Here is a 57,671-nt window from a genome sequence, read left to right as displayed (position 1 = left end):
GTAGGCGAAACCGGTGTACATCAACTGGTCGGCGAAGATGACGGTGTCCTTCAGACCCACGGTGCGGTAGCACTGGTTGATCAGCTTGGAGATCGCCTTCTTCTTCATCGACTGGTTGACCACGTCATAGGACAGGCCAGCCGGCACGATCTGGAACAGCAGCGCGCGGCCGACGGTGGTGTCGACGATACGGGTGTTCTTCACCAGGCTGCCGTCCTTCTGCTTGACGGTCTCGTTGATACGCACTTTCACGCGGGCGTGCAGGGACGCTTCGCCGGCGCGGAACACGCGGTCGACTTCCTGCAGGTCGGCGAAGACGCGGCCTTCACCCTTGGCGTTCACCGCTTCACGGGTCATGTAGTACAGACCCAGTACCACGTCCTGCGACGGCACGATGATCGGCTCGCCGTTGGCGGGCGAGAGGATGTTGTTGGTGGACATCATCAGCGCGCGTGCTTCGAGCTGGGCTTCCAGGGTCAGCGGCACGTGCACGGCCATCTGGTCACCGTCGAAGTCGGCGTTGTACGCGGCGCAGACCAGCGGGTGTAGCTGGATCGCTTTACCTTCGATCAGTACCGGCTCGAACGCCTGGATACCCAGACGGTGCAGGGTCGGTGCGCGGTTGAGCAGCACGGGGTGTTCGCGGATGACTTCGGCGAGAACGTCCCAGACCTCGGGCAGTTCACGCTCGACCATCTTCTTGGCCGCCTTGATGGTGGTGGCCAGGCCACGGGCTTCCAGCTTGCCGAAAATGAACGGCTTGAACAGCTCCAGGGCCATCTTCTTCGGCAGACCACACTGGTGCAGGCGCAGGGTCGGGCCCACGGTGATCACGGAACGACCGGAGTAGTCCACGCGCTTACCGAGCAGGTTCTGACGGAAGCGACCTTGCTTACCCTTGATCATGTCAGCCAGCGACTTCAGCGGACGCTTGTTGCTGCCGGTAATGGCGCGACCGCGACGGCCGTTGTCGAGCAGGGCGTCGACCGCTTCCTGCAGCATGCGCTTTTCGTTGCGCACGATGATGTCCGGCGCCGACAGATCGAGCAGGCGCTTGAGACGGTTGTTACGGTTGATCACGCGGCGATACAGATCGTTCAGATCCGAGGTCGCGAAGCGACCACCGTCCAGCGGTACCAGCGGACGCAGATCCGGCGGCAGCACCGGCAGAACGGTCAGCACCATCCACTCCGGCAGGTTGCCGGAGTCCTTGAAGGCTTCCATCAGCTTCAGGCGCTTGGACAGCTTCTTGATCTTGGTTTCCGAGTTGGTCTGCGGAATCTCTTCACGCAGGCGGCTGATCTCGTGATCCAGATCGATGGCGTGCAGCAGCTCGCGCACGGCCTCGGCGCCCATGCGCGCGTCGAAGTCGTCACCGAACTCTTCGAGGGCCTCGAAGTACTGCTCGTCGTTGAGCAGCTGGCCCTTCTCGAGGGTGGTCATGCCCGGATCGATCACCACGTAGCTCTCGAAATAGAGCACGCGCTCGATGTCACGCAGGGTCATGTCCATCAGCAGGCCGATACGGCTCGGCAGCGACTTGAGGAACCAGATGTGGGCGACCGGCGAGGCCAGTTCGATGTGCGCCATGCGCTCACGGCGAACCTTGGCCAGGGCTACTTCAACGCCGCACTTCTCGCAGATCACGCCGCGGTGCTTGAGGCGCTTGTACTTGCCGCACAGGCACTCGTAGTCCTTGACCGGGCCAAAGATCTTGGCGCAGAACAGACCATCGCGCTCGGGCTTGAAGGTACGGTAGTTGATGGTTTCCGGCTTCTTAACTTCACCGAACGACCACGAACGGATCATCTCGGGCGAGGCCAAGCCGATACGGATGGCGTCGAACTCTTCGACTTGACCCTGGTTTTTCAGCAAATTCAGTAGGTCTTTCAAGGCCTTTCCTCCTGGCGGAGCAGGTAGCGGGGGCTTCACCCCGCTACCGATTCACGTCGTGTTATTCGGTTTCCAGATCGATGTCGATGCCGAGCGAACGGATCTCTTTGATCAACACGTTGAAGGACTCGGGCATGCCCGGCTCCATGCGGTGATCGCCATCCACGATGTTCTTGTACATCTTGGTACGGCCGTTCACGTCGTCCGACTTCACGGTCAGCATTTCCTGCAGGGTGTAGGCGGCACCGTAGGCTTCCAGCGCCCAGACCTCCATCTCCCCGAAACGCTGACCACCGAACTGCGCCTTACCACCCAGCGGCTGCTGGGTAACCAGGCTGTAGGAACCAGTGGAACGCGCGTGCATCTTGTCGTCCACCAGGTGGTTCAGTTTGAGCATGTACATGTAACCGACGGTGGTCGGACGCTCGAACTGGTTGCCGGTACGGCCGTCGAACAGACGCATCTGGCCGCTCTCCGGCAGATCGGCCAGTTTGAGCATGGCCTTGATCTCGGTTTCCTTGGCACCGTCGAACACGGCAGTCGCCATCGGCACGCCACCCTTGAGGTTCTTCGCCAGTTCGAGGATCTCGTTATCGGAGAACTCTTCGAGGTTTTCCTGGCGACCACCAATCTCGTTGTAGATCTCGGTGAGGAACTTGCGCAGTTCGGCGACCTTGCGCTGCTCTTCGAGCATGCGGTTGATCTTCTCGCCCAGGCCCTTGGCCGCCAGGCCCAGGTGGGTTTCGAGGATCTGACCGACGTTCATACGCGAGGGTACGCCCAGCGGGTTCAGCACGATGTCCACCGGCGTACCGTTGGCGTCGTGCGGCATGTCTTCGACCGGCATGATCACCGAGACCACACCCTTGTTACCGTGACGACCGGCCATCTTGTCACCCGGCTGGATGCGACGGCGGATGGCCAGGTAGACCTTGACGATCTTCAGCACGCCCGGAGCCAGGTCATCGCCCTGCTGCAGCTTGCGCTTCTTGTCCTCGAACTTGTCGTCGAGCATCTGACGACGGTCGGAGATGTAGGCCTGGGCCTTCTCCAACTGCTCGTTCAGGGCATCGTCGGCCATGCGCAGCTTGAACCACTGACCACGCTCGAGACCATCGAGGATCTCGTCGGTGATCACGGTGCCTTTCTTCAGGCCAGCGCCGCCTTCGGCAGTGGCGCCCACCAGAGCGGAACGCAGACGCTCGAAGGTGGCGCCTTCGACGATACGGAACTCTTCGTTCAGATCCTTGCGGATCTCGTCCAGTTGCTGTTTCTCGATGGCCAGGGCACGGCTGTCGCGCTCCACGCCGTCACGGGTGAAGACCTGCACGTCGATGACGGTGCCCTTGGTGCCGGTCGGCACGCGCAGGGAGGTATCCTTAACGTCGGACGCCTTTTCACCGAAGATCGCACGCAGCAGTTTTTCTTCCGGGGTTAGCTGGGTCTCGCCTTTCGGCGTGACCTTACCGACCAGGATGTCGCCCGGACCAACTTCGGCGCCGACGTAGACGATACCGGCTTCGTCCAGCTTGTTCAGAGCCGCTTCACCCACGTTCGGGATATCCGAGGAGATTTCCTCTGGGCCGAGCTTGGTGTCACGCGCCACACAGGTCAGTTCCTGAATGTGGATGGTGGTGAAGCGATCCTCCTGCACCACGCGCTCGGACAGGCAGATGGAGTCCTCGAAGTTGAAGCCGTTCCAGGGCATGAACGCGACGCGCATGTTCTGACCCAGGGCCAGTTCACCCATGTCGGTGGAGGGGCCGTCGGCCATGATGTCACCACGCGCCACCTGATCACCCTTGTTCACCAGCGGGCGCTGGTTGATGCAGGTGTTCTGGTTGGAGCGGGTGTACTTGGTCAGGTTGTAGATATCGACACCGGCTTCGCCAGTCTCGACTTCGTCGTCATTGACGCGCACCACGATGCGGCTGGCGTCGACCGAGTCGATCACACCACCACGACGAGCCACGACGCAGACACCGGAGTCACGGGCAACGTTGCGCTCCATGCCGGTACCCACCAGCGGCTTGTCAGCACGCAGGGTCGGCACGGCCTGACGCTGCATGTTCGAGCCCATCAGTGCACGGTTGGCGTCGTCGTGCTCGAGGAACGGAATCAGCGAGGCGGCAACCGAGACTACCTGCTTGGGCGATACGTCCATCAGGGTGACGTCTTCCGGCGCCTTCACGGTGAATTCGTTCAGGTGACGCACGGCCACCAGCTCGTCGACCAGCTCACCCTTGTCGTTCAGGGTGGCGGACGCCTGGGCGATCACGTGATCGGCCTCTTCGATGGCGGACAGGAACACGATCTCGTCGGTGACCTTGCCAGCCTTGACCACACGGTACGGGCTTTCCAGGAAGCCGTACTGGTTGGTGCGGGCGTAGGCCGCCAGGGAGTTGATCAGACCGATGTTCGGACCTTCAGGGGTTTCGATCGGGCACACGCGACCGTAATGGGTCGGGTGTACGTCGCGAACCTCGAAGCCGGCGCGCTCACGGGTTAGACCACCTGGGCCGAGGGCGGAAACGCGGCGCTTGTGGGTGATCTCGGAGAGCGGGTTGTTCTGGTCCATGAACTGCGAAAGCTGGCTGGAACCGAAGAACTCCTTCACCGCCGCCGCAACCGGCTTGGCGTTGATCAGATCCTGCGGCATGAGGCCTTCGCTTTCGGCCATCGACAGACGTTCCTTGACCGCACGCTCGACGCGCACCAGGCCAACGCGGAACTGGTTCTCGGCCATCTCGCCGACGCAACGCACGCGACGGTTACCCAGGTGGTCGATGTCGTCGACGATGCCCTTGCCGTTACGGATGTCGACCAGGGTCTTGAGCACGGCAACGATGTCTTCACGCGACAGAACGCCCGGGCCTTCGATCTCGGTGCGACCGATACGACGGTTGAATTTCATGCGGCCCACGGCGGACAGGTCGTAACGCTCGGAGCTGAAGAACAGGTTGTTGAACAGGGTCTCGGCGGCATCCTTGGTTGGCGGCTCGCCAGGACGCATCATGCGGTAGATCTCGACCAGCGCTTCCAGTTGGTTGGTGGTGCTGTCGATCTTCAGGGTGTCGCTGATGAACGGGCCGCAGTCGATGTCGTTGGTGTACAGCGTCTCGAAGCGCACCACGTTGGCCTTGGCCATCTTGGCCAGCAGGTCGGCGGTCAGCTCGGTGTTGCACTCGGCGATGATCTCGCCGGTAGCCGGGTGCACGATGGCCTTGGCCGTGGTGCGGCCAATGACGTACTCGATCGGGACGTCCAGCTCCTTGATGCCAGCCTTGTCCGGCTGGTTGATGTGGCGAGCCGTGATACGACGGCCCTGCTCGACGATCACCTTGCCGCTGGCATCCTTGATGTCCTGCACGGCGATTTCACCACGCAGACGCTGCGGCACCAGCTCCAGGCTCAGGCCTTCGCTCTTAACGTGGTAGACGTTGGTGTCGTAGAAGGCATCGAGCACCTCTTCGGTGCTGTAGCCCAGCGCGCGCAGCAGGACGGACGCCGGCAGCTTGCGGCGACGGTCGATACGCACGAACACGGCGTCCTTCGGGTCGAACTCGAAGTCCAGCCAGGAGCCACGGTAAGGAATGATGCGCGCGGAGTACAGCAGCTTGCCCGAGCTGTGGGTCTTGCCACGGTCATGGTCGAAGAACACACCCGGCGAACGGTGTAGCTGGGACACGATCACGCGCTCGGTACCGTTGATGACGAAGGTACCGTTCTCGGTCATGAGCGGAATTTCGCCCATGTACACTTCCTGCTCTTTGATGTCCTTGATCGCTTTGTTCGACGATTCTTTGTCGAAAATGATCAGGCGCACTTTCACGCGCAGCGGCACGGCGAAGGTCACGCCACGCAGGACGCATTCCTTGACGTCGAACGCCGGCTCGCCCAGGCGATAGCCGACGTACTCCAGGGCGGCGTTGCCGGAGTAGCTGATGATCGGGAATACCGATTTGAAGGCCGCATGCAGGCCGATGTCACGGAACTGTTCCTTGCTCACCCCTTGCTGCAGGAATTCGCGGTACGAATCCAGCTGGATGGCCAGGAGGTAAGGCACATCCATGACATCCGGCAACTTGCTAAAGTCCTTGCGGATACGTTTTTTCTCAGTGTATGAGTAAGCCATCAGCGTTCCCCAGCTTGGTCACCTGCTTGTTTGGCCAGCGCCGGCGGCGATGACCAGAAAATCGTGCAAACCCTCGGTTTGCAGCCGCCCCTCGGGCGGGTTCTTTTCGGCTCCAGGTCGGCTGATGAACAGCCAACCTAGAACGGAAAAAGGCCGGTGGCAAAAGCCACCAGCCATCAGCCTTGTGCGAGTCGCTCGGGCTGTAGACGCAAGGTGCGAACTTACTTGAGTTCGACCTTGGCGCCAGCTTCTTCCAGCTTCTTCTTGGCGTCTTCGGCAGCTTCTTTGCTCAGACCTTCAGCGATGACCTGAGGAGCGGTGTCGACCTTCTCCTTGGCTTCTTTCAGGCCCAGACCGGTCAGCTCGCGAACGGCCTTGATCACGTTCACTTTCTTGTCGCCGGCTTCAGCCAGAACAACGTTGAACTCGGTCTGCTCTTCGACAGCGGCAGCGGCAGTAGCCGGGCCAGCGGCGACGGCAGCAGCAGCGGTAACGCCGAAGGTTTCTTCCATCGCTTTGATCAGCTCGACGATTTCCATGACGGATTTCTGGCCGATGGCTTCGATGATTTGCTCGTTAGTCAGAGACATGACTATCAATTCCTGTATTGGGGTGACGGCCTAGGCGACCATCAAATTAAACGTTTGATTTCGAAAGGGCTCAGGCCGCCTTAGGCAGCAGCAGCTTCTTTCTGGTCGCGAATGGCTGCCAGAGTGCGAGCGAGCTTGCTGGTGGCGCCTTGGATAACGCTCATCAGCTGGGCGATGCCCTCGTCGCGGGTCGGCAGGCTTGCCAGTACGTCGATCTGGTTGGCTGCGAGGTACTTGCCCTCGAACGCAGCTGCCTTGATCTCGAACTTGTCCTGACCCTTGGCGAACTCCTTGAACAGACGAGCAGCAGCGCCCGGGTGTTCGTTGGAGAAAGCGATCAGGGTCGGGCCTTTGAACACGTCGTTGAGCACGTCGAACTGAGTGCCTTCAACGGCGCGCTTGAGCAGGGTGTTACGCACGACTTTCACGTACACACCTGCTTCGCGGGCCTCTTTACGGAGTCCGGTCATTGCGCCGACGGTCACGCCACGGGCATCAGCCACGACAGCGGACAGACCGGCTTTGGCAGCCTCGTTGACTTCAGCGACGATGGCCTTCTTGTCTTCGAGTTTAATTGCCACGGGTTTACTCCTGGTTTTTACCGTTTCGTCAGGCCGAAGCCCGACGGCGTTTTGGTGTCTGATTCGGTATGAATCGGGAGCACCATCTGCGTAGGCCCCGCGAGATCGCTCTCTTGGGTTTAAAGCTTGCGCCACCTACGGTCTTGGATAGCCCCCGCCAGGCAGGGACCCCAATCTTGCAAGGCTGACGGCCGCAGTCGCCGCCAGCCCGTATTGCCTTACGCCTCGAGCGAAGCCTGATCGATGATCAGACCCGGACCCATGGTGGTGCTCAGGGTCACGCGCTTGACGTAGATACCTTTGGAAGTGGACGGCTTCAGACGCTTGAGGTCGGACAGCAGGGCTTCCACGTTCTGCTTCAGCGCGGCGGCTTCGAAGCCAACCTTGCCAACGGAGGTGTGGATGATGCCGTTCTTGTCGGTACGGAAACGCACCTGACCCGCCTTGGCGTTCTTCACAGCGGTGGCGACGTCCGGAGTCACGGTGCCGACTTTCGGGTTCGGCATCAGGCCGCGCGGACCCAGTACCTGGCCCAGCTGACCGACGACGCGCATGGCGTCCGGAGAAGCGATGACCACGTCGTAGTTCAGATCGCCAGCCTTCATTTCGGCAGCCAGATCGTCCATACCGACCTTGTCGGCACCGGCAGCCAGAGCAGCTTCAGCGCCCGGGCCCTGGGTGAACACGGCAACGCGTACGGTCTTGCCAGTGCCGTTCGGCAGAACGGTAGCACCACGTACGACCTGGTCGGATTTACGCGGGTCGACGCCCAGGTTCACGGCGATATCGAAGGACTCGGTGAACTTGACGGCCGACAGCTCGGCCAGCAGCTTGGCTGCATCTTCAAAGGAATAAGCCTTGCCAGCTTCAACCTTGGCGGCGATGGCCTTCTGGCGCTTGGTCAACTTAGCCATTTACACACCCTCCACGTTCAGGCCCATGCTACGAGCGGAACCGGCGATGGTACGCACGGCCGCATCCATGTCAGCGGCGGTCAGATCGGCCTGCTTGGTCTTGGCGATCTCTTCCAGCTGAGCACGGGTAACGGTGCCGACTTTCTGGGTGTTGGGACGGCTGGAGCCACTCTGGATGCCGGCCGCTTTTTTCAGCAGCACGGAAGCCGGGGTGCTCTTGGTTTCAAAGGTGAAGCTGCGGTCACTGTAAACGGTGATGATCACAGGAGTCGGCAGACCAGGTTCCATGCCCTGGGTCTTGGCGTTGAACGCCTTGCAGAATTCCATGATGTTCACGCCGTGCTGACCCAAAGCCGGGCCCACGGGTGGCGACGGGTTTGCCTGACCGGCTTTAACTTGCAGCTTGATATAAGCCTGAATCTTCTTAGCCATTAGCTACTCCAATGTCGGGTTCAAACGCCTCGAAAGGCTCCCCGGTTACTTACGCATTTATCCCAATGACGACAAAACCCCGCAGCCTGAGGCTGCGGGGTGAGGGATGCTTATGTCAGTTATGCCTTCTCGACCTGACTGAACTCCAGCTCGACCGGGGTGGAGCGACCGAAAATGGTCACAGCAACCTGGATACGGCTCTTCTCGTAATTGACTTCTTCGACCACGCCACCGAAGTCGGCGAACGGGCCATCGATGACACGCACCATCTCGCCCGGCTCGAACAAGGTCTTCGGCTTGGGCTTGTCGCCACTGTCGGCAACACGACGGAGAATGGCTTCGGCTTCCTTCTCGGTGATCGGCGCCGGCTTGTCGGCCGTACCACCAATGAAGCCCATGACGCGGGGCGTATCCTTGATCAGGTGCCAAGTCGCCTCGTTCATTTCCATCTGTACCAGCACATAGCCAGGGAAGAACTTGCGCTCACTCTTGCGCTTCTGACCGTTGCGCATCTCGACCACTTCTTCAGTGGGCACGAGAATCTCGCCGAAGTCATCTTCCATGCCAGCCAGCTTGACGCGCTCGATCAGCGAGCGCATGACATGCTTCTCGTAACCCGAGTAAGCATGCACGACGTACCAACGCTTAGCCACGGGACACCCTTAACCTACAATCAGGGAAACAAGCCAACCGAGCAGGGAATCGAGCCCCCACAGCAGCAGCGCCATCACCAGCACCACGGCCACCACGATCAGCGTGGTCTGCGTGGTTTCCTGGCGGGTTGGCCATACGACCTTGCGAATCTCGACGCGAGCTTCTTTCAGCAATACCGCGAAGGCCTGGCCACGAGCGGTCTGAAAGGCCACGAAAGCAGCCACGACAGCGAGCACCAGCACACCAAGAACGCGATAAAGGATCGGCTCGGCGGAAAAGTACTGATTACCGACCACACCCACTACAACCAGGGCAGCGACAACCAGCCACTTGACCAGATCAAAGCGAGAGTCTTGGGCTTCAGCCTTACCATTCATTCGAGAGGATCCTGTGAAAGACGCGCCAAATTCGTTAGAAAATGGCAGGTCAGGAGGGAATCGAACCCCCAACCTGCGGTTTTGGAGACCGCCGCTCTGCCAATTGAGCTACTGACCTAGATGAATCAGGCCGACCATTATGCCGGCCTGAGAGTGACAGATCAACCGATTATTCGACGATCTTGGCAACCACGCCGGCACCAACGGTACGACCACCTTCGCGAATCGCGAAGCGCAGGCCGTCTTCCATGGCGATCGGCTTGATCAGGGTGACAACCATCTTGATGTTGTCGCCCGGCATTACCATCTCAACGCCTTCCGGCAGTTCGCACGAACCGGTCACGTCAGTGGTACGGAAGTAGAACTGCGGACGGTAGCCCTTGAAAAACGGGGTGTGACGACCACCTTCTTCCTTGGACAGCACGTAAACCTCAGCCTCGAACTTGGTGTGCGGCTTGATGGTGCCCGGCTTGGCCAGTACCTGACCACGCTCGACTTCATCACGCTTGGTGCCGCGCAGCAGCACGCCGCAGTTCTCGCCAGCACGACCTTCGTCCAGCAGCTTGCGGAACATTTCCACGCCGGTGCAGGTGGTCTTGGTGGTCGGACGCAGACCGACGATCTCGATCTCTTCCTGAACCTTGACGATACCGCGCTCGACACGGCCAGTTACCACGGTGCCGCGGCCGGAGATCGAGAACACGTCTTCGATCGGCATCAGGAACGGCTTGTCGATGGCACGAACCGGCTCAGGGATGTAGGTATCCAGAGTCTCGACCAGCTTCTTGACCGCAGTGGTGCCCAGTTCGTTGTCGTCTTCGCCATTCAGCGCCATCAGCGCGGAACCGATGATGATCGGAGTGTCGTCACCCGGGAAGTCATAGGTGCTCAGCAGGTCGCGAACTTCCATCTCGACCAGTTCCAGCAGCTCAGCGTCGTCAACCATGTCGGCCTTGTTCAGGAACACGACGATGTACGGTACGCCTACCTGACGGGACAGCAGGATGTGCTCACGGGTTTGCGGCATGGGGCCGTCGGCAGCCGAGCAGACCAGGATCGCGCCGTCCATCTGGGCAGCACCGGTGATCATGTTCTTCACGTAGTCGGCGTGACCCGGGCAGTCAACGTGCGCGTAGTGACGAATGTTGGAGTCGTACTCTACGTGCGCAGTGTTGATGGTGATACCACGAGCTTTCTCTTCCGGAGCGCTGTCGATCTTGTCGAAGTCGACCTTGGCCGAACCGAAAACTTCGGAGCAGACGCGGGTCAGAGCAGCGGTCAGAGTGGTCTTACCGTGGTCAACGTGACCGATGGTGCCGACGTTGACGTGCGGTTTGTTACGTTCAAATTTCTCTTTAGCCATCTTGACCGTCTCCTAGCGAAGAATTGAGCAAGCCATATATGCCACTTAAAACAAAGGCAGATACTTTCATATCTGCCTTTATTAGATGGAGCTCATGAGCGGACTTGAACCGCTGACCTCACCCTTACCAAGGGTGTGCTCTACCAACTGAGCTACATGAGCCAAACTCTTTTGCACGAAACACAAACTGGAGCGGGCAGCGGGAATCGAACCCGCATCATCAGCTTGGAAGGCTGAGGTTCTACCACTGAACTATGCCCGCGGAGCTTGCAGCTCACGCCGAATCTGGTGGAGGGGGAAGGATTCGAACCTTCGAAGTCGATGACGTCAGATTTACAGTCTGATCCCTTTGGCCGCTCGGGAACCCCTCCAAAGTGAGGCGGCATTTTCTAGATCTGCCACCCTACTGTCAAGCTTTTTCTCATTTAAAATCTTGAGGTTAGCTACGTTGACAGCATCTTCGTCGGGAACCAACTTTGACCACCCTGCGAAGCGGGCGCCATTCTATGCAAACTATTGGGGCATTGCAACGCCTTCACAAGGCATTAATTGATGCTGCAAACCAGCAAAATCTCCAGCCAGGCGCCCAAGCAAGACTTCATCGGCCAATCGCCGACTCTCAGGCGCCACCTGCACCCAGAAACTGCGATGCGCACGGGGCAGCTCACGAATCTTAGGCTCATAGCCGGCATCACGTAAGCGCTGTATCACCGCCTCTGCCGAATCCTTGCGCGGGAAGATGCCCAGGGAAATGCCATTGGCCAGATCCCCCTGAGTAATGATGTAGCTATCGACATTGCGCGCCTGCAATTCACGCAACTGTCGCAGCGAAGCCTGGCGTGACGCCAGAGGCTCCAGATAGACCCAGAACTCGACGCCCGCTGCGGCATCCACCGAACGCACCTGCACCTTGATATCCAGCGACAGCAAGCGCTGCTCCACTTCCCGAGCTTGGGCTTCACGCTCGAAACTACCCAGATAGAGGCAGACAGAAGCCTCCTCAGACTCCACCCCCTTGGGCTCCATCTTGCCAGCCACGGAGCGGGGCGCAGAGCCACCCTCACTGAGCAGGCGAATATCCTTGCGCTCGCCCTGGTAAGGCTCGACCGGCGCGACCTCCTTGGCCCGCAGAGGTGCCTGCTGCTGATGCCAGATGTAATAAAAGGCATTCAAGAGAATCAGCAAAAGGAGAATCCAACGCATGCCAGGCCTCACACCAAAGGGCAGGCAATCGCCAGCCCTACGAAAACCAGATCAGGAACCACCTGCGCACCGGGAATCACATCCCTGACCAGGTCGACATCGCCCCCTGTGAGAAACACCTCCACCCCTTGAGGGAAATGCCGCAGCGCCTCCTGATACTGCTCCCGCACGAAACCACGCAGCATCAATACGCACCCCCGCTCCACCGCCTGTGCCGTGGAACGCCCTGGTTCCAGCGTCGACAAGGCCAAGGCAGCCGACTCCCGATCGTAACGGATACGCCGGGTATGGGTGCTCAACTGCTCACGCATCAGCGGCACACCGGGGCAGATGAATCCCCCCAGGTGCCGACCATCGCAGGCCACCAGGTCAGCGGTCACTGCCGTGCCCAGATCGATGATGAGGCAGGCGCGTTGCCCAAGATGGTAGCCCCCGAGCACCGCCAGCCAGCGATCGAGCCCGAGACGAGCATGGTCATCGTAGCCATTGATCACTTCTCCCTGGCGCCGAGCAGGCACGGCACAGACCGGCTCGACGGCAAAGCGGATACGCAACTGCGTGACCAGCGCGACCGTCTCTGCATCGCTGCGCACACTGACCAGACGGCAATGGCTAATGCTCACCCTAGCCACAGCGTCCAACTCGGTGAACAAATGCTCCAGAGAATCGACGATCCCTACATGAAGCACGGCTTGCTCGGGCCAACTGAGAATGCGCCACTTGATGAAACTGTTACCACAGTCGAGCTCAAGAATCATCGCGCAACCTCAAGCTCAATTCTCCACCGCTGAACGCAGACACCTTGCCGTCGATATCCAGGTGGATGGCACCCGAATCATCGACCCCGAGAATCCTACCCATGGTCACCCGCTCACCCGCAATCAAAGCCGCTTCTTTTCCCTGCCAGGCATGCAAGCTCTCCCACTCGTGGCGCACACCTGCGAATCCAGCCTGCCAATGCCTGGCCAGGTAGGCTGCAAGCTGTACCAGCAGCTCACCCGCCAGCTCGTTGCGATCGACCGGCCGCCCCAGCACCTGGCGCATGGACGTCCAGGGTTGCTCGATGGCCTCCGCCTTTTCCGCAAGCATGTTCACGTTGATGCCGATACCAATGATCACATGACAGATATCCGCGGGGTCGCCAACGAGCTCCAGCAGAATCCCGGAGATCTTGCGGCCACCCAGCAATATGTCATTCGGCCATTTGAGGCCGACATCATTCAGACCGAAGCACTGCAACGCACGAGTGACGGCCAGGCCGATACTGAGACTCAGCGCCTCCACCTGGCGCATACCGCCATCGACCCGCACCGCCAGGCTGCAATACAGATTCTCTGCAAAGGGGCTTACCCAGGCCCGCCCACGCCTACCACGCCCCGCCGTCTGACGCTCGGCGAACACGGCGAAAGGCGCCGGCACCTGGCGGGCAAGCGAGCGCATGACCTCGGCATTGGTAGAGTCGACTGCCGCCACCACCTGGACAGACCAATGCAGTTGCCCGGCACGCCGGGTGATAGCCTCGACATCCAGAAGCTGCAACGGCTGCGCAAGCCGGTAACCCTTGCCAGGAACGCGGAACACCTCAAGACCGAACTCGGCCTGCAACCCTTGCAGTTGCTTCCAGATAGCACTACGGCTGACACCCAGAGCAGCGCCCAGGGCTTCCCCAGAATGAAAGCGCCCGTCTTGGATAAGCTTCAACAATGCCAGCATGAAAGGCCCCACCTTGAACAAGGTTGGCATGATAGCGATGCCTCCGGGCGTTGCATAGAAAACCGCCCCTGGCACTACAGCGGCATGCCCAACCAAAGTAACGGGCAGCTTTTACTACGCAGCATCAGTGTAGGGTGCGCCGCGCGCACCATGGCCATAAACCCGGAGCATCGGTGCGCACAGCGCCCCCTACGCCAGGCTTCGGCTTTTCCCGGCGCAAAGAAGAAACCCCAGACCGCGTTGGCGATCTGGGGTTTCGTATAGGAGCTTGACGATGACCTACTCTCACATGGTGAAGCACCACACTACCATCGGCGATGCGTCGTTTCACTACTGAGTTCGGGATGGGATCAGGTGGTTCCAACGCTCTATGGTCGTCAAGCAATTCGGTTGGGATCTCGTCGTTAGACGCTATCCCTTGGATACGTGATAGAGGCTTTGTAGTTCTTGCAAATTTTCGGCTTTCTGTCGACTTCACCATCGACACCCTCTGCACGAGGGCAGATTGTTTGGGTGTTATATGGTCAAGCCTCACGGGCAATTAGTATTGGTTAGCTCAACGCCTCACAGCGCTTACACACCCAACCTATCAACGTCGTAGTCTCCGACGGCCCTTTAGGGAGCTCGAGGCTCCAGTGAGATCTCATCTTGAGGCAAGTTTCCCGCTTAGATGCTTTCAGCGGTTATCTCTTCCGAACATAGCTACCCGGCAGTGCCACTGGCGTGACAACCGGAACACCAGAGGTTCGTCCAACCCGGTCCTCTCGTACTAAGGTCAGCCCCTCTCAAATCTCAAACGTCCACGGCAGATAGGGAACTGTCTCACGACGTTCTAAACCCAGCTCGCGTACCACTTTAAATGGCGAACAGCCATACCCTTGGACCGGCTTCAGCCCCAGGATGTGATGAGCCGACATCGAGGTGCCAAACACCGCCGTCGATATGAACTCTTGGGCGGTATCAGCCTGTTATCCCCGGAGTACCTTTTATCCGTTGAGCGATGGCCCTTCCATACAGAACCACCGGATCACTAAGACCTACTTTCGTACCTGCTCGACGTGTCTGTCTCGCAGTCAAGCGCGCTTTTGCCTTTATACTCTACGACCGATTTCCGACCGGTCTGAGCGCACCTTCGTACTCCTCCGTTACTCTTTGGGAGGAGACCGCCCCAGTCAAACTACCCACCATACACTGTCCTCGACCCGGATGACGGGCCAGAGTTAGAACCTCAAGGTTGCCAGGGTGGTATTTCAAGGATGGCTCCATGAGAACTGGCGTCCCCACTTCAAAGCCTCCCACCTATCCTACACAAGCAAGCTCAAAGTCCAGTGCAAAGCTATAGTAAAGGTTCACGGGGTCTTTCCGTCTAGCCGCGGATACACTGCATCTTCACAGCGATTTCAATTTCACTGAGTCTCGGGTGGAGACAGCGCCGCCATCGTTACGCCATTCGTGCAGGTCGGAACTTACCCGACAAGGAATTTCGCTACCTTAGGACCGTTATAGTTACGGCCGCCGTTTACCGGGGCTTCGATCAAGAGCTTCGCTTGCGCTAACCCCATCAATTAACCTTCCGGCACCGGGCAGGCGTCACACCCTATACGTCCACTTTCGTGTTTGCAGAGTGCTGTGTTTTTAATAAACAGTCGCAGCGGCCTGGTATCTTCGACCGGCATGGGCTTACGCAGTAAATGCTTCACCCTCACCGGCGCACCTTCTCCCGAAGTTACGGTGCCATTTTGCCTAGTTCCTTCACCCGAGTTCTCTCAAGCGCCTTGGTATTCTCTACCTAACCACCTGTGTCGGTTTGGGGTACGGTTCCTAGTTACCTGAAGCTTAGAAGCTTTTCCTGGAAGCATGGCATCAACCACTTCGCATTCTAAAAGAACGCTCGTCATCAGCTCTCGGCCTTGATCTCCCGGATTTACCTAAGAAACCAGCCTACCGCCTTAAACACGGACAACCAACGCCGTGCTGGCCTAGCCTTCTCCGTCCCTCCATCGCAGTAACTAGAAGTACGGGAATATTAACCCGTTTCCCATCGACTACGCATTTCTGCCTCGCCTTAGGGGCCGACTCACCCTGCGTCGATTAACGTTGCGCAGGAAACCTTGGTCTTTCGGCGTGCGAGTTTTTCACTCGCATTGTCGTTACTCATGTCAGCATTCGCACTTCTGATACCTCCAGCAAGCTTCTCAACTCACCTTCACAGGCTTACAGAACGCTCCTCTACCGCTCATCCAAAGGATGAACCCGTAGCTTCGGTGTATGGTTTGAGCCCCGTTACATCTTCCGCGCAGGCCGACTCGACTAGTGAGCTATTACGCTTTCTTTAAAGGATGGCTGCTTCTAAGCCAACCTCCTAGCTGTCTAAGCCTTCCCACATCGTTTCCCACTTAACCATAACTTTGGGACCTTAGCTGACGGTCTGGGTTGTTTCCCTTTTCACGACGGACGTTAGCACCCGCCGTGTGTCTCCCGTGCTGACACTTGCTGGTATTCGGAGTTTGCATCGGTTTGGTAAGTCGGGATGACCCCCTAGCCGAAACAGTGCTCTACCCCCAGCAGTGATACACGAGGCGCTACCTAAATAGCTTTCGAGGAGAACCAGCTATCTCCGAGCTTGATTAGCCTTTCACTCCGATCCACAGGTCATCCGCTAACTTTTCAACGGTAGTCGGTTCGGTCCTCCAGTCAGTGTTACCTAACCTTCAACCTGCCCATGGATAGATCGCCCGGTTTCGGGTCTATACCCAGCGACTAAAGCGCCCTATTAAGACTCGCTTTCGCTACGCCTCCCCTATTCGGTTAAGCTCGCCACTGAATATAAGTCGCTGACCCATTATACAAAAGGTACGCAGTCACCCAACAAAGTAGGCTCCCACTGCTTGTACGCATACGGTTTCAGGTTCTATTTCACTCCCCTCTCCGGGGTTCTTTTCGCCTTTCCCTCACGGTACTGGTTCACTATCGGTCAGTCAGTAGTATTTAGCCTTGGAGGATGGTCCCCCATGTTCAGACAAGGTTTCTCGTGCCCCGTCCTACTCGATTTCATTGATAAGAGCGTTTCGTGTACGGGGCTATCACCCACTACGGCGGCACTTTCCAGAGCCTTCCACTACACTCAAATCAACTTAAGGGCTAGTCCCCGTTCGCTCGCCACTACTTAGGGAATCTCGGTTGATTTCTTTTCCTCAGGGTACTTAGATGTTTCAGTTCCCCTGGTTCGCCTCTTGCACCTATGGATTCAGTACAAGATACCTAGGTTATCCTAGGTGGGTTCCCCCATTCAGACATCTCTGGATCACAGTCTGTTTGCCGACTCCCCAAAGCTTTTCGCAGGCTACCACGTCTTTCATCGCCTCTGACTGCCAAGGCATCCACCGTATGCGCTTCTTCACTTGACCATATAACCCCAAGCAATCTGGTTACTGTCTCAATCGTGAAGACGACATTCGCCGAAAATTTGCGTCTTGAGAACTACAAATTTTACCTTGACCAGATCAATTGCCAGTGAAAGCAATCAATCAGTCACTTCTATCACATATCCAAATTTTTAAAGAACGATGTTTCTACCGGTCAAAAGACCAGAAATCAGCACTCACCAGGTCTACCCTGAAGCGCTCATTTCTGAACTCTTTCCTTCTACCGCAACGCGCGAGAGTGGTGGAGCCAAGCGGGATCGAACCGCTGACCTCCTGCGTGCAAAGCAGGCGCTCTCCCAGCTGAGCTATGGCCCCGTAATCTTCTGCACCAAGCAATTGGTAGGTCTGGGCAGATTTGAACTGCCGACCTCACCCTTATCAGGGGTGCGCTCTAACCAACTGAGCTACAGACCTATAACAGGGTCGCGTTACAGCATCGTCTTCGACTATGAATCAAGCAATTCGTGTGGGAACTTATGAAGAAGCTGATGTCTTCGATTAAGGAGGTGATCCAGCCGCAGGTTCCCCTACGGCTACCTTGTTACGACTTCACCCCAGTCATGAATCACTCCGTGGTAACCGTCCCCCCGAAGGTTAGACTAGCTACTTCTGGAGCAACCCACTCCCATGGTGTGACGGGCGGTGTGTACAAGGCCCGGGAACGTATTCACCGTGACATTCTGATTCACGATTACTAGCGATTCCGACTTCACGCAGTCGAGTTGCAGACTGCGATCCGGACTACGATCGGTTTTATGGGATTAGCTCCACCTCGCGGCTTGGCAACCCTTTGTACCGACCATTGTAGCACGTGTGTAGCCCTGGCCGTAAGGGCCATGATGACTTGACGTCATCCCCACCTTCCTCCGGTTTGTCACCGGCAGTCTCCTTAGAGTGCCCACCCGAGGTGCTGGTAACTAAGGACAAGGGTTGCGCTCGTTACGGGACTTAACCCAACATCTCACGACACGAGCTGACGACAGCCATGCAGCACCTGTGTCTGAGTTCCCGAAGGCACCAATCCATCTCTGGAAAGTTCTCAGCATGTCAAGGCCAGGTAAGGTTCTTCGCGTTGCTTCGAATTAAACCACATGCTCCACCGCTTGTGCGGGCCCCCGTCAATTCATTTGAGTTTTAACCTTGCGGCCGTACTCCCCAGGCGGTCAACTTAATGCGTTAGCTGCGCCACTAAAATCTCAAGGATTCCAACGGCTAGTTGACATCGTTTACGGCGTGGACTACCAGGGTATCTAATCCTGTTTGCTCCCCACGCTTTCGCACCTCAGTGTCAGTATCAGTCCAGGTGGTCGCCTTCGCCACTGGTGTTCCTTCCTATATCTACGCATTTCACCGCTACACAGGAAATTCCACCACCCTCTACCGTACTCTAGCTCGCCAGTTTTGGATGCAGTTCCCAGGTTGAGCCCGGGGCTTTCACATCCAACTTAACGAACCACCTACGCGCGCTTTACGCCCAGTAATTCCGATTAACGCTTGCACCCTTCGTATTACCGCGGCTGCTGGCACGAAGTTAGCCGGTGCTTATTCTGTCGGTAACGTCAAAATTGCACGGTATTAACGTACAACCCTTCCTCCCAACTTAAAGTGCTTTACAATCCGAAGACCTTCTTCACACACGCGGCATGGCTGGATCAGGCTTTCGCCCATTGTCCAATATTCCCCACTGCTGCCTCCCGTAGGAGTCTGGACCGTGTCTCAGTTCCAGTGTGACTGATCATCCTCTCAGACCAGTTACGGATCGTCGCCTTGGTGAGCCATTACCTCACCAACTAGCTAATCCGACCTAGGCTCATCTGATAGCGCAAGGCCCGAAGGTCCCCTGCTTTCTCCCGTAGGACGTATGCGGTATTAGCGTTCCTTTCGGAACGTTATCCCCCACTACCAGGCAGATTCCTAGGCATTACTCACCCGTCCGCCGCTAAATCAAGGAGCAAGCTCCTCTCATCCGCTCGACTTGCATGTGTTAGGCCTGCCGCCAGCGTTCAATCTGAGCCATGATCAAACTCTTCAGTTCAATACTGCTTGGGTTTTGAGAAAACCCTAAACTTGGCTCAGCAATCGCAAATCTCTTACTTAAAAGAGTAACTCTCGAATTCACGAGTGTTGCTTTGTGATGCTGATAATCTGTCGACTATCAGGCTTACCTCACAAGCACCCACACGAATTGCTTGATTCAGTTGTTAAAGAACAGTTGGTTAAGCCTCTCGCCTCAACCAGGCCGCGCATTCTACAGCAGCCTTTCTTTCTGTCAAGTCGTTTTCAAAAGAATTTTTTCTTTCTACTCAACCACTTGCGCCTTCGATCAGAACTTCTTCTCTCCAGCGGGAGGCGCATTCTACAGCGTTCAAAACCGCTGTCAACCACCTCTTTACAAACCGCTTTCGATCCATTCGATCGAACCACCAACAGGACTCAAACACCACCCTGTCGACCGGCGCGCATTCTACACGCCATACCCAGCCTTGCAAGCCCTTCATTTAACTTAACTTATTGATTAACAAGCAGTTTTTGAAGCGCTTCAGCGCTGAAGTGGCGCGCATTCTACCGCCAGCAGCATGCGCGTCAAGCTTATTTTGCAGTTTTATTACTCGGCCTTGAGCGTGATGCGCGCAAAGGCCTTCTTGCCGGCCTGACAGACATGGGTCGAACCCACCTTGAACAGGAAAGCGCGGTCAACCACCTCACCATCGACGCGCACGCCTCCCGAACCTAGCAGATCGCGAGCCACGGCAGCATTCTTAACCAGGCCTGCTTTATTAAGGACGGATGAGATCGGCATATCTTCAGCCGCAGCCAGCTCGATCTCCGGAAGATCTTCCGGCAGCTCGCCATCCTTCATGCGATTGCCAGCGGAGCGGTGCGCATTGGCCGCCGCCTCCTCACCATGGAACCGCGCGACGATCTCTTCAGCCAGCTTGATCTTGATGTCACGCGGATTGGCCCCCTGCTCGACATCACGCTTGAACTGCTCGATCTCTTCCATGGAGCGGAAGCTGAGCAGCTCGAAGTAGCGCCACATCAGCGCATCAGGCATGGACACCAGCTTGTTGTACATCACCCCCGGCGCTTCCTGAATGCCCACATAATTGCCCAGTGACTTGGACATCTTCTTCACGCCGTCCAGCCCCTCCAACAACGGCATGGTGACGATGCACTGCGACTCCTGGCCATAGGCGCGTTGCAGCTCACGCCCCATCAGCAGGTTGAACTTCTGATCGGTGCCACCCAACTCGACATCGGCCTTGAGCGCCACGGAGTCATAGCCTTGTACCAAGGGGTAGAGGAACTCATGAATGGCGATCGGCTGATTGCTGGTGTAACGCTTGTCGAAATCGTCGCGCTCGAGCATGCGCGCCACAGTGTATTGCGAAGCAAGACGAATGAAATCGGCAGGCTTGAGTTGATCCATCCAGGTGGAGTTGAAAGCTACTTCGGTCTTGGCCGGGTCGAGAATCTTGAAGACCTGCTGCTTGTAGGTCTCGGCATTCTCCAGCACCTGCTCACGGGTCAGCGGCGGACGCGTCGCACTCTTGCCGCTGGGGTCGCCAATCATCCCGGTGAAGTCGCCAATGAGGAAAACCACCTGATGCCCCAGCTCCTGGAACTGACGCAGCTTATTAATAAGAACGGTATGGCCGAGGTGCAGATCCGGCGCAGTTGGATCGAACCCCGCCTTGATCCGCAGTGGCTGACCACGCTTGAGCTTTTCTATCAGCTCAGCCTCAACCAGAACCTCTTCCGCACCGCGCTTGATCAGCGCTAGCTGCTCTTCGACCGACTTCATGACAGAACCCGCAACCACTGGAAATTGAAAGGGAACCAACCATACAAGATCGCAAACTAATTACAAGTTTTGCCCCCGCCCTGGGCCTGTTGCCGCTCCGCGCACGGCTGCGACGGCAACACACACCCACATCTGTATCACACACCTGCAATGTCAAGGGTTGCCCATCCAGGGTTTTGGTTATATTTTAGACAGTTAATGCACATATCAAGAAAACGCCTCACGCCATGACGCAAAATTCTCCCAAAGCCCCGCCCTACCCAAAGAGCCATATTCTGGCTGCGAGTGGTGTAGCCGCGCTGCTGAGCCTGGCTCTGCTGGTGTTTCCCTCGCGCGAAGTCGAAGCGCAGAAAACCTTTCTCAATCTGGATCTGGGCAATGATGCCGAGATGGTGATCGAGGAAAAGGATGACCTCCGAGCGGGGCAGGCTGACAGCCCGAACGACTCGCCATTCGCCCAGATCGAAGGCAATTCGGATGACACCGAGTTCAGCGCAGAAGAAGACGCTGATGAAATCGCCCCCACCACTGCAGCACTTCCACCCGACGACCCCACTCATAAAAGCATCACCGTCAGCAACGGCGATACGCTATCGACTGTGTTCGCCAAGGTGGGCCTGAGCGCCAATGATCTGCACGAGGCGCTCGACAGCAACAAGGAAGCCAAGCAGTTCAGCCGCCTCAAGGTCGGCCAGGTGCTGCAGTTCGAGCTGGACGAAGAAGGCAAGCTGAAGAATCTGCAAAGTAAACTCAGCGAACTGGAAACCATAAGCCTGAGCCGCAACGAGGCGGGATACGACTTCAAGCGCGATCTGGCCAAGCCCGAGATCGTCAACGCCTACAGCCATGGCGTGATCAATAGCTCGCTGTTCCTCTCCGCCAAGCGTGCTGGCCTATCCCATGGGCTGACCATGGATCTGGCCAATATCTTCGGTTACGACATCGACTTCGCCATGGACATCCGCGATGGCGACGAATTCGAGGTGATCTACGAAGACAAGGTGGTCAACGGCAAGCATGTCGGCACCGGTAATATCCTTTCCGCTCGTTTCACCAACCGCGGCAAGACCTATACTGCTGTGCGCTATACCGATCGCAAGGGCAACACCAGCTACTACAGCGCCAATGGCGAGAGCATGCGCAAGGCCTTCATCCGCACGCCCGTGGATTTCGCACGCATCAGCTCACGCTTCTCCACCGGCCGCAAGCACCCGATCCTGAACAAGATCCGCGCCCACAAGGGTGTCGACTATGCCGCGCCGCGCGGCACGCCGATCAAGGCTGCAGGAGACGGCAAGGTGATACTGGCAGGACGCAACGGTGGCTACGGCAACACCGTGATCCTCCAGCATGGCCAACGCTACCGCACCCTCTATGCGCACATGCAGGGCTTCGCCAAAGGCGTGCGCAATGGGGTGAACGTCAAGCAAGGCCAAATCATCGGCTATATCGGCACCACCGGTCTGTCTACCGGCCCACACCTGCATTACGAGTTCCAGGTCAACGGCGTGCATGTCGACCCGCTGAGCCAGAAGCTGCCGATGGCCGACCCCATCGCCGCCAACGAGAAAGCGCGTTTCATGCAGCAAAGCAAGCCGCTGATGGCACGCATGGATCAGGAAAAGGCCACCATGCTGGCTGCCAACAAGCAGTAATCCATGGTCCATCTCTATATTGGCGTGATGTCCGGCACCAGCCTGGATGGCCTGGACATCGCGCTGATCGAGCAGACTGAAGCACCGCGCCTGCTCGCCACACTGTATCGCCCCCTGCCTGATGCTCTGCGTCACGAACTGCTGGCACTGTGCAGCCCTGGCGCAGACGAGCTGGCCCGTGCGGCCATCGCCGAACAACACTGGGCCGAGCTGGCCGCAGATTGCATCAACACTCTGCTAGCACGTCAGGGGCTGTCAGCATCAAGCATTCGCGCCATCGGCAGCCACGGCCAGACCGTTCGCCATGAACCTGCGCGTGGCTTCACCATCCAGATCGGCAACCCCGCCCTGCTCGCCGAACGTACCGGCATCAGCGTGGTGGCAGACTTTCGTCGGCGCGATGTGGCGGCCGGTGGCCAGGGCGCGCCGCTGGTGCCGGCCTTCCATGAAGCGCTCTTCGGTTCGACGCAGCAGCACATTGCGGTGCTCAATGTCGGCGGCTTCAGCAACCTGAGCCTGCTCGAACCCGGCAAGGAGGTTCATGGTTTCGACTGCGGGCCAGGTAACGTGCTGCTCGATGCCTGGATTCAGCATTGCCTGGGCGAGCAGTACGACCGCGACGGCGCCTGGGGCGCGGGCGGCACGCTGCAGCAAGCGCTGCTCGACAGTCTGCTGGCCGATCCCTTCTTCGCCACCCAAGGCCCCAAGAGTACCGGGCGCGAGCTGTTCAACCTGAATTGGCTACAGACTCACCTGGCGAAGCATCGCGACCTGCCTGAACAGGATGTACAGGCCACCCTGGTGGAATTGAGCGCGCGCAGCATCTGCGAGTCATTGCACAGAGCGCAAATGCGCACTGACAGCCTGCTGGTCTGTGGCGGAGGCGCGCACAACCGGCACCTCATGCAGCGCTTGGCAGCCTTGCTGCCTGGCACCGAGGTGGTTTCGACCGCCAGCCGTGGCATCGACCCGGACTGGATCGAAGCCATGGCCTTCGCCTGGCTGGCTCATTGCACCCTGCAGGGCATAGCCGCCAACCGTCCAAGCGTCACCGGCGCACGCGGGCTACGGGTGCTCGGCGCCATCTATCCAGCCTGAAAACAAAAACGCCGTGCACGGGGCACGGCGCTAACGAATCAATGACCCGTATCAGATCGAGAAGGACGACCCACAGCCACAGGTGGTGGTGGCGTTGGGGTTCTTGATGACGAAACGCGAACCCTCCAGGCCTTCCTGATAATCGACCTCGGAGCCCACCAGATACTGGAAGCTCATGGCATCGACGACCAGACTCACGCCCTCGCGCTCGACGATGGTGTCATCCTCGGCGACATCCTCATCGAAGGTGAAACCATACTGGAAGCCCGAGCAACCGCCACCCGTGACGAACACGCGCAGCTTCAGACGCGGATTGCCCTCTTCATCGACCAGGGTCTTCACCTTGCTGGCCGCCCCCTGGGTGAAATGCAAGGGGGCGGGGGTGAAGCTTTCGACGCTCATGCTATGACTCCCGGCGCAACGCGCCATACTGCGTTAAGGCAGCATTATCCGCTTGCCCTAGAATTTTGGTCAACTATTACGCCCTGTCATCCAGGGTTTCCGGCAACTCCAGAGGACGCTCGTCCTCGCCCTTGATCGGGCACAGACGTCCGGCGATCTGCGCGCCCATGGCCATTTCCATCAACGCATAATGCAGATTGCCCCTTACACGCGCCCGGGCTCCCAGCTCGAGATGGGTCGAAGCGTAGACATCGCCCAACACCTCGCCCTCGACCACGATATGGGGGGCTCGCACCTCACCTTCAACCACGCCGCCGACGCTGATGCGCACCAGGCCTTCCGAGGCCAGCAGATTGCCGGTGACCCGGCCATCGACCTGCACCGCCCCCTGGAAGCGCATATCCCCCACCAGCTCTGCACCTACCGCGATAAGGCTGGTCTTGCCGCTGAAGCTCTGCAAATCAGGCTTGGGTTTTTCTTTCTTCCACATGGCGGTTCACTCTTTGTCTAACCATTTGAATGTACGAACCAGGGGCTTGTGCCCCTGAACCTGAGCCTCGACCTTGACCTGAGCGGGCACGAAGCCCTGTGGCAATTGCAACTCGGCAAAACGACCGGCATCAGGTAGAGACTGAAAATGCTTGAAGGAAAAGGGGGTCTTGTCGCCACTGAACTCGTCGCTCACCGAGGCCAATGACAGGTTCTTGTCCTTGCCGCCCTGCTTGCCCTGAAGCGTGATGCTCAGTGTCCCCTCCAACGGCTCCTCGGCCGTGCCGACACGGCTCAACAGCAGCTTGTAGCGAAAGCGCTGCGGATCTTCGGTGGCCTGCAGCTCGAAGGCCCGGATGCGCAAACCCTCACGCCGACTACCCGGAGCCAGGACGCCCTTGTAGAAGGCCACGTCCTGCTGCAATTTGAAGATTTGCTCCTCGAGCAGCTTGATGGTGCGCCGGTTCTGCTCGATGGCCTGCTGGGCAACCTTCTCGCTGCTGCCGACCACGGCAAGGCGCTGGCGCAGGAATTCCAACTCCTGATCCTTCTCGCTGATGAGCACCTGCAACTCATGGGCATCGGTAACGGGTCGCAGATAGGACAACGTACCCCACCCCAGCGCAAAGGCCAGAGGCACGGCGAGGAGCAACAAGGTCAGGAGGATACGTCGACGACGCTCATGTCGTGGATCACTGAACTTGATCTCCCAGCTCATGCAAAGGACACCCGCGGCGCTCGGGCTGATGGCCCGAGCGAAGGCCAGATGCAGCCAGTGGTGCCTCGCAATCGGGCGGCCTGGCATGCCGGCCGTTCATCGTCGATCTGGGCACTGATCATCAGCCGCCTCCTGCCTGACATGAGTGGAAAGTCGCCGATGATAAAGCGCCATCGGCCAAGCGCCAAACCCGATGGTGACGCAATAGCGTGACAGGCTCTACTATCCGGGAGATTTGCTGACCGAGGAACGACCATGCTCTATCTGTGGCTCAAGGCCTTTCACATCATCGCGGTGGTCTGCTGGTTCGCCGGCCTGTTCTACCTGCCGCGCCTGTTCGTCTACCATGCGATGAGCACGGACGCCGTCAGCCAGGAGCGCTTCTGCGTCATGGAGCGCAAGCTCTATCGCGGGATCATGCTGCCCTCGATGATTCTCACCCTGGCGCTGGGTATCTGGCTGATCAGCCTCAACCCGAGCTATTACTTCAGCCAGGGCTGGATGCACGCCAAGCTGACACTGGTGGTCGCCCTACTGGCCTACCATCACATGTGCGGCGCACAACTTAAGCGCTTCGCCCGTGGCGAGAACAGTCGCAGCCATGTGTTCTATCGCTGGTTCAACGAGGCGCCGGTGCTGGCGCTGCTAGGTATCGTCATTCTGGTCGTCGTCCGTCCATTCTGAGGAATTCGCCATGTCTCTGCCTGCGTCGCTCGAACAACGCCTGCGCCTGCCCCTGGTGGCGGCGCCCATGTTCCTTGTGTCCAACCCGGCCCTGGTCGCAGCCTGCTGCAACAGCGGCATCGTCGGCAGCTTCCCGGCGCTCAATCAGCGTGAGAGCTCTGGCTTTCGCGCCTGGCTGGAGGAGCTCGATACGCAGCTAACGGCAGACGCTGCCCCCTATGCGGTGAACCTGATCGTGCACGGCAGCAACCCACGCCTGCAGGCGGATCTGACGATCTGCGTGGAGCGCCAGGTGCCCATCGTCATCACCAGCCTGGGTGCGGTGAAGGAAGTGGTCGACGCCGTGCACGGCTATGGCGGCCTGGTCTTCCACGACGTGACCACCCGGCGTCATGCCGAGAAAGCCGCCGAGGCTGGGGTCGATGGCTTGATTGCCGTGGCCGCCGGGGCTGGCGGCCATGCCGGCACCTGGAGCCCATTCGCCCTGGTCGCGGAGATCCGCCAGTTCTTCGACAAGACTCTGCTACTGGCAGGTTGCCTGAATCACGGCCATGAAATCCTTGCAGCGCAGATGCTTGGGGCCGACCTGGCCTATATGGGCACACGCTTCATCGCCACTGAGCAGAGCGATGCGCCTGCTGCCTACAAACAGATGCTGTTGCAGGCACGGGCTGCCGACATCGTGCATACCCCGGCGGTGTCCGGAGTACCGGCCAGTTTCATGCGCCAGAGCCTGGAACAGGCCGGCTATGACCTGGCCCGCCTGCAGGACAAGGGTGCCATCAACTACGGCGAGAAGCTCAAGCCGGTCAACGATGAAGCCAAGGCCTGGAAAACCGTATGGTCGGCCGGCCAGGGAGCTGGCGGTATCGAGGATCTGCCCAGCGTCGCCGAGCTCGTCCCCCGCCTGGATCATGAGTACCGCACGGCTTTGCAGCAGGCTGCCGCCCTGGGGCAGCGCTGGATACGTTGAGGCGAGGCGCAGAAAAGCTGCCAATTGTGCTGCAGGCCGCTTGTACAGTGGCCTGCAGGCGCTCTACGCTGCATTACCTGCCACCTCATGAGCAGACAAGGAAGCCCGCATGAATCCACCTCGCTACAAGATTCTGTTCGACGGCCAACTGATGCCGAATGCGACACTGGAAACGGTCAAGGACAACCTCGCTCGCCTGTTCAAGAGCGACCGAGCACGCATCGATGCCCTGTTCAGCGGCGCAGTGGTGACCCTGAAGAAGGATTTGCCCGAGCAGCAGGCGGATCAATACCTCGATGCGCTGCAAAAGGCTGGCGCCAAAGTACGCAAGGAACTGGACCAGGCCATCGGCCTGAGCCTGGTACAGACCGAGGATCACCCAGAGGAACCCGCTCCCGACACGGCCAGCCAGGCCCGCATGACCTGCCCCAAATGCGGCCATGAGCAAACCAAGGCTGCCGAATGCTCGGCCTGCGGCATCATCATCGAGAAATACATGGCCCGCCAGGCACAACTGGCGGCAACCACGGTCACTCCCGTGCAGGAAGCCAGCTCACCCTATGCCCCACCACGGGCAGACGTAGCCGAAAACCTGCCACAATTCGGTGAGCTCAAGGTACTGAGCCTGAGCGGACGCATCGGCCGCGTGCGCTACCTGGGTTGGTACATGGCCATGCTGCTGTGCATGCTTCCTGGAACCCTGCTGGCCATCAACTTCGGAACCTTCTCGAGTACCCTGTTCATTATCATCTTCACCCTTATGGTAGTGGGCATTCTGGTCTTCAGCTTCTGCCTGGTCGTGCAACGCCTGCATGATATGGGCTGGTCAGGCTGGCTGTGGTTGCTGTTTTTCGTACCGCTCGTGGGTACGGTTATGTCCCTACTGATGTTGATCGTCCCTGGAACCCAGGGCGTCAACCGCTACGGCCCGCCACCACCACCCAACAGCACCAGCGTCACAGTGCTGGCCTGGCTGGTACTGCTGCTGCCCATCATTGGCATTGCCGCCGCCATCAGCCTTCCGCACTTTGCCGCCCCGCCGATCTTCACGCGATGACGATGCGCACCTATCCTTCTTCATGCCCAGCTACGCTCTGATCACCGGCGCCTCCAGCGGCCTCGGCCTGGCACTGGCCGAGGCCCTGGCGCGTCGCGGGCGCAACCTCATTCTGGTGGCGCGACGGCGCGATGCCCTGGAGAGCATCGCCAGCGAGCTGGCCCTGCGCTTCGGCGTCGAGGTGCGTTTTCGGCTCTGCGACCTGAGCGAGCCCCTGCAGATTTCCGGACTGCTGTTGGAGCTGGAAGAAGGCGACTGGCGCATCGACCTGCTGGTCAACAGCGCTGGGCTCGGCTGTGCCGGCCCCTTCCTGGAACAGGACTGGATGCGCGAGTTGGAGCAGCTTGAGGTCAACGTGCTGGCCCTGACCCGCCTGTGCCATGCCCTGGGCAAACGCATGGCGCTGCAGGGCGGCGGACAGATTCTCAACGTCGCCTCCGTCGCCGCCTTCCAGCCCGGCCCCTGGATGAGCAGCTATTACGCCAGCAAGGCCTATGTGCTGCACTTCAGCGAAGGCCTGCGCGAGGAACTGCGCCACTATGGCGTGCGCGTCTCGGTGCTGTGCCCGGGACCGACGCGTACTGCCTTCTTTCGCAGTGCGCAGATGAACGTTTCCCGCCTGGATAAGGGCAAACTGATGATGAATGCCGAAGAGGTGGCGCTGATAGCCGTGCGCGGCCTGGAGCGCAACCGCGCCATCATCGTTCCCAACTGGCGTAACCGCCTGCTCGCCACCCTGCCCCGCCTGGCACCCCGCTGGCTGGTACGCAAACTGAGCGGGCGCATCACACGCCCCTTCACCCAGCGCTAAGGCCTGCTTCAGCCGGCATTGACCGTGCGCCCGGCTGCCCAGTTGCGCAGGCTGGCGAGCCGCTCGGCCATGACCACGGACAAGGGCGAGGTGGCCTGCAAGGTATGCAGCAGCAACTCCTGATCGACAGTGCGCTGCTGCGCCTGCCCGGCATACAGGGCGCTGACCACCGCCTGCTCGATCTCTGCCCCGGAAAAACCGTCGCTGGCCTCGGCCAACCGAGCCAGATCAAAGCGCTCGGGTTCCAGTTCGCGTCGCTGCAGGTGGATACGGAAGATCTCCGCGCGCACCTCGGCCGTCGGCAGGTCGACGAAGAACAGCTCATCGAAGCGCCCTTTGCGCACCAGCTCGGGGGGCAGGCGGTCGATGGCATTGGCCGTGGCGACGACGAATACCGGCGCCTTGCGCTCGGCCATCCAGGTCAGCAAAGTGCCGAGCACGCGTTGGCTCACGCCGCCGTCATGGTCGCCACTGGCCAGGCCCTTCTCCACCTCGTCCATCCACAGCACGCAGGGCGCCATCTGCTCGGCCAGGTGCAGGGCTTCGCGCAGGTTGCGTTCGGTCTCGCCGAAGAACTTGTTGTACAGGCAAGCAAAATCCAGACGCAGCAGCGGCAGCCCCCAGAGCCCGGCCACCGCCTTGGCCGCCAGGCTCTTGCCACCGCCCTGCACACCGACCAGCAGCACGCCTTTCGGCGCATCGATGCCCTTGCCTTCGAGAAAGCCGGCCTGCCGCTCGCCGAGCCAGCGCTTGAGATTGACCAGGCCGCCGACATCGGCGAAACGCGCGGTGTCGTACTCGAAGCTGAGCACACCGTCCAGATCCAGTAGCTGGAACTTGGTCTTGTTCAGCTCGGGAATGTCTTCCTGGGTGATTGCCCCGTCGTCACAGATCACGTTGCGTGCCAGCGCCCGCGCCTCGGCATGGCTGAGGCCGCGCAGGTTCTTCACCACCTGTTGCAGGGTGCGGTTGTCGGTGCGCACCCGCGAACCTCGGTTGCCCTCGCTCCAGCGTGTCGCCTCGTCGCGCACGATGCCCAGCAGCTCGTCCTCGGTCGGCAGCGCCAGGCTGAAACGTGCCGCGTAGCGCTGTACCTCGGGCGGCAACTTGAACGCATGGGACACCAGCACCAGGGTCGGTTTGTACGCGGCCTCGCTCATGGCGATTTCCTTGAGCAGGCGCACCAGGCGCGGGTTGTCGTCGAGGAAGGGATGCAGGTCGCACATCACGTAGAGGTTCGGCTGCGGGTCGGCCTTGATCATGCGCAATGCCGCCTCAGGCTCCAGGGTCGGCGACTGATCCACTGGATCACTACCGAAGCCCAGGCGCTGCAGCCCTTCGGTGACCGACCAGGTGTGCAGGCCGAGCCCGCGCTTGACCGCCAGACCGGTCAGGGTCTCCAGCACCCGCGCCTCGTCCCAGGACTCGATGACGATCAGCTTGACCTTGGAGTCGAGCACCAACCCCAGATCGTGAATATCGTTCTTCAACACCTGCTCCTTGTGGAAATGAGCGAGCCGATCTTCGCACCTGCCCGTTGTCATGGATCGTCGCCGCAGTCATGGCCCGACGCAAGGGTTCGGAGCCGTCCAACATCGCCAGCCCGGCCCGCAGCGGCGACGTGCCCGGTACTTTGCAGTAGACTAGGGATCTCGTTCCAGTCGGAGGTCCCCCATGGCCAGCGAACGCCAGTATTCACCCGTCGACCGCCTGCTGCTGCAAGCCGATGCGGCCCTGCGCACACTGCTGCCATTCAGCGGCGCCTCGGGGCGCCCCTCACCAGCCATCGTGCAGCACGAAGCCGAGCTGAGCAGCGACGAGGCGCGCCATATCGCTGGCCTGATGCGTATCAACCATACCGGCGAGGTCTGCGCCCAGGCCCTCTATCAGGGCCAGGCCCTGACGGCCAAGCTGCCAGAGGTGCGCAAAGCCATGGAGCATGCCGCCGACGAGGAAATCGACCACCTGGCCTGGTGCGAACAACGCATTCGCGAACTGGGCAGCCAGCCCAGTGTGCTCAACCCACTGTTCTACGGCCTGTCTTTCGGCGTCGGCGCTGTGGCTGGCCTGGTCAGTGACAGGGTCAGTCTGGGCTTCGTCGCCGCCACCGAGGATCAGGTGTGCAAGCACCTGGACGAACACCTCGAACAGCTCCCCGAGCACGATGCCAAGTCGCGCGCCATCCTCGAGCAGATGCGTGTCGACGAGCAACAGCATGCCAACAGCGCCCTGGCCGCCGGCGGCTTGCGCTTCCCGGCGCCGGTGAAGTTCGGCATGACCCTGCTGTCGAAGGTGATGACCAAGTCCACCTACCGGGTCTAGCAAGCTGTTGAAAAACTACCTGCCAGCAAGGCAAGCCACCCTGCTCTAGCTTGAAGCTTGTGGCTGCTTCTATCCCAGCTCGACTATTTCATAGTCATGGCTGATGGCCACGCCGCCGCGACCGAGCATGATCGAGGCAGAGCAGTACTTCTCCGCTGATAGTTCGACCGCACGCTTGACCTGAGCCTCTTTCAGCCCACGGCCCTTGACCACGAAATGCAGGTGGATCTTGGTGAACACCTTGGGCTCTTCGCTCGCGCGCTCGGCATCGAGGAACACCTCGCAGCTCTCCACCGGCTGCCGGCCCTTGCGCAGGATGCTGACCACATCGAAGTTGCTGCAGCCACCCAGGCCTATCAGCACCATTTCCATCGGGCGAACGCCCAGGTTGCGGCCACCTGCCTCGGGCGGGCCATCCATGACCACGGCATGGCCACTGCCGGACTCACCGAGGAACAGGGCTTCACCCGCCCACTGCACGCGCGCTTTCATCTCTCCAGGCTCCGTTGCTTTGCAAAGGCACGCAGGTTAGCACAAGCCTGCAGCACGCCGTGCCTGACCCTCGCGTCAAAGTTCCACTACGCTGTGTTAGCCAGGTCACAAAAAAAACCTCACTCATCGTATGTCTGTTAAGCTGGCGCCGGAATGCTGGCACACTGGTCGGATAACCAATAAGAAATCGCCTGCTGGACAAAGGCCTACACTTTTCATATCGGGACTCGGGGCATGGTCGCTATCACACTCACACCTAAGATAAAGCACCTCGACAAGCTGCTTGCGCATTGTCATCGCCGTCGTTACACGGCAAAAAGCACCATCATCTATGCAGGTGATCGCTGCGAAACGCTGTTCTTCATCGTCAAAGGCTCGGTCACCATCCTCATCGAGGACGATGACGGCCGGGAAATGATCATCGCCTACCTCAATGCCGGGGATTTCTTCGGCGAGATGGGGCTGTTCGAGAAGGAAGGCTCGGAGAAGGAACGCAGCGCCTGGGTGCGCGCCAAGACCGAGTGCGAAGTAGCGGAGATCAGCTACGCCAAGTTCCGCGAGCTGACCCAGCAGGATCCTGACATCCTCTTCGCCCTGGGCAGCCAGATGGCCGAGCGCCTGCGCAATACGACGCGCAAGGTCGGCGACCTGGCCTTTCTCGACGTCACCGGCCGTGTTGCGCACACCCTGCTCGACCTGTGCAAGCAGCCGGACGCCATGACCCATCCGGACGGTATGCAGATCAAGATCACCCGTCAGGAGATCGGCCGCATCGTCGGCTGCTCGCGCGAGATGGTCGGTCGCGTACTCAAGTCCCTGGAAGAGCAGGGCCTGGTGCACGTCAAGGGCAAGACCATGGTGGTGTTCGGCACCCGCTGATCACAACACAAAACGAAAAAGCCGGTTATCTAACCGGCTTTTTTATGCGTGCTATTCGGGGTCGGTGCCAATTACCGCCGGCCGACCTCGCTCGGGAAAGAACAGGCGTTGCAGCTCCGCTCCGGGATCCGCCGCACGCATGAAGGCTTCGCCAACCAGGAAGGCATAGACCTCGTTGATCTCCATCAGCTCGACATCTGCGCGGTTGAGAATGCCACTCTCGGTCACCACCAGGCGATCACGGGGGATACGCGGCAGCAGGTCGAGGGTGGTTTCCAGGCTGACCTCGAAGGTGTGCAGGTTACGGTTGTTGATGCCCACCAAGGGGGTATCGAGTGTCTTCAGCGCACGTTCCAGTTCATCGCCGTCATGCACCTCCACCAGCACGTCCAGCCCATTGCCCCTGGCCACCGCGGCCAGCTCGGCCATGCGCACGTCATCCAGGCAGGAAACGATCAGCAGCACGCAGTCGGCACCCAGGGCGCGGGCTTCGACGATCTGGTAGGGATCAACCATGAAGTCCTTGCGGATCACCGGCAGCGCGCAGGCGGCGCGGGCTTGCTGCAGGTACTGGTCGGCGCCCTGGAAGAAATCGATATCGGTCAGTACCGACAGGCAGGTAGCCCCACCCGCCTCGTAGCTGCGGGCGATATCGGCCGGCACGAAATCGGCGCGCAGCACGCCCTTGCTCGGCGAGGCCTTCTTGACCTCGGCGATCACCGCCGGCTGCTTGCGTGCTGCCTGTGCCTGCAAGGCGCGGGCGAAGCCACGCGGCGCATCGGCGGCACGGGCCACGGCCTCGAGTTCGGCCAGGCTGACCTGGGCACGGCGCGCCGCTACTTCCTCGAACTTACGGGCGACGATCTTCTCCAGTACGGTTGGCACGCTCACCCTTCGTTCTCCTGTTTGAATACCGCAGTAAAGGACACCAGCTCTTCCAGCTTCTCCCGCGCCAGCCCGGTGTGCAGGGCATCGTGGGCCAACTGGATGCCTTCGCGCAAGGTGCTGGCATGATCGGCAGCGTAGAGCGCGGCACCGGCATTGAGCACGATCATGTCGGCGGCTTTCTGGCCATTGTCGGTCTTACGTCGACCCAGGGCGTCACGAATCAGTTCCAGCGATTGCGCGGCGTTGTCGACGGTCAAACCGATCAGGCTCTGGCTCTTGATGCCGAAATCCTCGGGCTGGATGCGGTATTCGCTGACCTGGCCATCCTTGAGTTCGGCGACGAAGGTAGGCGCGGCCAGGCTGATCTCGTCCAGGCCATCCTGGGCGTGCACCACCAGAACGTGCTCGCTGCCCAGACGCTGCAGCACTTCGGCCATGGGCCGGCACAACGCCTGGCTGAACACGCCGATCACCTGATGCCTGGCACCGGCCGGGTTGGTCATAGGGCCGAGCATGTTGAACAGGGTACGCAGCGCCAGCTCGCGGCGCGGGCCGATGGCATGCTTCATCGCGCCGTGATGGGACGGGGCGAACATGAAACCGACGCCAACGCTTTCGACGCAGCGCGCCACCTGCTCGGGCTTGAGCCCCAGGTAGACGCCGGCCGCTTCCAGCAGATCGGCACTGCCACTCTTGCCGGAGACCGCACGGTTGCCGTGTTTGGCCACCTTGCCGCCAGCCGCCGCGACCACGAAAGCAGCGGCGGTGGAGACGTTGAAGATGTTCATGCCGTCGCCACCGGTGCCACAGGTGTCGACCAGGCGTTCGGCATTGATCACCACTGGCGCGGCCAGCTCGCGCATGACGCTGGCGGCCCCGACGATCTCGTCGATGGTCTCGCTCTTCATGCGCATGCCCATGAGGAAGGCGCCGATCTGCGCGTCGGTGCACTGACCGGTCATGATCTCGCGCATCACCGACTGCATTTCCTCGGTGCTCAGATCGAGCTGGGCGACGATCCGGTTGAGAGCTTCCTTGATGTTCATGCGCGCACGCCTCCGGTCTGCTTGAGGAAGTTGGCGAACAGTTCGTGGCCCTGCTCGGTGAGGATGGATTCGGGGTGAAACTGCACGCCCTCGACATTCAGGGTCTTGTGACGCAAGCCCATGATCTCGTCGACGGAGCCGTCCTCGTGCTGAGTCCAGGCGGTGACCTCCAGGCAGTCCGGCAGAGTTTCGCGCTTGACCACCAAGGAATGATAGCGGGTCACGGTTACCGGCATCGCCAGGCCGGCGAACACGCCCTGATTGGCGTGGAATACCGGGCTGGTCTTGCCATGCATCACCTGCCGCGCGCGCACCACGTCGCCGCCATAGGCCTGGCCGATGCTCTGATGGCCCAGGCAGACGCCGAGGATCGGCAGCTTGCCGGCGAAATGCAGGATGGCCTCGATGGACACGCCCGCCTCGGTCGGCGTGCAGGGGCCGGGCGAGACGACGATGCGCTCGGGCTGCAAGGCCTCGATCTCGGCGATGCTCAGCTCGTCGTTGCGAATGACGTGGACATCGGCACCCAGCTCGCCCAGATACTGCACCACGTTGTAGGTAAAGGAATCATAGTTGTCGATCATCAGCAGCATGATATGCGTTGCCTCTAGATGTACTGCCTTGGTAGTCACGCCCCAGAGCAATGGACGCTTCACGCCTGAGCAGAGCTCGATGAGGCGCAAGGCGCGGGGGCGAACGAAACGCACCGGCCGAGCCGGCAAGGGAGAGGTCAGGCGCGCCAGCGCCAACGGGCCAGGGCCTTGATCAGGCGCATCAGGAGGGTGCTGCTGAAGGTCACAGGGGTATCTCGCATCACGATTGCCGCACAGTAGCCCAGCTAATGGCCATGCGCAACCGTGAGCAGCGGATCAACGCAAGCGGCGCGCATAGGCCGCCAGCACGGTACGTTCGGATTGCACCAGATAGGCGTCCAGCGCCTGCGCGGCTTCCTGCGTTTGCCCGGCTTCGAGACGTTCGAGAATCGACGCGTTCATGTCGATGTAGGGCGAATGCAGGAACTCGGCATCCTTGAGCAGACCGAAGGCCAGGCGCAACTCGGCGGACAGGTGAGCATAGAAGGTGTTGAGGCGTTCGCTGTCGGCCAGCTCGACGATACCGGCATGGAAGGCCATATTCGCCGTACCCGCCCCGCTCCAGTCCTGAGCGTCACGGCAGCGCCTGGCGGCGGCCACCGCCTCGGCCATGCGGCGCACGGCGGGGTGCTTGGGATAGGCCTGGGCCAGCGCCTGGCACTCGATGAAGCGGCGAACCCGGTAGATGTCGATGATCGAGGCCATGTCCGGCACCGCGACGAAGACGCCGCGATTGGGCTCGTGCTTGAGCAGGCCTTCCTGGGTCAATACGCGAAAGGCCTCACGTAAGGTGTTGCGCGAGATATCCAGGCTCTCGCTCAGAGCGGCCTCCGACAGGCGCTGGCCGGGCACCAGTTCCCCCTCGACCAGCTTGCGACGAATCTCGGCGGTCACGGTTTCGCCGAGGGTGCGCGGGTTTTCAGGCAGGTCTTGGCTCATCGATCCATCCATTGCGGTTAGCGGCATCTCGGTCGTCGCACCTGGCAAGGCTGCAAGGCCCGCTGATGGTCTATGAGTCCGTTCGTGCAGGCAAGCGTTGCAGGTGTCACCTCATGCACTTCGATGGAACACATATGGGTATCAGGGTAACAAAATGGCGCAAATTGATGAGTCATAAATTAATTATTGTTGAACAATTTATACAGATATAATCAACAATATAGCCATCCTGAAGGGAAAGTGGCATGTTGCTTGCGTTGCATTCTGCACACGATCCTCCAATGCCCAGGAGCGCTCACATGCAGAGCCAGACCACCCGCGACTTCGCCCGCTCACACCGCTCATCGCTGATCGCGGCCATCTTCCTGATGGCGACCTCGGCCATCGGCCCCGGCTTCATCACCCAGACCGCCACCTTCACGGCGACCATGGGTGCGGCCTTCGCCTTCGGCATCCTCGCCTCGATCCTCATCGACTTCGTGGTGCAACTGAACGTCTGGCGCATCGTCACCCTGACCCGCATGCGCGCCTCGGACATCGCCAACGCGGCGATTCCCGGCAGCGGCTACCTGCTCGCAGTGCTGGTGATCTTCGGCGGGCTGGTGTTCAACGTCGGCAACATCGCTGGCGCCGGCCTGGGCCTCAATGCGCTGATGGGCCTGGATCCGAAATGGGGCGGGGCCCTCAGCGCCCTGGTGGCCATCGGCATCTTCCTGTCCAAGCGGGCCGGTATCGCCGTCGACCGGCTGATCGTGGTGCTCGGCCTGCTGATGATTCTGCTCACCCTGTTCGTCGCCGTCGCCTCCAACCCGCCCCTGGGCGAGGCACTGCGCCAGACCGTGTGGCCGGATGAGATCAACTTCGCCACCATCACCACCATCGTCGGCGGCACCGTAGGCGGCTACATCACCTATGCCGGCGCGCACCGCCTATTGGATCGCGGCCTGGTCGGCGAAGAGCACGTGAAGGAAGTCACCAAGGCGGCACTCAGCGGCATCGCGGTAACCGGCGTGATGCGCTACATCCTGTTCCTGGCGATTCTCGGCGTGGCCGCCAGCGGCGTGGTCATCGACACCTCCGGCAAAGGCGCCAACCCGGCCGCCCAGGCCTTCCAGGCCGCTGCCGGCGAGCTCGGCCTGCGCACCTTCGGCCTGGTGCTCTGGGCCGCTGCCATCACCAGCGTGATCGGCGCGGCCTACACCTCGATGTCGTTCATCACCGCCTTCATGCCGGGCATCAGCGAGCGCGGCCGCAACCGCGCCACCGTGGCCTTCATCGCCGTCTCGTTGAGCATCTACCTGGCCCTGGGCACCGCGCCGGCGGCCCTGCTGTTGTTCGCTGGCGGCTTCAACGGCCTGATCCTGCCCATCGGCCTGAGCATTTTCGTGTACGTGGGCTGGCGCCGCAGCGACCTGATGGGCGGCTACCACTACCCGCGCTGGTTGCTGGCCCTCGGCGCCATCACCTGCGCGCTGACCTGGTACATGGCGGCCAAATCGGTCGGCCCGATCCTGGCCTTCGTGAACCTGTAAGGAGAGAACGACATGCCTTCCATCGACCTCAACAGCGACCTGGGCGAAAGCTTCGGCCAATGGTCCATGGGCGACGATGCCGCGATGCTCGACATCGTCACCAGCGCCAACGTCGCCTGCGGCTTCCACGCCGGTGACCCGGCCGGCATCCTGCGTACCCTCAAGGCCGCTGCGGCCAAGGGCGTGACCATCGGCGCCCACGTCGCCTACCCGGACCTGGTCGGTTTCGGTCGCCGCAACATGGACATCGCCAGCGACGAGCTGAGCGCCGACGTGATCTACCAGATCGGCGCCCTGCAGGCCCTGGCCACCGCCGCCGGCACTTCGGTGCGCTACGTCAAACCCCACGGCGCGCTGTACAACACCATCGCCCACGACAGGCGCCAAGCCCTGGCAGTGATCGAGGCGATTCGCGCCGTGGATGCGCGCCTGGTGCTGGTCGCCCTGGCCGGCTCACCGCTGATCGAGCTGGCCCGTAGCGAAGGCCTGAGCTGCATCGCCGAAGCCTTCGCCGACCGTGCCTATACGCCGCAAGGCACCCTGGTATCGCGCCGCGAGCCAGGCGCCGTGCTGCACGACGCCGAACAAGTGGCCCAGCGCATGCTGCGCCTGGTGCAGAGCGGCGAGGTCGAAGCCATCGACGGCAGCGTCACCCGCGTCGAAGCCGACTCCATCTGCGTGCACGGCGACAGCCCCGGCGCCATCCAGATGGCCCGCGAGGTGCGCCAGTTGTTGGAGCGATCGGGCGTATCCCTGCAAACCTTCGCCGGAGCTGCCCGATGAATGCAATCCAACGCGCCCAGCAGGCCGCCATTGTCGCCGCCCGCCAGGCCCGCGCCGAGTACCGCAACGGTCGCGTCGCGCCCACGGCCGGTATCGCGCCGGGCATGACCCAGGCCAACCTGATCGCCCTGCCCCGCGACTGGGCCTACGACTTTCTGCTCTACGCCCAACGCAACCCCAAGGCCTGCCCGGTGCTCGACGTGAGCGACGCCGGCAGCCCGCACACGGTATTGGCCGAAGGCGCCGACCTGCGCACCGACCTGCCGCTGTACCGCATCTGGCGTGACGGCAAGCTGGTCGAGGAAGTCAGCGACGCCACCGCTGCCTGGGCCGAACACACCGACATGGTGACCTTTCTGATCGGCTGCAGCTTCACCTTCGAGACCGGTCTGCAGGAGGCTGGTATCGACGTGCGACATATCACCGACGGCTGCAACGTGCCGATGTACCGAACCAACCGCGCCTGCCGCCCGGCGGGTCGCCTGCATGGCGAGATGGTGGTGTCGATGCGGCCGATCCCGGCCGATCGTGTCGCCGAGGCCGCCGGTATTTCCGGGCGCTACCCCTCGGTGCACGGCGCCCCGGTGCATATCGGCGAGCCGGAGCGGCTGGGCATCAAAGACCTGCAAAAGCCGGATTTCGGCGACGCGGTGCGCATCGAGCCCGGCGAAGTGCCGGTGTTCTGGGCCTGCGGGGTAACGCCCCAGGCGGCGGTCATGGCCTCCGGCGTGCCCTTCGCGATCACCCATTCGCCCGGCCATATGTTTATCACCGACGTGCCTGACAACGCGTACCACGTATAGGAGCTTGCAGTGCGTTTTCTCCCAGCCAACCTCGATACGCTGCTCGTCGAACTGCAGGATCTCGATGAAACCCTGGCACTGTTCGACACGTTGCAGGCCGAGCCCATCGTCAGCGTCGAGGAAATCGTCCCGGCCGCGCGTACCCTGCTGATCCAGTACCGGCCCAGCGCCATCGACCGCCAGGCATTGATCGATGATCTGGCCCGCCGCGACCTGAGCCAGCGCAGCACCCGCAAGAGCCGCCGCGTGGAAATTCCCGTGCACTACAACGGCGAGGACCTCGACGAGGTGGCCGGGCTGCTCGGCATCAGCCGTGAGGAGGTGGTACGCCGCCACACCGGCGCCGATTATGAAGTGGCCTTCTGCGGCTTCGCCCCCGGCTTCGGCTACCTGACCGGCGGCGCCGACTTCCAGGTGCCACGTCGGCAGACCCCGCGCACGCGCATTCCAGCCGGCGCCGTGGCCCTGGCCGGCAACTTCAGCGGCATCTACCCCAAGGCCAGCCCCGGTGGCTGGCAGATCATCGGCGTGACGCCCTTGCAGATGTGGGATCTGGGGCGTGACGAACCAGCCCTGCTGCGCCCCGGCTACAAGGTGCGTTTTCAGGATGCCGGCCCGCTGCCGGCCGGTGGCCTGCCAGACCATGAACGAGCGACGGCCAGCGAGCCACCTGCCGGTGCCCACCTGGAAATCCTCAGCCCCGGCCTGCAAACGGTGCTGCAGGACCTCGGTCGCGCCGGCCATACCGACCAGGGCGTGTCGATGTCCGGCGCACTGGATCGCGGTGCCCTGCGCGCCGCCAATCGCGTGGTGGGCAACGACTCGGCCTGTGCCTGCCTGGAAGTGGTGCTCGGCGGTCTGAGCTTCGTCAGCCATGGCCGCACGCTCATTGCCATCACCGGCGCGCAGACGCCCATCAGCGTGACCACCGCCAGCGGCCTGCAGTGGCAGCCGAGCAACTATCAGCCCATCGAACTGGATGACGGCGACCGCGTCAGCCTCGGCGCGCCCCTGGCCGGGCTGCGCAGCTACCTGGCGATTCGCGGCGGCTTTCAGGTGGTGCCAGTGCTGGGCAGCCTGTCCTACGACAGCCTGGCCCAGGTCGGCCCGCCGCCGCTCAAGGCCGGCGACCGGCTGGGTTTCGAGGCAATCAGCGTCGGCACCAGCGTGTCGACGAGTGAAGCCCCGGCGTTCGAGCTGCCCACTGCCAAGGATGTGATCACCCTGGATGTGGTGATGGGCCCGCGCAGCGACTGGTTCACCGCGGCGGCCATCGAGCGCCTGAGCAGCCAACTGTGGCGCGTCACCCCGCAGTCCAACCGGGTCGGCATTCGCCTGGAGGGCGAGGTGCCCCTGGAGCGCTGCAACCATGACGAGCTGCCCAGCGAAGGCACCTCCCTGGGCGCCATTCAGGTGCCCGCCAGCGGCCAGCCGGTGCTGTTCCTCGCCGACCACCCGCTGACCGGCGGCTACCCGGTGATCGCCGCCGTGGCCAGCCACCACCTGGATCTGGCCGGGCAAATCCCCATCAATGCGCAGATCCGCTTCAACCCCATCGAGGCGTTCGTCGAGCTCGAGCCCGACGCCTCCCTTCCTACTGCCGATGCGAAGAACCAACCATGAAAAAAGTCCTGATCGCCAACCGCGGTGAAATCGCCGTGCGCATCGCCCGCGCCTGCCGCGACCACGGCGTGGCCTCCGTGGCGGTATACGCCAATGCCGATATCGACGCCCTGCACGTGCGCCACGCCGACGAAGCCTACGCCCTGGACGGCGAGCGCCCCGCCGACACCTACCTGAACATCGACAAACTGCTGGCCATCGCCAAGCGCGCCGGCGCCGATGCCGTGCACCCCGGTTACGGCTTTCTCTCCGAACGCGCCGACTTCGCCCGCGCCGTGCAAGGCGCCGGGCTGATCTGGATCGGCCCGAACCCGGAGACCATCGACGTGCTCGGCGACAAGGTGGAAGCCCGCAAGCTCGCCCAGCAGGTCGGCGCGCCCCTGGTGGCCGGCACCCCCGGCCCGGTGCAGAGCGCCGCCGAAGTGCTGGCCTTCGCCGAGCAGCACGGCCTGCCGATCGCCATCAAGGCCGCCTTCGGTGGCGGCGGGCGCGGCATGAAAGTGGCCTGGCGCATGGACGAAGTGGCCGAGCTGTACGCCTCGGCGGTGCGTGAAGCCGAAGCTGCCTTCGGCCGCGGCGAGTGCTTCGTCGAGCAGTTCCTCGACCGCCCGCGCCATATCGAAGCCCAGGTGATCGCTGATAGCCACGGCAACGTGGTGGTGGTCGGCACCCGCGACTGCTCGCTGCAGCGCCGCAACCAGAAGCTGGTGGAAGAAGCGCCGGCGCCCTTCATCAGCGATGAGCAGCGCCAGCGCATCCACCAGTCCGCCCACGCCATCTGTGCCAAGGCCGGCTACGTCGGCGCCGGCACCGTGGAATACTTGCTCAGCGCCGACGGCACCCTGTCGTTCCTGGAAGTGAACACCCGCCTGCAGGTCGAGCACCCGGTAACCGAAGAAACCGCCGGCGTCGATCTGGTGATCGAGCAGCTACGTGTCGCCGACGGCCTGCCGCTGTCGTTCAACGAAACACCGACGCCGCGCGGCCACAGCTTCGAGTTCCGCATCAACGCCGAGGATGCCGGCAAGGGCTTTCTGCCCACCCCCGGCAAGATCAGCGAATTCCGCGCACCGAGCGGCCCCGGCGTGCGCCTGGACAGCGGCGTGGAAAGCGGCTCCAGCGTGCCTGGCAGCTTCGACTCGATGATGGCCAAGCTGATCGTCACCGGTGCCACCCGCGAGCAGGCCATCGCCCGCGCGCGCCGCGCCCTGACCGAATTCCAGATCGACGGCATCGCCTCGGTACTGCCCTTCCACCGCGCGGTAATGGACCACGCCGACTTCACCGGCCCTGAACGTTTCGCCGTGCACACCCGCTGGATCGAAACCGACTTCGCCGAGCAGATCACCCTGGCGCCGCGCATCTTGCCGGTGGTCGGAGACGCGGTGCTGCGCACCTTTATCGAGATCGATGGCAAGCGCCATGAACTGGGCCTGCCCAGCGCCCTGCTGCAAGGCCTGGCGCCGCGGGGCGGCAGCGCTCAGGTGGCGCCCCAAACCGCAGCGCCAGCGGCCGAAGAAGGCCTGGTAACGGCGCCGATTTCCGGCAACCTGCACGCCTGGCTGGTCGAGGATGGCGCGCAGGTCAAAGCCGGCGAGGTGATCGCGGTGATGGAAGCCATGAAGATGGAAACCCAGGTCACCGCCCCCGCGGACGGTACTTTGCGCATTCGCGAGCAGGCCGGGGCTTATCTGGATGCCGGGACGGCATTGGCCAAGCTGGAGAGCTGAGGCAGTAGGCGGATCGGGGCGCGTAGCCGACGCTCTTTTCATCCACCGCCTTGCCAACCTCATGGTGGACGGATAAAGCGTCGTCCACCCTACGCGACTGTAGCCTGGGTGGAGCGAGGCAATACCCAGGAAGCGAAAACGAAAAGGGCAGCCTAAGCTGCCCCTTTTTACATCTGCCCGAATCAGCGCGAGCCCTGCTCCGCCAGCGCCACGGCCTTGAACATCGCGCGGCGCTTGTTGAGGGTTTCCTCCCACTCAAGGGCCGGCACCGAGTCGGCGACGATGCCGGCGCCGGCCTGCACGTGCAGCTCGCCATCCTTGATCACTGCGGTACGAATCGCAATGGCGGTGTCCATGTTGCCGTTCCAGGCGTAGTAACCGACCGCACCGCCGTAGACGCCGCGCTTGACCGGCTCCAGCTCGTCGATGATTTCCATGGCGCGGATCTTTGGCGCACCGGACAGGGTGCCGGCCGGCAGGATGGCGCGCAGGGCGTCCATCGAGGTCAGGCCCTGCTTCAGCTCGCCGGTGACGTTGGAAACGATGTGCATGACGTTGGAATAGCGCTCGATGACCATTTTCTCGGTCAGCTTCACCGAACCGATTTCCGAGACGCGGCCGGTGTCGTTGCGGCCCAGATCGATCAGCATCAGGTGCTCGGCGATCTCCTTGGCATCGGCCAGCAGATCCTCTTCCAGGGCCAGATCGGCCTCTTCGGTGGCACCACGCGGACGCGTGCCGGCAATGGGGCGCACGGTGACCAGACCGTCCTCGACGCGCACCAGCACTTCGGGCGAGCTGCCGACTACATGGAAGTCGCCGAAGTTGAAGAAGTACATGTACGGCGTCGGGTTGATGCAGCGCAACGCGCGGTACAGGTCGATGGGCGCTGCCTTGAACTCGATCGTCATGCGCTGGGAAATCACCACCTGCATGCAGTCGCCAGCCAGGATGTAGTCCTTGATGGCGCTGACGGCGGCCTCGTAGTCACTCTTGCTGTAGCTGGAGCGGAACGCCGGCTCGTCGCCCAGCGGCGCGGCCAGATCCACGCCCAGGCGCGGGGTGATCGGCTGACGCAGCTTGTGCAGGATCTCGCGCAGGCGCGCATGGCCCTGCTCGAAGGCATCCGCCTCGCTCGGGTCAGCCAGGACGATGCCGTGCATCTTGCCGGCCAGGTTGTCGAACACCACCACGGCGTCTGAAACCATCAGCAGGATATCCGGCGTGCCCAGCGGATCGGGGTTGGGGCAGCGAGCCAGCTTCTGCTCGACGTAGCGCACGCTGTCGTAGCCGAAGTAACCCACCAGGCCGCCGTTGAAGCGTGGCAGACCGGCGATGCTGGGCACCTTGTAGCGCGCCTTGAACTGCTCGACGAACTCCAGCGGATCGGTACATTGGTGGCGCTCCACCTCGACGCCATCGGTGCTGACCACGACATCATGACCATGCACGCGCAGCACGGTGCGCGCCGGCAGGCCGATGATCGAGTAACGCCCCCATTTCTCACCGCCCTGCACGGATTCGAGCAGATAGGAGTTGGGCGCGTCGGCCAGTTTCAGGTAGATGGACAGCGGCGTGTCGAAATCCACCAGGGTTTCGCAGGCCAGCGGAATGCGGTTGTAGCCTTCGGCGGCCAAGCGCAGAAATTCTTCGTGGTTCATGATCAGCCTCGTGGCGTGAGAAATCGGTCAGATGCAAACGGGCCGCGCACAGCGGCAGGACGAAATCAGGCGCGCCAGCGCCAACGGGCCAAGGCCTTGATCACTTTCATCCAGAGTTTGCAGGTGACCACCACGATGCGATCTCGACAGGCGGGAGTTGAAGAGCGGCCAAGGTAGCAGCTATGAGCCGCAAGCCGCAAGCCGCAAGCCGCAAGCCGCAAGCCGCAAGCCGCAAGCCGCAAGCCGCAAGCCAAGTCAGTGTGAGGGCCTAACCCCTGAGCGAGTCAAACCCTGCGTATCGTTGTTGCTCTGTCTTGAAGCTTGTGGCTTGCAACTTGCCGTTGTTCAAATCAGCTCGGCCAGGCTATCGACCACCAACTGCGGCTCCTCTTCGGCCACCGGGCGGCCATGGTTGTAGCCATAGCTCACCGCTACGCAGGGTACGCCAGCAGCGCGTGCGGCCAGCACATCATTGCGCGAGTCACCGACAAACAACGACTGCGCCGGGCTTACCTCGGCCAGGCGCATCACCTGCAGCAACGCGGCCGGGTCAGGCTTTTGTTGCGGCAGGGTGTCGCCGCCAATGATCCAGCGGAAGTAACCGCCCAGGCCGACCTGCTCCAGCAACGGTGCGACGAAACGCTCCGGCTTGTTGGTCACCACTGCGAGTTCTACGGCAGCGGTACTCAGCGCTTCGAGCAGCTCGTGCACGCCCGGGTAGAGCGCGGTCAGGTTATGGCAGTCGGCATAGATATCGAGAAAGCGCGCCAGGGCCTGCTCCGTCTCGGCCTCGCCCACCACAGAATGATCCAGACCACCGGCCAGGGCGCGGCGCACCAGCACGCGGGCGCCATTGCCGACCCATTCGCGAACCTGTTCTACGCCGGCCGGCTCGCGGCCCAACTCGACCAACATGCGGTCGACCGCTGCGGCCAGGTCAGGCACCGAGTCGATCAGCGTGCCGTCCAGGTCGAACATCACCAGGCGCGGCAGCTCACCGCCGCACAGCGCGCGCAGCGGTTTCATCCACGCACCAGGGCCAGTTCGGCACGCATGGCGTCGATCACTGCCTTGTAGTCCGGCTGGTTGAAGATCGCCGAGCCGGCGACGAAGGTGTCGGCACCCGCCTCGGCGATCTCGCGGATGTTCTGCACGTTGACGCCGCCATCGATCTCCAGACGGATCTCGCGACCGCTGGCGTCGATCAGCGCACGGGCTTCACGCAGCTTGTCGAGGGTACCGGGGATGAACTTCTGCCCACCGAAGCCCGGGTTGACGCTCATCAAGAGGATCATGTCGACCTTGTCCATCACGTACTTGAGCACGTCCAGCGGGGTGGCCGGGTTGAACACCAGCCCCGCCTTGGCGCCACCGGCCTTGATTAGCTGCAGCGAACGGTCGATGTGCTCGGAGGCTTCCGGGTGGAAGGTGATGTACGAGGCGCCAGCTTCGATAAAGTCGCCAATGATGCGATCCACCGGCTTGACCATCAGGTGCGCGTCGATGGGCGCGGTGATGCCGTACTTGCGCAGCGCCGAGCAGACCATCGGGCCGATGGTCAGATTGGGCACGTAGTGGTTGTCCATGACATCGAAATGCACGATGTCCGCCCCGGCGGCGAGTACGTTGTCCACTTCCTCACCCAGGCGGGCGAAGTCGGCGGAAAGGATCGACGGAGCGATGGCGAAGGGTTGCATGGCGCACCTCTAAGGGCTTGGGTCACGGTGGCGCGCATTGTAACGGTTGAATGGCTATCTGGCAGCGCCACTGGATCAGGCGCGCCAATTCGCCTCATAGCAAAAGGCCCCGCCGGTTGCCCGGCGAGGCCTTTTTCATGCAATGGGCGCGAATTATTCTGGCATTGAAGTCCGCAGTTTCTCGCTACGCCCGCGCAGCCACTCCAGGGTCAGCAGCAGCAGGATGGAGAAGCCGATCAGCAGTGTGGCGGCGGCAGCGATGGTCGGCGAGAGGTTCTCGCGGATACCGCTGAACATCTGCCGCGGCAGGGTCGCCTGTTCGGGGCCGGCGAGGAACAGCGTCACCACCACTTCATCGAACGAGGTGGCGAAGGCGAACAGCGCACCGGAAATCACCCCCGGCGCAATCAGCGGCAGGGTCACACGGCGGAAGGCGGTCAAGGGCGAGGCGCCGAGGCTGGCGGCGGCGCGCACCAGGTTGTGGTTGAAGCCCTGCAGCGTGGCCGACACGGTGATGATCACGAACGGCACGCCAAGCACGGCATGCACCAGGATCAGCGACAGGTAGCTGTTACCCAGGCCCAGCGGGGCGAAGAACAGGTAGCTGGCGACACCAATGATCACCACCGGGACGATCATCGGCGAGATCAGCAGGCTCATCACCAGCGCCTTGCCACGAAACTCGCCACGGGTCAGGCCGATGGCCGCCAGGGTGCCGAAACCCATGGCCAGCAGGGTGGCCGCCGGAGCGATGATCAGGCTGTTCTTCAGCGAGCGCATCCAGTCGGCGGACATGAAGAAGTCTTCGTACCAGCGTAGCGAGAAACCCTGCAGCGGGTAGACCAGAAAGGTGCCAGAGTTGAACGACAGCGGCACGATCACCAGTACCGGCAGGATCAGAAACAGCAGCACCAGGGCGCAGATGAGGCGCAGACCGTAGTACCAGAGGCGCTCGACGGGTGACATGTAGGGGCTGAGCATGGCTGTGACTCCATATGGCTTTTAGCTCCCCTCTCTCATTCATGGGAGAGGGGCTGGGGGAGAGGGCGCTGTTAAGCTCCATCCTCCCGAGTTCGGTTACCGAGAAGAAGTGGTGCTGAAACAAGCACCCTCTCCCGCCCTTCGGGCACCCTCTCCAATAAATGAGGGAGGGTCATAAGCTCCCCTCTCCCACTTGCGGGAGAGGGGTTGGGGGAGAGGGCGCTCTTCCTGCGCCACGCTCCCGGGTTCGGTTACCGAGAGGCGGTGGTGCCGAAACAAACACCCTCTCCCGCCCTTCGGGCACCCTCTCCCGCAAGCGGGAGAGGGTCATTAGATGGCCTGCTACGCAGGCGTGTTCTATGGCCGTTTTTTAGCCAAGCCTCAGCTTGCTGGCGCCAACCAGCCAGCTATACACCACGTAGAGCACCAGGGTCGCGGCCAGCAGCAGGCCGCCGAGCGCCGTGGCCATGCCCCAGTTGATGGTGGTGTTGGTGTAGAAGGCGACGAAGTAGCTGATCATCTGGTCGTTCGGGCTGCCCAGCAGCGCCGGGGTGATGTAGTAGCCGATGGACAGGATGAACACCAGCAGGCAACCCGCGCCGACACCGGCCAGGGTCTGCGGGAAGTAAACCCGCCAGAAGCTGGCGAACGGGTGGCAACCGAGCGACACCGCCGCACGCATGTAGCTGGGCGAGATGCCTTTCATCACGCTGTAGATCGGCAGGATCATGAATGGCAGCATGATGTGCACCATGGCGACATACACGCCACTGCGGTTGAACACCAGTTGCAGCGGCTGCTCGATGATGCCCAGCGAGATCAGCGCGCTGTTGATCAGCCCGCCCGACTGCAGCAGCACGATCCAGGCCGCCACCCGCACCAGGATCGAGGTCCAGAACGGCAGCAGCACCAGGATCATCAGCAGGTTGCCGGAACGGGTCGGCAGGTTCGCCAACAGGTAGGCCAGCGGATAGGCCAGCACCAGGCAGATGGCGGTGATCACCAGGCTCATCCAGAAGGTGCGGGCGAAGATGTCCAGGTAGATGGCCTGATCCGGAGTGGCTTTGGCCAGCTCGCCGAGATCGTCGATGCGGTGATCGAGCGCGGCCAGCAGGTAATAGGGGGTGACCGACGAGGCATTGCGGCGGATCACCTGCCAGTAGGCAGGGTCGCCCCAGCGCTCGTCCAGGTCGAGGAAGGCCTCCTGGTAGGAGGCCGGTTGCTCGCGCAACGGGAGCTTGCGTGCGGTGCTGCTGACCAGGCTGCGAAAGCCGGCCTGCTCCATGTTCAGGCGCTTGGACAGATCGCCCAGCTCCTGATTGCGCCGCGCCTCGGCCAGATCCTGGGCAATCGCCCGGTACACCGGCTCCTCCGGCAGGCCACGACCATCCCAGGTAGCAATCGCCTCGACGGTACGCGGCAGGCTGCCGACCACTTCCGGGTTGTCCACGCTGCGCAGCAACAGAGCGCCGATGGGCAGTAGGAAGGTCAGCAGAAGGAACAGCAACAGCGGCAGAATCAGCGCCTTGGATTTCAGACGATTGAAACGCTCGGCACGGGCCAGACGCTGCTTCAGGTTCGGCCCGGGCAGATCGTTGGCAGGCAGTACGGCGGCCATGGACAACTCCGCAAGCAAGAAGAAAATTCAGACGGCCCCGCCGGCGGGCGGGGCCGGATCGAGTCGCAGAACCTGTTCACGAGCTGGCGAGCTAGAGCGATGCAAGGCAAAAACATGTGAGGAAGCGGAGTTTACGAGCTGTAAATGAGCATTCCGAACGTGTTTTTAACGCAGCAGCGCCGACGCGCAGCAGGTCGTGAATAGGTTCTTAACGCGCGGCCCAGGCGTTGAAACGTTGCTCCAATTGCTCGCCATAGTCAGCCCAGAAGGTCACGTCGATGGCCACCTGGTTGGCGATGTTTTCCGGCGTGGTCGGCATCAGGCTCAGACGCTCCGGCGCCAGCAGGTCGATGGCCTGCTTGTTGGCCGGGCCGTAGGCGATATTCTCGGAGTAGGCTTTCTGCGCCTCAGGCTTGACCGCGAAGGCGATGAACTCCTTGGCCACTTCGGCGTTCTTGGCGCCACGGGGGATGGCCCAGGAGTCGAAGTCGTAGATGCCGCCGTTCCACACCACCTGCAGGTTGCTCTCGTCCTGCACGGCAGCGATACGGCCGTTGTAGGCCGAGCTCATCACCACGTCACCGGATGCGAGGTACTGCGGCGGCTGGGCGCCGGCTTCCCACCACTGGATATTGGGTTTCAGCTCGTCGAGTTTCTTGAACGCGCGATCCTGGCCTTCTTTCGTAGCCAGCACCTTGTACACATCCTTGACCGGCACGCCGTCGGCCATCAGGGCGAATTCCAGGGTGTACTTGGCCCCCTTGCGCAGGCCGCGCTTGCCCGGGAATTTCTTCACATTCCAGAAATCGGCCCAACTGGTCGGTGCTGTGCTCAGCTTGTCGGCATTGTAGGCCAGCACCGTTGACCAGACGAAGAAGCCGACGCCACAGGGCTGGATGGCGCCTTCGATGAAGTTGGCCTCATCGCCGAATTGCGCCGGGTCGAGTTCCTCGAACAGCCCCTCGTCACAGCCACGGGCCAGTTCCGGCGACTCCACCTCCACCAGATCCCAGCTCACGCTGTTGGTATCGACCATGGCTTTGACCTTGGCCATTTCACCGTTGTATTCGCCGCCCAGAACCTTGTTGCCGGTTGCCTTCTCGAAAGGTTCGTAGAACGCCTTGACCTGCGCCGCCTTGTTCGCGCCGCCGAAGGAAACCGCCGTCAGGTCCACCGCCAGTGCCGGCATGGCACAGCTAACGCCCAGGGCCAACGCCGCGAGCTTCAGGGATTTCGTCATTCTTATCAGCTCCTCTGTGTTACGGGGTAAAGGTGCAGCACTGCACGCAAGGCTCACTCGGCTTGGAGTGGATCCAGCGCGCGGACATGCTCGACAGACCAGCCGAGCGGAACCAGGTCACCAACCGCCAGAGTCGAGTCCAGCTCGGCCACGGGTTGCTTGACGTAGAAATCGGATTGGCCGCAGACCTCCATGCGAATGCGCACGTGGTCGCCCAGGTAGATGAACTCGGCGATGCGCCCGGAGAAACGATTGGGACAGGCTTCGCTGTGACCATTGAGACGAACGCGTTCGGGGCGGATCGACAGGCTGACCGGCTCGCCGACAGCGCCAACGTTGACCGCCGTGGCCTTGATCTCCTCGCCACGCGCCAGACGCACCACGCACTGTTCGCCATCACGGCTGACCAGTTCCCCCGGCAGGCGATTGTTCTCGCCGATGAACTGCGCGACGAAAGTGTTCTGCGGGGTTTCGTAAAGCTCGCGCGGCGGTGCGATCTGCTGGATCTCGCCCTGGTGGAACACGGCCACGCGGTCGGACATGGTCAGTGCCTCGCCCTGGTCGTGGGTCACGTAGACCACGGTCACGCCCAGGCTCTGGTGCAGATGCTTGATCTCCATCTGCATGTGCTCGCGCAGTTGCTTGTCCAGCGCGCCGAGCGGTTCGTCCATCAGCACCAGTTGCGGCTCGAACACCAGTGCACGGGCCAAGGCCACGCGCTGCTGCTGACCGCCGGAAAGCTGACCCGGATAGCGGTTGCGGAAGCTGTCGAGTTGCACCATGGACAGTGCGCGCTTGACCCGCTCACTGATGTCGGTGCGCGACATGCCGCGCACGCTCAGGGGGAAGGCCAGGTTCTCGGCCACTGTCATGTGCGGGAACAGCGCATAGTTCTGGAACACCATGCCGATGTCGCGCTTGTGCGGCGGCAGTTTGTTCAGCGAGCGGCCGTCGAGGAGGATCTCGCCAGCGGTGGGGGTCTCGAAGCCGGCCAGCATCATCAGGCTGGTGGTCTTGCCGGAACCGGACGGGCCGAGCAGGGTCAGAAACTCGCCCTTGCGGATATCCAGGTTGAGGTCTTTGACGATCAGCGTCTCGCCGTCATAGCTCTTCTGCACGCCGCGGAAGCTCACCAGTACATCGTTTGCCATCACCACACCCTTGTTCTTGTCTCAGGCCGATGACCAAGAGTAAGCCGGTGACAATGGGCGAAAAAATCGGGCGGGATGACAAGCTGATATCAGGCGCGAGGAAAATCTCGTGTAGGGATCGCCCTACAAATTCCCACTGGAAAACTCTGTTTTGACGGATCGGTCAGCCCGTAGGGTGTCGCGGGGCCGCCTAGGCTGCGCGCGCTATTCTTCCGGCACCCAGGCCATTGGTGCGCACGGCGCACCCTACAGCAGTCGGTGCTCCATGGCATAGCGCACCAGGTCGGCTACCGAATGCGCGCCGAGCTTCTGCATCAGGCGCGCCTTGTGGGTGCTCACGGTCTTGTTGCTCACGGCCAGGTGCAGGGCGATATCGTTGACGCCCTCGCCGCGCACCAGGCGCTCGAATACCGAAAACTCGCGTTCGGACAGTTGCGCATGGGGCGGGCGCGAGTCGGTCAGGCCCACCTCGAAGACCATGCGGTCGGCCAGGGCCGGGTCGATATAGCGCCCACCACTGGCCACCTTGCGAATCGCGGTGATCAGCAGGGCCGGATCGCTGTCCTTGGTGGCGTAGCCGGCGGCCCCTGCCTTGAGCGCACGCGCGGCCATCTGCGCCTCGTCGTGCATCGACAACACCAGGATCGCCGGTGCCTCGTTCAGCGCACGGATACGCGGGATGGCTTCCAGCCCGTTGACGCCAGGCATGGAGATGTCCAGCAACACCACGTCGCAGGGCGTGCGGCGCAGCACCTCGAGCAGTTGCTCGCCGTTGCAGGCCTCGCCGGCCACCTCGAGGTCGCGGGCCATGCCGATCAGTTGCTTGATGCCTTCCCGCACTATGGTGTGGTCTTCAGCCACCAGTACCCGAATCACGCAATGATCTCCTCATCCAGGCTTATCAAGCTGTTGAAAAACTACCTGCGTTGCCTGGCCGTTGTTAAAAACAGCCTCGCGTGCGAGCCCAGGCTAGGCGCCCCCGTCAAAAATGCCCATTTACAACTCGTAAACTGCGCTTTTCGGCTGTTTTGCGGGGCCGCCATCGGTATAGGCCAGCCCGCCTCGGCTCGGGCTTCCTGCTTCGCTCTACCTCCTGCATCCATGCAGTCGTCGCCTATGTTTTTCAACGGCCTGCTATGCGCGCGCACAGGGTAGTGCCCTCACCGGGCTGGCTGTCAATCTGCAACTGGCCACCGAGCATCAACATGCGCTCTTGCATGCCAACCAGGCCGAAGGATTGCCCCGGCTTGCGCAACGACGGATCGAAGCCCTTACCGTCATCGCTCACAGACAGGCACAGGCTGCCCGCCTCCTGCCACAGGCGTACCACGACACTGTGCGCACCGGCATGGCGCATGACATTGGTCAGCGCCTCCTGAAGGATGCGGAACAGGCCGATGGCCTGAGCATCGGGCAAGTGTGGAAGATGCTCAGGCACTTCGACCAGGCAGGGGATCTGCGTACGCTCCTCAAAACGACGCACCTGCCATTCGATGGCCGAGGCGATGCCGGCATCGAGAATCGGCGGACGCAGGGCCGTGGCCACGTCCCGTACCAGTTGGAACAGCTGGGCGATCAGGCGCTTCATGCTGGCCAGGCGCTCATCCAGTTCGGGAATCTGCCCGGCGCAGGCCAGTTCGCACATGGCGGTCTCCAGCTTGAGCACGGTCAGCACCTGGCCCAGCTCGTCGTGCACCTCACGGGCGATACGCGCCTTCTCTTCCTCGCGCACACTTTCCAGATGCGCCGACAGCTCACGCAGACGTGCCCGCGAATCGGCCAGCGCCAGTTCGGCCAGCTTGTTCTCGGTGATGTCCCAGAGAATCCCGTCCCAGACCACCCGGCCACCGCCGAGCGGGCGCGCGGTGGTGCGGATGTCAGCCCACAGCACCTCCTGCTCGGCGGTGAGAATGCGTCCCTGCCAGTACCAGTCACTTTCGCTCTCCAGCGCCAGCGTCTGACTATTGAGATAACTGGGTAGATCCTGCGGATGCACCAGGCTGCGGATGCCACGATCCTCACGCTGCAGCTCATGTGCCGGCCAGCCGACCATTTCCTGGCTGGCCTCGCTGATATAGGCGAAGTTGACCACCGCGCCCAGCCCGGCGCGCTCCAGGCGAAACACCAGACCCGGTACGTTACCGGCGATGCCCTTGAAGCGTGCCTCGCTCTCCTCCAGAGCCGCATGCGCGCGCCGGCGCTCGGTGACGTCACTGAGGAACACCACCAGGTACTCGGCCTGACGGTAGCGCAGAAAACTCAGAGAAACGTCGGCCGGCATACGACTGCCGTCGGCACGCAGGCAATCGATCTCGAAGCTCGTCGAGCCCCCGTCCTGCTCGCGCACACGTTTCCATATGCCAAGCCAGCGATCCATGTCCAGGCTCGGCTCGAGGCGGCTCAGCGGCTTGTCCACCAGCTCACCAGCGGCATAACCGAGCATGCGTTCGGCGGCGCGGTTGGCGTAGCGCAGATGGCTGTCCCAGTTGACCCAGAGAATGCCGACGGTGCTGTGATCAATGGAGAACTGGCTCAGGCGCAACGCCTCGGCTGCCTGCTGGTGACGATCCAGCTCAGCACGCGCATCGAGCAAGCCTCGCTCGAGCAGGCGGGTCTGCTGACGCTGGCGATACAGCACCGTGCCGGCAATCAGCAACGACAGGCAGAGAAACAGGCTCAGGGTCTTCCAGAAACCGACGAAATCACCGAGCTGCGGATAACGCAGGGGCAGCCAGCGCTCACGCAGATCCTCCAGCTCACGGGCCGGCAAGGCTTCCAGGGTGCGATCGACGATGGCTGCCAACTCCGGGGCATCGACCCGCGTGGCCAGGCGCAGCAACTGCGGCAAGCCGATATCACCGACTATGTGCAGGCCGGCGAAACGCGACTCGCGCAGCAGCAGGCTCAGCATTGCCTCATCGACCACGGCGTAATCGGCGTCCTGGTTGAGCACCCGCTGTAGCGCCGCGCGCTCGGAGCCGACCTTCAGCAGACGCAGGTTGGTGTGGGTGCGTTCCAGATACTCCTCGGCCTGACTGGGCGCGCGCACCGCCACCAACTGCTCCAGCGCGAGCTGATCCAGATCCACCGCGCCACTGCCATTGCGCTCGCCCACCACCAGATGCGGCACGCGCAGATAAGGCATGGAGTAATGCCACAGGCGCAAGCCGGCAGGGGTTTGCTGCAGACCAGGCGCTAGATCCACCTCACCGGCCTGCACGGCCTTGTCCAGCGCATCCTGCGAGGGATACAGGCGCCAATCCGGCTTTACCCCCATGGCCTCGAGCAAGCGTTGCATCAACTCGACATTGGCGCCGGCCAGATGCCGGTTGCGCTCCACCTGTGCCCAAGGTGCCCGCAACACCAGGCCGACGCGCAGCGTCGGGTGCGCAGCCAGCCAGGCCTGCTGCTCGGCATCGAACGCCGGACGCAACACCATGCGCTCGCTCTCGGCCCAGCCAGGCTGGCTGACCAGCAGCAGGAAAAGACAGCCAAGGAGACGGACGAGCGATTTCATGCGCGAAAGGGTTCTGCTGATGCGACGCGCTAAGTTACCCCAGTCGGGGTCTGTACGCCTGACAAAAACATCGTCTCGCATTAGGCTCATGGCATTCGCCTCTGGAGATGCTGCCGATGCGCCCCACCTCTGCTGCCCTGTTCGGCTTCAGCCTGCTGCTCGCGGCCATGGCCTGGGCCGAAGAGCCTGCCGACACCACTGCGCCAGCCAGCGAGAACCCAGCGCCGACCAGCGAGGAGCGCCCAGGGCTACCCGAGCGTAGCGTGCTCGAAGCGCAGGCGCTGGAGCAGCGCCTGGACAAGCGCGAACAGCAGATGCTCAAGGCTCAGGATGAAAGCTTCCTCGCCCTGTGGCTGCCAGCCAATGTCGGCGATCCCGAGGGCGTGGTGATTCTCCTGCCCGGTGATGTGGAGAATGCCGACGAAGCCACTGTCATCGGCCCACTGCGACGCAAACTGCCCGACGCCGGCTGGCACAGCCTGAGCCTGACCCTGCCAGACCCGGATGGCGACCCACTGCCACCGCGCAGCACAGCGCCCGCCGAAACGTCCCCGGCAATGGCGCAGCTTGCCGAGGAAACGCCCGCCACCCAAGAAGCGCCAGCACAGGACGCGCCCGCAACGCCGGCAGCAGACGAGCCTGCCGTGCCCAGCCCGGAACAACGTCGCGAGGCCCATGCGCAACGGGTGATGGCGCGCATCGAGGCAGCCGTCGCCTTTGCCGCCGAGCGGCAAGCCAAGGAGATCGTCCTGCTGGGCCATGGCAGCGGCGCCTACTGGGCCATGCGCTATCTCAACGAGCGCAAGCCGGACAACCTGCACAATCTGCTGCTGGTTTCTGCCGAAGTACCGGCTGGCTTCACTCCGCCTCTGGATGAACTGGTGGCGAAATTGCCGGTGGCCACCGGCGACTTCTACTACGAGGATCGCGCCGACGACCGCCAGGCAGCCGGACGCCGCCTGAATGCCAGCAAGCGTGCCAAGCTGCCCGTCTATATACAGGTGGCGATGAAAGCCTTGCCGGGCAACCTGCCGGTGCAGGAGGAACAACTCTTCCGGCGCCTGCGCGGCTGGCTGAAACTGCATATCCGCGCCAGTGGCAGCTAGCGCAACTATTGTCCCGTAGCCAGGTCGGCGCGACCTCTAACAGGCTGTTGAAAAACTACCTGCGTTGGCAATACTGCGTTAAAAACAGCCTCAAAATGCTCATTTACAGCGCGTAAACTGCGCTTTTTCGGCTGTTTTTGCCTTGCCTTGCCTGCCTCGCCTACGTTTTTCAACGGCCTGCTAACGCATACCCCGGCGCTGCCGAATCAGCGCATAGGCCTGATGCAGTTGCCGCGTAGTTTCGGTCGCCTCGCGAATGCGCTCGGCCGAGGCACCCGAGCCGGCCAGCTTGTCCGGGTGATGGCGGCTGAGCAAGCGCCGGTAGGCACGCTTGATCTGCTCGGGCTCGCTGCTCTCGCTGACCCCCAGCAACTGCAGGGCCTGCTGATAGCTGCCCCCCGAGGGTGCCGGCTGCTGACTGCGCTTGGGCGCGTACTCCTCGTTCAGGCGTTCCAGCGCGGCCGTCTCCCAACCCAGCCACTTGCCCCAGAGCAGGATCAGCTCATGCTCGTCGGGCGCTACCCGGCCATCGACCCAGGCCATGCGCCAGCAGGCACGCAGCAATGCCTCGGCTCGCTCGCGTTGGCGCTGCAAGGGCACGCGCAGGTTGTCACGCGCGGTCTTGCCACGGGCGAAGGCGTCGATGGCACGACGCTGCGCGTCGACATTCAGTCCCAGGCGCTGCATTTCCGAACGGGCCTGCTGGATATGGCTCTGCAGCACTCGACCATTGCTCTTGGCCAGGCGCCCGAGCATCAGGAACAACAGGTCATCATCCGTCGGCGCCGGACGCCCGCCCAGGCGCTCGCGCAGGTTGGCCCAGCCATGCAGACGCAGGCGCCGATCCAGCACCTGGCCGAGCAGGCCGCCCAGCAGCGCGCCGGGAATGCTGGCCAGCGCCAGCCCGGCCGGCCGCAGGGTCGCCGGCCACAACACCTAGCCGGCCACAACGCCTCCTGCAGCAGGCGCTCGCTTCCGCCAGGCGCTCGCCGACGTCGATCCAGCGACCGCCGTGCCGCTCGCCATCCACGCCCTGCCGCCATCGCCTCGCGCAGCAACGGCGCCGGAAGCACCGGGCTGGCAGGCGGCGAACAGCCGTGGGTGCAGGACGGCGATACCGCTGTAAGTCAGGCACTCGCCGTCTGCCGCTGCGTCATGAACCTGGCCCTGCTGCAGGATGAAATCGCCCTGCGGGTGATGTGCCGGGTTGTTCACCAACACCAGATGGGCCAGGCCGTTCAGTGGCTTGCGCAGCTCGGCGAAGGGGTAATCGGTGAAGATATCGCCGTTGATCACCGCGAAAGGTTCGTCACCCAACAAAGGCAAGGCCTTGAAGATGCCGCCACCGGTTTCCAGCGGCTCCCCTTCGGACGAATAGGCGATACGCAGGCCGAAGCGCGCGCCGTCTCCCAGATAATCCTCGATCTGCTGACCGAGCCAGGCGTGATTGATCACCAGCTCGGTAAAACCCGCGGCGGCCAACGCGCGAACGTGATATTCGATCAGGGGCGTGCCAGCCGCCTGTACCAGCGGCTTCGGCGTATGCAGGGTCAGCGGGCGCAGACGCTCGCCCTTGCCGGCGGCGAGAATCATCGCCTTCATGCCCGAGCCCCTTCGTCTATTGCCAGGCTGGCGAACAGTTCACCCAGCTCGGCCAGCTCCGGCCGGCGCGCCAGCACCGCCTGGATATAAGAGAAGAAACGCGGCACGTCGCCCAGGTACCTGGGCTTGCCGTCGCGATGACAGATGCGCGCGAAGATGCCGATCACCTTCAAGTGGCGTTGCACGCCCATCAGGTCGCTGGCGCGCAGGAAATCCTCCAGCCCTGCCTGTACCGGAATGCCGGCTGCCTGCGCCCGCCTCCAATACCCTTGCAGCCAACCCTGCACACGCGCTTCGGGCCAACTGAGGAAGGCATCCTTGAACAGACAAGTGATGTCGTAGGTGACCGGACCGTAGACGGCATCCTGAAAATCCAGCACACCGGGATTGGGCGTGCTGTGCATCAGGTTGCGCGGCATGAAGTCGCGGTGCACCAGCACCTTGGGCTGAGCCAGGGCGCTGTCGATCAACAGACGGCTGACACGCTGCCAGGCGG

47 protein-coding genes, 6 tRNA genes, 3 rRNA genes and 2 pseudogenes (2 of these 58 only partly in view) are annotated in these 57,671 nt (G+C 61.8%); 14 read left to right on the top strand and 44 right to left on the bottom strand.

All coding sequences use genetic code 11. The annotated features are described in order from the left end of the window. The 22 genes from rpoC to tyrS form a co-directional block, all read right to left on the bottom strand. Positions 1-1,893 carry the beginning of a DNA-directed RNA polymerase subunit beta' gene (gene rpoC, locus PVE35_RS03065; RefSeq protein WP_277373777.1) on the bottom strand. The gene continues 2,307 nt to the left of window position 1, outside the view, so the window shows 1,893 of its 4,200 coding nt (coding positions 1-1,893); its start codon is at positions 1,891-1,893; its stop codon lies beyond the left edge, outside the window. A gap of 61 nt (positions 1,894-1,954) precedes the next feature. Beyond that, positions 1,955-6,028, bottom strand: coding sequence for a DNA-directed RNA polymerase subunit beta (gene rpoB / locus PVE35_RS03060; protein ID WP_277373775.1), 4,074 nt, complete (start codon positions 6,026-6,028; stop codon positions 1,955-1,957). A gap of 221 nt (positions 6,029-6,249) precedes the next feature. Continuing rightward, positions 6,250-6,618, bottom strand: a complete 369-nt coding sequence (gene rplL / locus PVE35_RS03055) for a 50S ribosomal protein L7/L12 (RefSeq protein WP_268181146.1) — start codon at positions 6,616-6,618, stop codon at positions 6,250-6,252. 80 nt (positions 6,619-6,698) lie between these two features. Beyond that, positions 6,699-7,199 (bottom strand): 50S ribosomal protein L10, encoded by a 501-nt coding sequence (gene rplJ / locus PVE35_RS03050; RefSeq protein ID WP_003463333.1) that lies wholly within the window; start codon positions 7,197-7,199, stop codon positions 6,699-6,701. A 218-nt stretch (positions 7,200-7,417) separates the two neighbouring features. Next, positions 7,418-8,113: a 50S ribosomal protein L1 gene (rplA, locus tag PVE35_RS03045; protein WP_268181144.1), complete on the bottom strand. Its 696-nt coding sequence runs from the start codon at positions 8,111-8,113 to the stop codon at positions 7,418-7,420. After that, the gene (gene rplK, locus PVE35_RS03040) at positions 8,114-8,545 is read right to left on the bottom strand and encodes a 50S ribosomal protein L11 (protein ID WP_159973780.1); all 432 of its coding nucleotides are present in this window, start codon (positions 8,543-8,545) and stop codon (positions 8,114-8,116) included. It abuts the gene before it with no gap. Between the two features lie 119 nt (positions 8,546-8,664). After that, positions 8,665-9,198, bottom strand: coding sequence for a transcription termination/antitermination protein NusG (nusG, locus tag PVE35_RS03035; RefSeq protein ID WP_024309662.1), 534 nt, complete (start codon positions 9,196-9,198; stop codon positions 8,665-8,667). Positions 9,199-9,207: 9 nt separating this feature from the next. Continuing rightward, positions 9,208-9,576: a preprotein translocase subunit SecE gene (gene secE, locus PVE35_RS03030; RefSeq protein ID WP_277373772.1), complete on the bottom strand. Its 369-nt coding sequence runs from the start codon at positions 9,574-9,576 to the stop codon at positions 9,208-9,210. A gap of 42 nt (positions 9,577-9,618) precedes the next feature. Then, positions 9,619-9,694: transfer RNA gene (locus PVE35_RS03025), tRNA-Trp, on the bottom strand. A gap of 51 nt (positions 9,695-9,745) precedes the next feature. Then, positions 9,746-10,939 carry an elongation factor Tu gene (gene tuf, locus PVE35_RS03020; protein ID WP_268181140.1) on the bottom strand — a complete coding sequence of 398 codons (1,194 nt, stop codon included), beginning with the start codon at positions 10,937-10,939 and terminating at the stop codon, positions 9,746-9,748. 86 nt (positions 10,940-11,025) lie between these two features. After that, positions 11,026-11,101 (bottom strand) — tRNA-Thr (locus PVE35_RS03015). 26 nt (positions 11,102-11,127) lie between these two features. Further along, a tRNA-Gly gene (locus PVE35_RS03010) sits at positions 11,128-11,201 on the bottom strand. Between the two features lie 24 nt (positions 11,202-11,225). Further along, positions 11,226-11,310 (bottom strand) — tRNA-Tyr (locus tag PVE35_RS03005). A 142-nt stretch (positions 11,311-11,452) separates the two neighbouring features. Next, positions 11,453-12,142: an SPOR domain-containing protein gene (locus tag PVE35_RS03000; protein ID WP_268181138.1), complete on the bottom strand. Its 690-nt coding sequence runs from the start codon at positions 12,140-12,142 to the stop codon at positions 11,453-11,455. A gap of 8 nt (positions 12,143-12,150) precedes the next feature. Next, positions 12,151-12,900: a type III pantothenate kinase gene (locus PVE35_RS02995; protein WP_277373769.1), complete on the bottom strand. Its 750-nt coding sequence runs from the start codon at positions 12,898-12,900 to the stop codon at positions 12,151-12,153. Then, complete coding sequence (birA, locus tag PVE35_RS02990) at positions 12,890-13,855, bottom strand: bifunctional biotin--[acetyl-CoA-carboxylase] ligase/biotin operon repressor BirA (RefSeq protein WP_277374844.1); 966 nt, start codon at positions 13,853-13,855, stop codon at positions 12,890-12,892. Before birA ends, PVE35_RS02995 begins: the two co-directional genes overlap by 11 nt. Positions 13,856-14,121: 266 nt before the next feature. Next, positions 14,122-14,237, bottom strand: a 5S ribosomal RNA gene (gene rrf, locus PVE35_RS02985). A 138-nt stretch (positions 14,238-14,375) separates the two neighbouring features. Beyond that, a 23S ribosomal RNA gene (locus PVE35_RS02980) occupies positions 14,376-17,262 on the bottom strand. A 257-nt stretch (positions 17,263-17,519) separates the two neighbouring features. Beyond that, a tRNA-Ala gene (locus PVE35_RS02975) sits at positions 17,520-17,595 on the bottom strand. Positions 17,596-17,617: 22 nt separating this feature from the next. Then, positions 17,618-17,694 (bottom strand) — tRNA-Ile (locus PVE35_RS02970). Positions 17,695-17,779: 85 nt separating this feature from the next. Next, a 16S ribosomal RNA gene (locus PVE35_RS02965) occupies positions 17,780-19,315 on the bottom strand. The 16S, 23S and 5S rRNA genes sit together here with 2 tRNA genes alongside, the layout of an rRNA operon. Before the next feature lie 570 nt (positions 19,316-19,885). Further along, positions 19,886-21,085: a tyrosine--tRNA ligase gene (gene tyrS, locus PVE35_RS02960; protein ID WP_277373768.1), complete on the bottom strand. Its 1,200-nt coding sequence runs from the start codon at positions 21,083-21,085 to the stop codon at positions 19,886-19,888. A 227-nt stretch (positions 21,086-21,312) separates the two neighbouring features. Between tyrS and PVE35_RS02955 the strand changes: the two genes are divergently transcribed. Next, entirely contained in the window at positions 21,313-22,740 is a 1,428-nt protein-coding gene (locus PVE35_RS02955) for a peptidoglycan DD-metalloendopeptidase family protein (protein ID WP_277373766.1), read from the top strand. Positions 22,741-22,743: 3 nt separating this feature from the next. Further along, a complete protein-coding gene (locus PVE35_RS02950) occupies positions 22,744-23,838 on the top strand; it encodes an anhydro-N-acetylmuramic acid kinase (RefSeq protein ID WP_277373765.1) in 1,095 nt (364 codons plus the stop codon). 51 nt (positions 23,839-23,889) lie between these two features. Here PVE35_RS02950 and erpA read toward each other — a convergent pair whose 3' ends face one another. From erpA to PVE35_RS02935, 3 genes are all read right to left on the bottom strand, one after another. Next, on the bottom strand, positions 23,890-24,240 hold the full coding sequence (gene erpA / locus PVE35_RS02945) for an iron-sulfur cluster insertion protein ErpA (RefSeq protein WP_268181131.1): 351 nt from the start codon (positions 24,238-24,240) through the stop codon (positions 23,890-23,892). Positions 24,241-24,316: 76 nt separating this feature from the next. Next, complete coding sequence (locus PVE35_RS02940; protein WP_268181130.1) at positions 24,317-24,730, bottom strand: polymer-forming cytoskeletal protein; 414 nt, start codon at positions 24,728-24,730, stop codon at positions 24,317-24,319. Between the two features lie 6 nt (positions 24,731-24,736). Beyond that, on the bottom strand, positions 24,737-25,447 hold the full coding sequence (locus PVE35_RS02935; RefSeq protein WP_277373764.1) for a DUF6776 family protein: 711 nt from the start codon (positions 25,445-25,447) through the stop codon (positions 24,737-24,739). 255 nt (positions 25,448-25,702) lie between these two features. Between PVE35_RS02935 and hemJ the strand changes: the two genes are divergently transcribed. The 4 genes from hemJ to PVE35_RS02915 all read left to right on the top strand — a co-directional run bounded on the left by hemJ (position 25,703) and on the right by PVE35_RS02915 (position 28,972). Beyond that, a complete protein-coding gene (gene hemJ / locus PVE35_RS02930) occupies positions 25,703-26,131 on the top strand; it encodes a protoporphyrinogen oxidase HemJ (protein ID WP_268181126.1) in 429 nt (142 codons plus the stop codon). Positions 26,132-26,141: 10 nt separating this feature from the next. Then, complete coding sequence (locus PVE35_RS02925) at positions 26,142-27,104, top strand: nitronate monooxygenase family protein (protein ID WP_277373762.1); 963 nt, start codon at positions 26,142-26,144, stop codon at positions 27,102-27,104. Between the two features lie 109 nt (positions 27,105-27,213). Further along, positions 27,214-28,161: a DUF805 domain-containing protein gene (locus PVE35_RS02920; RefSeq protein WP_277373761.1), complete on the top strand. Its 948-nt coding sequence runs from the start codon at positions 27,214-27,216 to the stop codon at positions 28,159-28,161. Positions 28,162-28,183: 22 nt separating this feature from the next. After that, the gene (locus PVE35_RS02915; RefSeq protein ID WP_277373759.1) at positions 28,184-28,972 is read left to right on the top strand and encodes an SDR family oxidoreductase; all 789 of its coding nucleotides are present in this window, start codon (positions 28,184-28,186) and stop codon (positions 28,970-28,972) included. 8 nt (positions 28,973-28,980) lie between these two features. Here PVE35_RS02915 and PVE35_RS02910 read toward each other — a convergent pair whose 3' ends face one another. Continuing rightward, positions 28,981-30,462, bottom strand: coding sequence for an AAA family ATPase (locus tag PVE35_RS02910; RefSeq protein WP_277373757.1), 1,482 nt, complete (start codon positions 30,460-30,462; stop codon positions 28,981-28,983). A 184-nt stretch (positions 30,463-30,646) separates the two neighbouring features. Here PVE35_RS02910 and coq7 point away from each other — a divergent pair, with 184 nt between their 5' ends. Then, positions 30,647-31,294 carry a 2-polyprenyl-3-methyl-6-methoxy-1,4-benzoquinone monooxygenase gene (gene coq7, locus PVE35_RS02905; protein WP_268181116.1) on the top strand — a complete coding sequence of 216 codons (648 nt, stop codon included), beginning with the start codon at positions 30,647-30,649 and terminating at the stop codon, positions 31,292-31,294. A 69-nt stretch (positions 31,295-31,363) separates the two neighbouring features. Here coq7 and PVE35_RS02900 read toward each other — a convergent pair whose 3' ends face one another. Then, complete coding sequence (locus tag PVE35_RS02900; protein WP_268181115.1) at positions 31,364-31,786, bottom strand: OsmC family protein; 423 nt, start codon at positions 31,784-31,786, stop codon at positions 31,364-31,366. 234 nt (positions 31,787-32,020) lie between these two features. Here PVE35_RS02900 and crp point away from each other — a divergent pair, with 234 nt between their 5' ends. Continuing rightward, positions 32,021-32,665: a cAMP-activated global transcriptional regulator CRP gene (crp, locus tag PVE35_RS02895; protein WP_268181114.1), complete on the top strand. Its 645-nt coding sequence runs from the start codon at positions 32,021-32,023 to the stop codon at positions 32,663-32,665. A gap of 51 nt (positions 32,666-32,716) precedes the next feature. Here crp and trpC read toward each other — a convergent pair whose 3' ends face one another. The 4 genes from trpC to PVE35_RS02875 form a co-directional block, all read right to left on the bottom strand. Continuing rightward, the gene (gene trpC / locus PVE35_RS02890) at positions 32,717-33,556 is read right to left on the bottom strand and encodes an indole-3-glycerol phosphate synthase TrpC (protein ID WP_277373754.1); all 840 of its coding nucleotides are present in this window, start codon (positions 33,554-33,556) and stop codon (positions 32,717-32,719) included. Then, complete coding sequence (trpD, locus tag PVE35_RS02885) at positions 33,553-34,599, bottom strand: anthranilate phosphoribosyltransferase (protein ID WP_277373752.1); 1,047 nt, start codon at positions 34,597-34,599, stop codon at positions 33,553-33,555. The genes trpC and trpD overlap by 4 nt, the downstream gene beginning before the upstream one ends. Beyond that, positions 34,596-35,192: an aminodeoxychorismate/anthranilate synthase component II gene (locus PVE35_RS02880; RefSeq protein WP_277373750.1), complete on the bottom strand. Its 597-nt coding sequence runs from the start codon at positions 35,190-35,192 to the stop codon at positions 34,596-34,598. Before PVE35_RS02880 ends, trpD begins: the two co-directional genes overlap by 4 nt. 276 nt (positions 35,193-35,468) lie before the next feature. Beyond that, on the bottom strand, positions 35,469-36,131 hold the full coding sequence (locus PVE35_RS02875) for a GntR family transcriptional regulator (RefSeq protein ID WP_268181109.1): 663 nt from the start codon (positions 36,129-36,131) through the stop codon (positions 35,469-35,471). A gap of 299 nt (positions 36,132-36,430) precedes the next feature. Here PVE35_RS02875 and PVE35_RS02870 point away from each other — a divergent pair, with 299 nt between their 5' ends. The 5 genes from PVE35_RS02870 to PVE35_RS02850 are packed head-to-tail and all read left to right on the top strand — an operon-like array spanning position 36,431 to position 42,602. Continuing rightward, positions 36,431-37,663, top strand: coding sequence for an NRAMP family divalent metal transporter (locus PVE35_RS02870; protein ID WP_277373748.1), 1,233 nt, complete (start codon positions 36,431-36,433; stop codon positions 37,661-37,663). A gap of 12 nt (positions 37,664-37,675) precedes the next feature. Continuing rightward, entirely contained in the window at positions 37,676-38,446 is a 771-nt protein-coding gene (locus PVE35_RS02865; protein ID WP_268181106.1) for a 5-oxoprolinase subunit PxpA, read from the top strand. Then, complete coding sequence (locus PVE35_RS02860) at positions 38,443-39,249, top strand: putative hydro-lyase (protein ID WP_277373746.1); 807 nt, start codon at positions 38,443-38,445, stop codon at positions 39,247-39,249. Before PVE35_RS02865 ends, PVE35_RS02860 begins: the two co-directional genes overlap by 4 nt. A gap of 9 nt (positions 39,250-39,258) precedes the next feature. Further along, complete coding sequence (locus tag PVE35_RS02855; protein ID WP_277373745.1) at positions 39,259-40,872, top strand: 5-oxoprolinase/urea amidolyase family protein; 1,614 nt, start codon at positions 39,259-39,261, stop codon at positions 40,870-40,872. Continuing rightward, entirely contained in the window at positions 40,869-42,602 is a 1,734-nt protein-coding gene (locus PVE35_RS02850) for a biotin carboxylase N-terminal domain-containing protein (protein ID WP_277373743.1), read from the top strand. Before PVE35_RS02855 ends, PVE35_RS02850 begins: the two co-directional genes overlap by 4 nt. Before the next feature lie 182 nt (positions 42,603-42,784). Here the strand turns inward: PVE35_RS02850 and trpE are convergent, their stop codons facing one another. The 10 genes and pseudogenes from trpE to PVE35_RS02800 form a co-directional block, all read right to left on the bottom strand. Then, the gene (gene trpE, locus PVE35_RS02845) at positions 42,785-44,263 is read right to left on the bottom strand and encodes an anthranilate synthase component I (RefSeq protein WP_268181098.1); all 1,479 of its coding nucleotides are present in this window, start codon (positions 44,261-44,263) and stop codon (positions 42,785-42,787) included. Positions 44,264-44,328: 65 nt separating this feature from the next. Continuing rightward, positions 44,329-44,406 (bottom strand): annotated as a pseudogene (locus tag PVE35_RS02840) (hypothetical protein); the annotation flags it as partial. A 202-nt stretch (positions 44,407-44,608) separates the two neighbouring features. Then, positions 44,609-45,289 (bottom strand): phosphoglycolate phosphatase, encoded by a 681-nt coding sequence (locus PVE35_RS02835; protein WP_268181096.1) that lies wholly within the window; start codon positions 45,287-45,289, stop codon positions 44,609-44,611. Continuing rightward, positions 45,286-45,960: a ribulose-phosphate 3-epimerase gene (gene rpe / locus PVE35_RS02830; protein WP_192982911.1), complete on the bottom strand. Its 675-nt coding sequence runs from the start codon at positions 45,958-45,960 to the stop codon at positions 45,286-45,288. Before rpe ends, PVE35_RS02835 begins: the two co-directional genes overlap by 4 nt. A 153-nt stretch (positions 45,961-46,113) precedes the next feature. After that, positions 46,114-46,941 (bottom strand): ABC transporter permease, encoded by an 828-nt coding sequence (locus tag PVE35_RS02825; protein WP_277373740.1) that lies wholly within the window; start codon positions 46,939-46,941, stop codon positions 46,114-46,116. 370 nt (positions 46,942-47,311) lie between these two features. Continuing rightward, entirely contained in the window at positions 47,312-48,559 is a 1,248-nt protein-coding gene (locus PVE35_RS02820) for an ABC transporter permease (protein WP_268181092.1), read from the bottom strand. Positions 48,560-48,767: 208 nt separating this feature from the next. Next, positions 48,768-49,799, bottom strand: a complete 1,032-nt coding sequence (locus PVE35_RS02815) for an ABC transporter substrate-binding protein (protein WP_268181091.1) — start codon at positions 49,797-49,799, stop codon at positions 48,768-48,770. Positions 49,800-49,852: 53 nt separating this feature from the next. Continuing rightward, positions 49,853-50,950 carry an ABC transporter ATP-binding protein gene (locus PVE35_RS02810; protein WP_277373738.1) on the bottom strand — a complete coding sequence of 366 codons (1,098 nt, stop codon included), beginning with the start codon at positions 50,948-50,950 and terminating at the stop codon, positions 49,853-49,855. A gap of 246 nt (positions 50,951-51,196) precedes the next feature. Further along, complete coding sequence (locus PVE35_RS02805) at positions 51,197-51,826, bottom strand: response regulator transcription factor (RefSeq protein WP_268181088.1); 630 nt, start codon at positions 51,824-51,826, stop codon at positions 51,197-51,199. A 247-nt stretch (positions 51,827-52,073) separates the two neighbouring features. Further along, positions 52,074-54,467, bottom strand: coding sequence for a sensor histidine kinase (locus PVE35_RS02800; protein WP_277373736.1), 2,394 nt, complete (start codon positions 54,465-54,467; stop codon positions 52,074-52,076). A 116-nt stretch (positions 54,468-54,583) separates the two neighbouring features. On the opposite strand from PVE35_RS02800, the gene PVE35_RS02795 reads away from it, so the two are divergent. After that, entirely contained in the window at positions 54,584-55,573 is a 990-nt protein-coding gene (locus PVE35_RS02795; RefSeq protein WP_277373734.1) for an alpha/beta hydrolase family protein, read from the top strand. Positions 55,574-55,753: 180 nt separating this feature from the next. Here PVE35_RS02795 and PVE35_RS02790 read toward each other — a convergent pair whose 3' ends face one another. From PVE35_RS02790 to PVE35_RS02780, 3 genes and pseudogenes are all read right to left on the bottom strand, one after another. After that, positions 55,754-56,509, bottom strand: a complete 756-nt coding sequence (locus tag PVE35_RS02790; RefSeq protein WP_277373732.1) for a DnaJ domain-containing protein — start codon at positions 56,507-56,509, stop codon at positions 55,754-55,756. A gap of 37 nt (positions 56,510-56,546) precedes the next feature. Beyond that, a pseudogene (gene murU, locus PVE35_RS02785) lies at positions 56,547-57,175 on the bottom strand (N-acetylmuramate alpha-1-phosphate uridylyltransferase MurU); the annotation flags it as partial. After that, on the bottom strand, positions 57,172-57,671 hold the final stretch of the coding sequence (locus tag PVE35_RS02780) for a phosphotransferase (protein ID WP_277373730.1). 526 nt of this gene lie beyond the right edge of the window; the window shows 500 of its 1,026 coding nt (coding positions 527-1,026); its start codon lies off the right edge, out of view — the gene reads right to left on this strand; the stop codon is at positions 57,172-57,174. The gene PVE35_RS02780 and the pseudogene murU, both read right to left, overlap by 4 nt.

Source organism: Pseudomonas sp. AA-38 (assembly GCF_029457475.1).
In the GTDB taxonomy this organism is placed as follows: Bacteria; Pseudomonadota; Gammaproteobacteria; order Pseudomonadales; family Pseudomonadaceae; genus Aquipseudomonas.
This window is presented reverse-complemented; position numbering and strand designations above follow the sequence as displayed.

Bases quoted from the DNA above. Each gene is read 5' to 3' on its own strand.
- rpoB (WP_277373775.1), bottom strand. From the start codon at position 6,028: ATGGCTTACTCATACACTGAGAAAAAACGTATCCGCAAGGACTTTAGC.
- rplL (WP_268181146.1), bottom strand. From the start codon at position 6,618: ATGTCTCTGACTAACGAGCAAATCATCGAAGCCATCGGCCAGAAATCC.
- rplA (WP_268181144.1), bottom strand. From the start codon at position 8,113: ATGGCTAAGTTGACCAAGCGCCAGAAGGCCATCGCCGCCAAGGTTGAA.
- rplK (WP_159973780.1), bottom strand. From the start codon at position 8,545: ATGGCTAAGAAGATTCAGGCTTATATCAAGCTGCAAGTTAAAGCCGGT.
- secE (WP_277373772.1), bottom strand. From the start codon at position 9,576: ATGAATGGTAAGGCTGAAGCCCAAGACTCTCGCTTTGATCTGGTCAAG.
- tuf (WP_268181140.1), bottom strand. From the start codon at position 10,939: ATGGCTAAAGAGAAATTTGAACGTAACAAACCGCACGTCAACGTCGGC.
- PVE35_RS03000 (WP_268181138.1), bottom strand. From the start codon at position 12,142: ATGCGTTGGATTCTCCTTTTGCTGATTCTCTTGAATGCCTTTTATTAC.
- PVE35_RS02995 (WP_277373769.1), bottom strand. From the start codon at position 12,900: ATGATTCTTGAGCTCGACTGTGGTAACAGTTTCATCAAGTGGCGCATT.
- birA (WP_277374844.1), bottom strand. From the start codon at position 13,855: ATGCTGGCATTGTTGAAGCTTATCCAAGACGGGCGCTTTCATTCTGGG.
- tyrS (WP_277373768.1), bottom strand. From the start codon at position 21,085: ATGAAGTCGGTCGAAGAGCAGCTAGCGCTGATCAAGCGCGGTGCGGAA.
- PVE35_RS02955 (WP_277373766.1), top strand. From the start codon at position 21,313: ATGACGCAAAATTCTCCCAAAGCCCCGCCCTACCCAAAGAGCCATATT.
- PVE35_RS02950 (WP_277373765.1), top strand. From the start codon at position 22,744: ATGGTCCATCTCTATATTGGCGTGATGTCCGGCACCAGCCTGGATGGC.
- erpA (WP_268181131.1), bottom strand. From the start codon at position 24,240: ATGAGCGTCGAAAGCTTCACCCCCGCCCCCTTGCATTTCACCCAGGGG.
- PVE35_RS02940 (WP_268181130.1), bottom strand. From the start codon at position 24,730: ATGTGGAAGAAAGAAAAACCCAAGCCTGATTTGCAGAGCTTCAGCGGC.
- PVE35_RS02935 (WP_277373764.1), bottom strand. From the start codon at position 25,447: ATGAGCTGGGAGATCAAGTTCAGTGATCCACGACATGAGCGTCGTCGA.
- hemJ (WP_268181126.1), top strand. From the start codon at position 25,703: ATGCTCTATCTGTGGCTCAAGGCCTTTCACATCATCGCGGTGGTCTGC.
- PVE35_RS02925 (WP_277373762.1), top strand. From the start codon at position 26,142: ATGTCTCTGCCTGCGTCGCTCGAACAACGCCTGCGCCTGCCCCTGGTG.
- PVE35_RS02920 (WP_277373761.1), top strand. From the start codon at position 27,214: ATGAATCCACCTCGCTACAAGATTCTGTTCGACGGCCAACTGATGCCG.
- PVE35_RS02915 (WP_277373759.1), top strand. From the start codon at position 28,184: ATGCCCAGCTACGCTCTGATCACCGGCGCCTCCAGCGGCCTCGGCCTG.
- coq7 (WP_268181116.1), top strand. From the start codon at position 30,647: ATGGCCAGCGAACGCCAGTATTCACCCGTCGACCGCCTGCTGCTGCAA.
- PVE35_RS02900 (WP_268181115.1), bottom strand. From the start codon at position 31,786: ATGAAAGCGCGCGTGCAGTGGGCGGGTGAAGCCCTGTTCCTCGGTGAG.
- crp (WP_268181114.1), top strand. From the start codon at position 32,021: ATGGTCGCTATCACACTCACACCTAAGATAAAGCACCTCGACAAGCTG.
- trpD (WP_277373752.1), bottom strand. From the start codon at position 34,599: ATGAACATCAAGGAAGCTCTCAACCGGATCGTCGCCCAGCTCGATCTG.
- PVE35_RS02880 (WP_277373750.1), bottom strand. From the start codon at position 35,192: ATGCTGCTGATGATCGACAACTATGATTCCTTTACCTACAACGTGGTG.
- PVE35_RS02875 (WP_268181109.1), bottom strand. From the start codon at position 36,131: ATGAGCCAAGACCTGCCTGAAAACCCGCGCACCCTCGGCGAAACCGTG.
- PVE35_RS02870 (WP_277373748.1), top strand. From the start codon at position 36,431: ATGCAGAGCCAGACCACCCGCGACTTCGCCCGCTCACACCGCTCATCG.
- PVE35_RS02865 (WP_268181106.1), top strand. From the start codon at position 37,676: ATGCCTTCCATCGACCTCAACAGCGACCTGGGCGAAAGCTTCGGCCAA.
- PVE35_RS02860 (WP_277373746.1), top strand. From the start codon at position 38,443: ATGAATGCAATCCAACGCGCCCAGCAGGCCGCCATTGTCGCCGCCCGC.
- PVE35_RS02850 (WP_277373743.1), top strand. From the start codon at position 40,869: ATGAAAAAAGTCCTGATCGCCAACCGCGGTGAAATCGCCGTGCGCATC.
- trpE (WP_268181098.1), bottom strand. From the start codon at position 44,263: ATGAACCACGAAGAATTTCTGCGCTTGGCCGCCGAAGGCTACAACCGC.
- PVE35_RS02835 (WP_268181096.1), bottom strand. From the start codon at position 45,289: ATGAAACCGCTGCGCGCGCTGTGCGGCGGTGAGCTGCCGCGCCTGGTG.
- rpe (WP_192982911.1), bottom strand. From the start codon at position 45,960: ATGCAACCCTTCGCCATCGCTCCGTCGATCCTTTCCGCCGACTTCGCC.
- PVE35_RS02825 (WP_277373740.1), bottom strand. From the start codon at position 46,941: ATGCTCAGCCCCTACATGTCACCCGTCGAGCGCCTCTGGTACTACGGT.
- PVE35_RS02820 (WP_268181092.1), bottom strand. From the start codon at position 48,559: ATGGCCGCCGTACTGCCTGCCAACGATCTGCCCGGGCCGAACCTGAAG.
- PVE35_RS02815 (WP_268181091.1), bottom strand. From the start codon at position 49,799: ATGACGAAATCCCTGAAGCTCGCGGCGTTGGCCCTGGGCGTTAGCTGT.
- PVE35_RS02810 (WP_277373738.1), bottom strand. From the start codon at position 50,950: ATGGCAAACGATGTACTGGTGAGCTTCCGCGGCGTGCAGAAGAGCTAT.
- PVE35_RS02800 (WP_277373736.1), bottom strand. From the start codon at position 54,467: ATGAAATCGCTCGTCCGTCTCCTTGGCTGTCTTTTCCTGCTGCTGGTC.
- PVE35_RS02795 (WP_277373734.1), top strand. From the start codon at position 54,584: ATGCGCCCCACCTCTGCTGCCCTGTTCGGCTTCAGCCTGCTGCTCGCG.